The sequence below is a fragment of the Butyrivibrio sp. YAB3001 genome (assembly GCF_900112195.1).
Lineage (GTDB): Bacteria > Bacillota > Clostridia > Lachnospirales > Lachnospiraceae > Butyrivibrio.
In genome coordinates this window covers 1-57,671 of sequence record NZ_FOKR01000022.1, presented here as the reverse complement: position 1 = coordinate 57,671, position 57,671 = coordinate 1, and the positions used below count along the sequence as shown (strand labels likewise).

The following is a 57,671-nucleotide window of genomic DNA, read 5'->3' as shown; positions in this document are numbered from 1 at the left end:
GCATGCTTAGCCGGTTAGATGATATTAAACTTGATGAGTTGGCTAATGAGGATGTTGACGAAGACAATGAAATTAAGCAGGATGAGTCTGTATTTGGAGAGGAATCAGACTTTGAGGATGTTGAATCGGAATTTGTAAAGGAAGAGGCTCCTACTTTTGTTGAAAAAGAGCCAAAGGAAAGCTCAAAGGCAGAAAAAGAGGTTCAAAAGAGTGCAATTGAATTCATTGCTGAAATGAAGAAGAACGCTGCTGAGGCAGCTGAGCTCGAGAGCCTTGAGGAAAAGATAGAAGAGCAGACACAGACTGAGGTTAAGCAGGAACAGCCACAGTCAGCTATTGAAGCTATCAGTGCTGCAGCTAAAGAGCGGTATGTTGCTACTACGACAACCGAACAGTATGTTGCAACTACTACAACTAACGAACAGTATGCTACAGTGGAAACTGTACCTGTTGATAATAAAACAAATAATGGGGGGATAAATACTATGGATTTTGAACAGCAGACACCAACAGATGAGACAGCTAGCATTACAGAAGGAATGGCAATTTCAGGTGACATTCAGACAACAGGATCACTTGATCTTATTGGAAGGGTAGCCGGAAATATCAAATGTCTCGGTAAGCTTAATATTACCGGAGAAATAATTGGGGATTCAGATGCAGCTGAAATTTATGCTGAATCTGCAAGAATCACAGGAGAAATTAAGAGTAAGGGTAGTGTTAAGGTAGGACAGAGCACCGTTATTGTAGGTAATATCTATGGATCAAGTGCTGTTATTGCAGGCGCTGTTAAGGGCGATATTGATGTTCATGGACCTGTTGTTCTTGATACTACAGCTATTGTTATGGGTAATATCAAGTCTCAGTCAGTTCAGATCAACAATGGTGCTGTTATCGAAGGTATGTGTTCACAGGCTTATGCTGATGTTAATCCTTCTGAGTTCTTTGAAACTCTTAAGAATAGATAATAGTAATAATTTAATAAAGTAATTGGAGATCAAGATGAGAATTTTATTGAAGCTTAGTGGTGAAGCGCTTGCAGGTGAGAAAAAGACCGGATTTGATGAGGAAACTGTTAGAAAGGTTGCACTTCAGGTTAAACAGCTTGTTGATGGTGGTACTCAGGTTGGAATAGTTATCGGTGGCGGTAACTTTTGGAGAGGACGTACCAGTGAGAATATAGATCGTGTAAAGGCTGATCAGATTGGTATGCTGGCTACGATCATGAACTGTATCTACGTTTCAGAGATATTCAGAAGTGAAGGCATGATGACAAATATTCTGACACCTTTTGAATGTGGTTCTTTTACTAAGCTATTTTCAAAAGACAGAGCAAACAAGTATTTTGCTCGTAATATGGTTGTATTTTTTGCAGGTGGTACAGGACATCCATATTTTTCGACAGATACAGGCGTGGTTCTCAGAGCAATTGAGGTTGAGGCAGATTGTATGCTTTTAGCCAAGGCAGTTGATGGCGTATATGACAGCGATCCGGCTAAGAATCCTAATGCAAAGAGATATGATACTGTTTCAATCAATGAAGTAATCGCCGAGAATCTGCAGGTTGTGGATATGACAGCTTCTATCCTTGCAAGAGACAACAAGATTCCTATGAGAGTCTTTGCACTTCAGGAAGAAAATAGTATTGTTAAGGCAGCAAGCGGAACATTTAATGGTACTGTTGTTACTGCTGATTAACAATCTGCCTGCCACATACAAAAATTTATAACAGGAGGAATCAGGTATGAACGAAAGAGTTAAAGAATATAACGACAAAATGCAGAAATCTTTTGATTTTTTGAAAGAGGAACTTGCTTCAATCCGTGCCGGAAGAGCTAATCCACATGTGCTTGATAAAATTAAAGTAGATTATTATGGTACACCTACACCAATTCAGCAGGTTGCCAATGTTTCTGTTCCGGAAGCGCGTATTATTCAGATTGCGCCATGGGAGAAATCACTTATTAAGGATCTTGAAAAGGCAATCATGATGTCCGACCTTGGTATTACACCGAGCAATGATGGATCAGTTATCCGACTTGTTTTCCCGGAGCTTACTGAGGAAAGAAGAAAACAGCTTGCTAAGGATATCCGCAAGAAGGGTGAAGATGCAAAGGTTGCTGTCAGAAACGTAAGACGAGATGGAAACGATGCATTTAAGAAACTTAAAGGTTCTGATGTCTCAGAGGATGAGATAAATGATCTGAATGAAGAACTTCAGAAAATCACAGATAAGTTTATCAAAGAGATAGACGGCGCTGTTGAAGAGAAGAATAAAGAAGTAATGACTGTTTAATCCGAAATATAGATTTAGCGGTTCATTAATGAATATCAGGGAACTGTCGAGAACGGAATTTATCTGTATCTCTGCAGTTCCTAAGTTTTAACTAATTACAAAATTGGAGTCTAATGATGGAAGAACTAAAGAACATTCCGAATCACGTAGCAATTATTCTTGATGGAAATGGCAGATGGGCAAAAGAAAAGGGAATGCCTCGTAATTATGGACATATGCAGGGTGCTAAGGCAGTAGAGGATATACTTGTTGATGCCCGTGATATAGGAATTAAATATCTGACTGTATATGCCTTTTCTACAGAGAACTGGAGCAGACCTGAGGCTGAAGTTTCAGCTTTGATGACGATACTTCGAAATTATTTGAAGACCAGTATCAAGAAGTCTATGAAGAATAATGTAAGATGTCGTGTGATCGGTGAAAGGAGTCTTTTGTCAGCAGATATCCAAAAGGCAATTCTTGAGCTGGAAGAGACAACTGCAAATAATACAGGTCTTACATTTACCATTGCTATCAATTATGGAAGCAGAGATGAAATCACAAGAGCTGTTCGCAAGGTTGCACAGAAAGTTGAAAACGGAGAGATTAAAGCAGCTGATATTACTGAGAAGATGATCGCCGAGAATCTTGATACTGCTTATATGCCTGACCCTGATCTTATGATTCGCACATGTAATGAGCAGCGTATATCAAATTACCTGCTTTGGCAGTGTGCATATACTGAGTTTTACTTTACTCCTGTTGCATGGCCTGATTTCAACAAAGCTGAACTGTTAAAGGCTGTTGAGGCATATGGTAATAGAACTCGTAAGTTTGGTGGACTTAAGACAGAGTAAAATAAATAAGGCTGGTATATTGAAGTGAAGACTAGAGTAATAAGCGGAGTTGTAATTGGAGTTGTTTTGGCATTGGTGCTTACTCTTGGAGGGTATTTACTTGCTGCGACACTTCTTGCAGTATCTTTTATAAGCTTTTTTGAATTATCACGAGCGACGGGAATTCATAAAGAAGGAATTAAGTGCAATGAGCTGGAATTTTGTGGATATGTATCTATCCTGGTTCATTACAGCCAGATGATATTGATCGGTAACCACAAATACTATGTTTTTTCAATAATGTTTGCTTTTTTTCTTATCATGGTCTGCTATGTGCTTAGATTTCCTAAGTTCTCATCCATGCAGGCTATAGCTACATTTTTTTGCTTTGTTTATGCACCTGTAAACATGTCCTTTGTCTATCTTTTGAGACTGAGACCATTTGGTAATTATTTTGCCTGGATTCCTTTTGTTGCATGGGTATGTGACACCTGCGCATATTTTGTTGGAAGATCATTTGGTAAACATAAACTGGTTCCTGTTCTTTCACCTAAAAAGACAATTGAAGGTGCCATAGGTGGTGTAGCAGGATCAATCATAGTTGGCGTTATCTTTGGATATCTTCTCTATGTTAATGAGACACATAATGTTATAACAATTGTCGTATCTATACTGATCACTCTTGTAGGCAGCATTATTTCACAGATAGGTGATTTACTTGCTTCCGGAATTAAGAGAGATAACAATATAAAAGATTATGGAAATTGTATTCCCGGGCATGGCGGAATAATGGACAGATTCGATAGTGTAATATTTGTTATTCCATGCATATATTTCCTGGCTGTTTTCTTTATTCCAATGCTTGGATGAATTATATAATAGTTTATTGAAACATCTATGTAGACTTGGTTCTGCATAGATGTTTTTTATCATCCTTTTTTTACAATTTTTATGTGCATGGTTACAAAATTTACTTAAAGTGTTATAGTAAAATGTACTGTGATATATGGCGATATTGTGGCCAAGAAACAGCATGATATTGGATAGTGCAGTTAGATTAGAGATTTATTGGGAGCTTTTTATAATGAGAAAAATAATACTATTAGGTTCGACAGGTTCTATAGGAACTCAGACTTTGGATGTTGTGAGAAACAATCCTGATGAGCTCGAAGTTATAGGACTGGCAGCCAATACAAGAGTTGAAGAAGTAGAAAAACAGGTTAGAGAATTTAAACCAAAATATGTTTGCATGTTCAGTGAAGATGCAGCAAAGGATCTGAAGACAAGATTAAAAGACCTGGATATAAATGTATTTTGCGGTATGGAAGGACTTCTTGAAATAGTATCTGTTCCGGAAGCTGATACAGTTCTTACTGCAGTGGTTGGAATGATTGGGATTCAGCCTACCATTCGTGCTATTGAGAGCGGAAAGGATATAGCGCTGGCAAATAAGGAGACCCTTGTTTGTGCGGGACATATCATTATGCCGCTTGCTGCAAGCAAAGGAGTAAAAATTTTGCCTGTAGATAGTGAACATAGTGCTATTTTTCAGTCTTTGAACGGGGAGCCCCGCGATAAGGTTGAGAAGATTCTTTTGACTGCAAGTGGTGGACCTTTCAGGGGCAAGGCAAGAAAAGAACTTGAGAATATGACCGCAGCAGATGCGCTTAAGCATCCGAACTGGGATATGGGACCTAAAGTCACTATTGATTCCTCCTCGCTTGTAAATAAGGGACTTGAGGTTATGGAAGCAAGATGGCTTTTTGATGTTAGCCTTGATAATATTCAGGTTGTTGTACACCCTCAGAGCATTGTGCACAGTGCAGTTCAATTTGTGGATGGAGCAGTAATCGCGCAGCTTGGAGTGCCGGATATGAAACTTCCGATTCAATATGCACTGTTTTATCCTGACAGAAGACCTATGTCTGAAAAGAGACTGGATCTTTTTGAACTTGGAACATTGTCTTTTGAAAAGCCTGATATTGATACATTCAGAGGTCTTAAGCTTGCTTTTGATGCTGCCTATGCAGGAGGGAGCATGCCAACTGTATTTAATGCAGCCAATGAAATGGCTGTAAAAGCATTCCTTAAGGGCAACATCAGATATCTTGAAATCTACGATATGATTGAACGGGCGATGCAGCATCATAGTATTGTGAATAATCCGGATGTGGCTGCAATTTTAGCTGCTGAAAAGGAAACCTATGAATATCTGGGAAGATAAATAAATAGTAAAACAGTTTACTGGGAGCGATATGGTTGTAAGTATTATTATATTTTTTATTATATTTGGAGTATTAGTTACTTCACATGAATTTGGACATTTTATTGTTGCTAAGACAGGAGGAATAAGAGTAAACGAATTCTTTATCGGTATGGGACCAACCCTTTGGAAAAAGCAAAAAGGGGAGACTCTCTACAGCATAAAGCTTTTACCCATTGGCGGAGCCTGTGTGTTTGACGGAATGGATCCGGTGGCAGAGGAAAAAGAAGGCTATGATGAAAGGTCTTTTCTTAATGCGCCTGTGTGGAGAAGAATAGCAACTTTGTTTGCGGGCCCTTTTGCTAATTTCATTATTGCGTATATTCTTGCTGTCATTCTGGTAAGCTTTTCATCATGGGATTATCCTGTTATCAACAAGATGACAGAGAATTCTGCGGCTGTGGAAGCAGGAATGCAGGTTGGAGATAAGTTTATCAGCATCGATGGTGAGAAAGTCTATATGGCAGGTGAAGTCACACTTATTTCTCAGTTTGCTCAGGGAAGCCCTATGGATGTTGTCTATGAACGAGATGGTGAGATTTATAAGACAACTCTTTCACCTAAATATAGTGATGAAGCAAAGAGATATTACATGGGAATCTATCTCGGAGAATATGGCGAAGTAAAAGGGGTAAGCGCTTTAAAGTATGCGTGGTATGAGGTGAGATACTATTTTAAGGCCACATACAGAAGCCTTGCACTCTTATTTAAGGGTAAGCTTTCTGCTGATGATGTATCCGGACCTGTTGGAATGGTTAAAATGGTGGATGATACATATGAAGAAGCAAAGCCCTATGGAATATCAGCAGTGGTCCTTACAATGCTTTCACTGACAGTTCTTTTGTCGGTTAACCTCGGGGTAATGAACCTTCTTCCTATTCCGGCTCTTGATGGTGGAAGACTGGTGTTCCAATTCATAGAAGTCATATTTGGCAAACCTGTTCCGCCTGAAAAAGAAGGTTTTGTTCATATGATCGGAATGGTAGCGCTGTTTGGACTTATGGTTTTTGTTTTATTTAATGACATTACTAAATTTACAAGATGATGAGATTTTATAGGTTTTAATGTTTGAAGAGTAGGAGAGCAATTATGGCTTATAGAGATAATACAAAAGTTATTCACATCGGAGACAGAGTGATAGGCGGTGGTAATCCAATTCTTATTCAGTCTATGACAAACACCAGAACAGATGATGTTAAGGCTACTGTGGATCAGATCCACAGACTTGAAGAAGCTGGATGCGAGATCATTAGATGTACTGTGCCTAATATTGAGGCTGCTAAAGCATTAAAAGAGATCAAAAAAGAAATCAGCATCCCGCTTGTTGCTGATATACATTTTGACTACAAGATGGCAATTGCTGCTATTGAGAATGGTGCTGACAAGATAAGGATAAATCCCGGAAATATTGGTTCAAAAGACAGGATTGAGGCAGTGGTTTCCTGTGCCAAGGAAAGAAATGTGCCAATTAGAGTAGGTGTTAACAGCGGTTCACTTGAGAAGAACCTTGTTGAAAAATATGGCGGAGTTACTGCAGAAGGACTCGTGGAAAGTGCTCTTGATAAAGTGGCAATTATTGAAGAACTTGGCTATGACAATCTTGTTGTAAGCATTAAGTCCTCAAATGTAATGCTCTGTGCAAAGGCGCATGAACTTCTTGCAAAGAAATGCCAGTATCCTCTTCATGTAGGTATTACTGAAGCCGGAACTGTATATGGCGGAAACATCAAGTCTTCAGTTGGACTTGGTATCATTTTGAGCCAGGGAATAGGTGACACTATCAGGGTTTCACTCTCCGGAGATCCTGTAGAGGAAATTAAGACAGCTAAATTTATTCTTAGAACATTGGGATTAAGACAGGGCGGTATTGAAGTGGTTTCATGCCCTACCTGCGGAAGAACAAGAATTGACCTTATCGGGCTTGCAAATCAGGTTGAAACCCTTGTTCAGAAATATCCATTAAATATCAAGGTTGCTGTTATGGGCTGTGCTGTTAATGGCCCCGGCGAAGCAAAAGAAGCTGATTTAGGAATAGCAGGTGGCGACGGAGAGGGCCTTCTTATCAAAAAGGGCGAAATTGTAAAAAAAGTTCCTGAGGCGCAGCTTCTTGAAGTGTTAAAGGCAGAACTGGATGCCTGGGAATCTAATCCAAACACTTGAAGAATAAGATGATATGTTCTTGATGAACTGTCAGATATATGCATTATTTTTAGGATTAAAGAGATATTTTTATGTCAAAATCATTTTTTGAAGTTTTTCCTTCTCTAAAGCTTGACGCTGATATAAAGGAGACCATGGAACAAGCCATGGTCGAAAAAGTGTCGACCACGAGAAATCAGGATTTTATCAGAATATATATTTCATGTAATAAGCTGATTGATAAATCAATCATCTTAAAGGTGGAAAATGGAATAAAGAAACAGCTTTTTTCAGAGCAGAATCTGACAATCAAGATTTATGAGAAATTCAGCCTTTCTGCTCAGTATACACCGGAAAATCTGCTTGATCTGTACAGAGAAAGTATAGAAATGGAGCTAAAAGACTATGATCATATTGAGTATAGTCTTTTTCGTGCTGCGGAATTTGTCTATCCTGACGAGGATAATGTTGTTATAAGGCTTGAAGATACTGTTGTTGGCAGAAAGAAAACTCCTGATCTTGTGAGAGTTTTATCCAAGATAATTAATGAGAGGTGTGGTCTTTCGGTTGCTGTTTCTCCGGAATTTGTCAAGGTTGAGAAAGAGAATAATGAACCTGACTATTCTTTAGAGGCAGCCAAGATTGCCGCAAGACTTGAGGAGGCAGAACAGAAATCCGAGGAAAAGAAAAATAAGGCCGAGGAAAAGAAAGCTGCAAAGGCGGAAAATACTGCCGCTTCCAAGCCGCAGCCTAAAGATACTCCTGCTCCAAAAGAGAAGAGTGAACAGGTTGACGGTGGAAAGACCGGTTTCGGAAATGGTAAGTGGAGCGGAAGAAGAAGTGACTTTGGAGGCAGCTACAAGAAATCTGACAATCCGGATGTTATTTACGGAAGAGATTTTGATGATGATACCATGAAGCTGGTTGACCTTGTAGGAGAACTTGGCGAAGTAACCATACATGGTAAGATTACTGCCTTTGACAAGAGGGATATCAGAAATGAAAAGAGTATCCTTATATTTGATATTACAGACTTTACTGATTCTATAACTGTAAAAATGTTTGTTAAGACAGAGGATGTTCCTGAAATCTGTAAAGATATAAAGCCGGGAGCTTTTATCAAGGTAAAAGGAATTGCGGCTGTAGATAAATTTGATCATGAGCTTTCAATCCAGTCTGTGGCTGGCGTTAAGAAAATTGCGGACTTCACTAGCAAACGAGTTGACAGAGCAGAGGTTAAACGTGTTGAACTTCATTGCCATACCAAGATGAGTGATATGGATGGTGTTTCAGAGGTAAAAGACATTGTTAAACAGGCATATAAATGGGGAATGCCCGGAATTGCAATCACTGATCACGGTGTTGTTCAGGCTCTGACCGATGCTAACCACGTTTGGGAAGATTTGTATTCAGGTGAGAACAAAAGGCGTAAAGAAGCTGGAGAACCGCCTATAGAGAGGCAGGATTTCTTTAAGCTTATTCTTGGAGTAGAAGCATATCTTGTTGATGACCTTAAAGAGATAGTTGTTAATGATAAAGGCCAGCCTTTGGATGATACCACTTTTGTTGTATTTGATATTGAGACAACGGGTTTTTCTCCGATTAAGAATAAGATTATTGAGATTGGCGCCGTTAAGATCAGAAACGGCGAGATAATAGAACGATTTTCTGAGTTTATTAATCCTCAGGTTCCTATTCCATACAGGATTGAGAAACTTACAAGCATAAACGATGAGATGGTTATGGATGCGCCTACGAGGGAGGTTATCATCCCTAAGTTTGTGGAGTTCTGTGAGGGAGCTGTACTGGTAGGACATAATGTTACTTTTGACATAAGTTTCATCAATCAGAACTGCAAAGATCTTGGAATAGATGTGGATTATACTACTGTGGATACTATGTGGCTTGCAAGATATTTCTTCCCTCTTCAGGCTAAGCATACACTTGATTCTGTTGCCAAAACACTTAATGTGGTACTTGATCATCATCACAGAGCTGTTGATGACGCGGAATGTACTGCGCTTATTTTTAACAAATTTGTACCGATGCTCAAAGAGCAAAAGGCTCAGAATCTGACAGATGTTAATATTTTAGGTAAGCCAACCCCTGAGATGATAAGACATTTAAGGCCAAACCATTGCATTATTTTAGCTAAGAATACTTTGGGAAGGGTTAATCTTTATACACTTGTCAGCAAGTCTCATGTCGACTATTTCAGAAGATTTCCGCTGATTCCCAAGAGCGAGCTTATGAAATATAGAGAGGGGCTTATTATAGGAAGCGCCTGCTGCGCGGGTGAATTATATGGAGCGGTTGTTGAGGGAAGACCTCCGGAAGAAATTGCTCAGATGGTTAGTTTCTATGATTACCTTGAGATACAGCCGGTTGCCAATAACCACTTTATGGTTGCTTCAGAGAGATATGAAGATATTAATTCTGATGATGATATTCGCGAGATCAACAAGGAGATTGTTAAGCTTGGCGAACAGTTTAACAAGCCGGTTGTTGCTACCTGTGATGCGCACTTTTTGAATCCTGAAGATGAGATATACAGGACCATCATTATGGCGGGAAAAGGAATGGATGATGAAGAGCCGGCGCCTCTTTTCCTTAGAACTACAGAAGAAATGATGGGTGAGTTTGATTATCTTGGCGGCGACAAGGCAAAAGAGATAGTAATCGACAATACCAGAAAAATTCTGGATATGTGCGATAGTATCTCTCCTGTAAGACCTGATAAATGTCCTCCTGTCATTGAAAACAGTGATGAGATCCTGACCAAGATCTGCTATGACAGAGCACATGAGATATATGGTGAGGAGCTTCCTGAGATAGTTCAGGAGCGACTTGAAAGAGAGCTTAATTCCATCATTAAAAATGGATTTGCGGTTATGTATATCATTGCCCAGAAGCTTGTGTGGAAGTCTAATGAGGATGGATATCTGGTAGGATCCAGAGGTTCCGTAGGATCTTCTTTTGTGGCGTTTACTTCCGGAATCACTGAGGTTAATTCTTTGAGTCCGCATTATATATGCCCTAAGTGCAAATATAGTGACTTTGACTCTGAGGATGTTCTTAAGTATGGCGGTAATTCCGGCTGCGATATGCCTGATAAAAGATGTCCTAAATGCGGAACCATGATGAATAAGGATGGTTTTGATATTCCTTTTGAGACATTCCTTGGATTCAAGGGAGACAAGGAACCGGATATTGACCTTAACTTCTCTGGAGAATATCAGTCTAAAGCGCATAAGTATACCGAGGTTATCTTTGGATACGGCCAGACTTTCAGAGCCGGGACTATAGCTTCACTTGCGGATAAGACAGCCTTTGGCTTTGTTAAAAAATATTTTGACGCAATAGGTTCAAGTAAAAGAAAGAGTGAGATAAACAGAATAGTTCAAGGTTGTACCGGTATCCGCCGCGGAACAGGTCAGCACCCCGGTGGAATCATAGTTTTACCGGTGGGAGAGGATATCAACTCATTCTGCCCTGTGCAACACCCGGCGAATGATATGACGACGGCAACAATTACTACTCATTATGATTACCACTCAATTGACCATAACCTGTTAAAGCTTGATATTCTCGGACACGATGATCCTACAATGATAAGATTTTTGCAGGATTGTACAGGGCTTGACCCTAAGCTTGTTCCGCTTGATGATAAAAATGTTATGAGTCTTTTTATGAATACGACTGCTCTTAATGTTACTCCGGAACAGCTTGGCGGCACAAAGCTTGGATGTCTTGGACTTCCTGAGTTTGGTACGGATTTTGCCATGCAGATGGTTATAGATGCCAAGCCTACATCATTGTCTCACCTTATCAGAATTTCCGGTCTGTCACATGGTACGGACGTATGGCTGGGCAATGCACAGACTCTTATTCAGGAGGGGAAAGCCACAATTGATACCTGTATCTGCTGTCGTGATGATATTATGATCTATCTCATTCAGAAAGGGATGGATAAGTCACTTTCATTCAAGACGATGGAGTCTGTACGTAAAGGTAAGGGCCTAAAGCCTGAAATGGAAGAAGCCATGATAGCGGCGGGTGTTCCTGACTGGTACATCTGGTCCTGCAAAAAGATCAAGTACATGTTCCCTAAAGCGCATGCGGCTGCTTATGTAATGATGGCCTGGCGTATAGCCTACTTTAAGGTTTATGTGCCACAGGCTTTTTATGCGGCATGGTTCAGTATCAGAGCTAAAGCTTTTAACTATGAGCATATGTGTCTTGGTGAAAATCATCTTCATGCTATCATGCGTGAATACCAGAATAAAAAGGATGAGCTTACAAATGCACAGCAGGCGGAATATGGTGATATGCGACTTGTTGAAGAAATGTATGAGAGAGGCATAGAATTTATGCCAATCGATATCTTCAAGGTTAAATCCAGAGAATTCCAGGTTGTGGGAGATAAGATCATGCCTGCTCTTACAAGTATTGATGGTATGGGTGAAAAAGCTGCAGATCAGATTGTTGAGGCTGCAAAAGATGGACCGTTTTTATCAAAGGACGATTTTAGACAAAGAACCAAGTGTCCACAGGGTGTTATTGAGAAAATGGCTGACATGGGACTTTTGGGAGATATTCCTGATTCAAACCAGATCAGTATTTTTGACTTCATGAAAGGATAAACTTATATAAGAAGAGGAGTTTAGGTATGGAAAAAAGAATTAGAAATAATTATTTGTTTGGGGGCTTATTTTTTGCGTTATTTCTGGTATTGATAATACTGGTTAAGGCAGCAGATGTTGCGGCGGTTGGCCCTAATGATACATCAATCGGACTTTCTCATATTAATGTTGCTGTTCATGAGTTTTTTGGAATCAATGATGCATTTTATAAGCTGACAGAAGTATTTGGCATATTGGCAATTTTGATCGCAGGATTTTTTGCCGTGTTTGGAGGAGCTCAGCTTATATATAGAAAAAGAATTGATAAAATGGACAAAGAAATTCTTGCGCTTGGCGGATTGTATACTGTTGTTGTTGTTTTGTATGCTTTCTTTGAAAAAGTCATCATTAACTATAGACCTGTAATTGAAGAAAGCGGCGAAGTTGAAGCATCTTTTCCTTCTTCACATACAATGCTTATATGTGTGATAATGGGAAGCTTTATTATGGTTCTTGATAAGTATATTCGTAATCAGACTGTTAAAAGAATCGTCTCTATAGCAGCGAAAGTAGTAATTCTGCTAACTGTCATTGGAAGACTGGTCTGCGGAGTGCATTGGTTTACTGATATTTTAGGTGGAGTTTTGATCAGCATGGCTCTTTTATGTGTTTTTGGCGGTGTTTTAAAACAATTTCAAAAAAATTAACACCGCAGAAACCGCATAAATACTAGGGAATTATAATTTTTTGAAAAAAATTATAAAAAATTGAAAAAAGTACTTGCATTATTTTTAAATATGGGCTATTATAAACAAGTCGCCGCGGTACGGCAGCGACAAAGAAACAAGCCTCGTTGGTCAAGCGGTTAAGACGCTGCCCTCTCACGGCAGAATCAGCGGTTCGATTCCGCTACGAGGTATTGACTGTTTATAACAGCCCAACCCGAAAGAAAATCTGTATCGTATGATACAGATTTTTTGTTTAATAAATCTTTAGAATTTTTAGATTTATTTAAAAATGGCTTTGTTTGACAGTGTTGCGCAACGTATGTTATTATATTTGCGATGACATTAACGTATTAGTGCTAGTTTGAAGTGGACTTTCGCGAGTCCACTATTTTTATGCACACAGGAGAAAATATGTCGAAAAAAGAAGAAATCGAGAAGAAAACGGAAGAACTTTTAGCACCGATAGCTAATGAGCATGGCGTCAGGATTTACGACGTTGAGTATGTCAAAGAGGCAGGAGAGTGGTACCTGAGAGCCTACATTGACAAGGATGGCGGCGTTAATATAAACGACTGCGTTGATGTAAATCATGCTCTTTCAGATGCACTTGATGTGGATGATTTCATTGAGGAAGCATACACTTTGGAAGTGAGCAGCCCCGGACTTGGAAGACAGCTGAAAAAAGACCGTCATTTTGAAAATAGTATCGGACAGGATGTGGAACTTAAGCTTTTTAAAGCTAAAGATGGCGTTAAAGAATTTGCCGGTGTGCTTAAAGCTTTTGACAGCACAACAGTAACTGTAACAATAAATGATAAAGATGAGACGTTCGTAAGAAAAGAAATATCAGTGATTAAGCTTGCTCTTGATTTTTAATCTGAGCGGAAAAAAGGAGATTACGATGAGTAAAGAATTAATGGATGCCCTTGACCTTTTAGAGAAGGAGAAGAACATCAGCAAGGATTCTCTGTTTGATGCGATTGAGAATTCCCTTATCACAGCTTGCAAGAATAATTTTGGAAAAGCTGACAATGTAAGAGTTGAGATTGACAGAAACAATTGCGATTTCAAATGCTACGCAGAAAAAGAAGTTGTTGAGACTGAAGATGATGTAATGGATCCTCAGATTGAGATTTCTTTGGATGATGCTAAAAAGATCAGCAAGAGAGCAGTTGTCGGTGATCTTGTGGATGTTCCGCTTAACTCAAAGGAATTTGGCAGAATTGCAACTCAGAATGCAAAGAATGTCATTCTCCAGAAAATCCGTGAGGAAGAGCGTGGAGCAATTTATAACGAATATTTTGAGAAAGAGCACGATATTGTAACCGGTGTAATCCAGAGATACATTGGCAAGAATATCAGCATTAACCTCGGAAGAGCAGATGCTATTCTCAATGAGAATGAGCAGGTTAAGGGCGAGACATACAAGCCTACACAGCGTATCAGAGTTTATGTGCTTGAGGTAAAGAACGGTTCCAAGGGACCTAGAATTCTTGTTTCCCGTACACATCCAGATCTTGTTAAGAGACTTTTTGAGCAGGAAGTTGCTGAAATACAGGACGGCACAGTTGAGATCAAGTCAATTGCCCGTGAAGCAGGCAGTCGTACTAAGATTGCTGTATTCTCTAACAACCCTAATGTTGATGCTGTTGGCGCATGCGTTGGTGTGAATGGCGCAAGAGTTAATCTTATAGTAGATGAACTTAATGGTGAAAAGATTGACGTTATCAACTGGGATGAGAATCCTGGTAACCTTATTCAGAATGCGCTTTCACCAGCAAAGATTGTTGCTGTTTTCGCTGATCCTGATGAGAAATCAGCAAAGGTAGTAGTTCCTGACTACCAGCTTTCACTTGCAATCGGTAAGGAAGGTCAGAACGCAAGACTTGCTGCAAGACTTACAGGATACAAGATTGATATCAAGAGTGAGACTCAGGCTAAGGATGCTCCTGGATTCAGAATGGAAGACTATCTTGATGATGAGGATTATGATGAGTATGAAGAAGGCGAATATGAGGAAGGTGAGTACGAGGAAGAGAACACCGAGGGCTCAGAAAACGCCGAAGAATAATTCATACTGACTATATTTAGACATAGAATTCGGATTGGAGATTTATGCAAAAGAAAATTCCAATGAGAAAATGTGTCGGATGTGGAGAAATGAAAGAAAAGAAGGAAATGATCCGCATTCTGAAGACACCAGAGGATGAGATTATACTTGACACTACAGGAAGAGCTAACGGAAGAGGTGCATATATTTGCAATTCATCAGCCTGCCTGACCAAGGCCATTAAGAATAAAGGTCTTGAGAGGTCATTAAAATCACAGATACCTGAAGAAGTTTCAGATCGATTAAAAAAGGAGCTAAGCTAATATATTGGATTCTAATAAGATTTATTCATTATTAGGACTGTGTATGCGAGCGGGGAAGCTAAAAAGTGGTGAATTTGCTACTCTTGAGGCAATTCGCAAACATACTGCAGAACTTGTTATCATAAGTGAAGACGCTTCTGATAACACCAAAAAACAGTTTAACGATAAATGTAGTTACTACGATGTGCCCATATTCTTTTTTGGCAACAAGGAGGAATTGGGGCATGCAATTGGTAAGGATGTTCGAACAAGTCTGGCTATCATAGACGTAGGCTTTGCACAGTCGCTTCGGAAGAACTTACTTTCTACTAATAGAAGTATGGAGGAAATGTAATGGCAAAAATTAAAATATCCGATCTTGCATATGAGCTTGGATGTGAAGGAAAAGAGCTTTTAAGCTTTTTGCAGGAAAAAGGCGTTGAGGCGAAGCGTTCGAACAGTTCTATAGAAGAAAATGATGCTGAGTTGGCAAGAAAACATTTTGGCGGAAGTAAAAATGTTCAGGCATCTGCCCCTGAAGTAAAAGCAGATGATAAAAAAGCTGATTCTGATAAGGAAGCAGCTACAAAAGAGGGCAAGGCTGCAAAGACTGAACAGAAGCCAGCAGGGGATGCGCCAAAGAAGAAGAAAAAGATTATTATGGTTACAAATGCCGGAAATTCCAAGATGGGTGGATTTAGTAATCAGAATAATAATTCAAATGCCAATGCTAATTCTAATTCCAATAATGGAAATAATCAGCGTCGTGATAACAACAACAGAAACGGCAATAATCAGGGCCAGAGGAAGCAGTTTGCACAGTCACAGAATGCTTATCACCCAATTAAGCCATTAACTGCTCCATCACAGCTTGACAGTTATAATACTCCTATCAGAAAGACAACTGCTCCTGCACCTAAGAAGGAAGCACCGGTTCAGCCACAGGCTCCTGTTCAGGAAGAAGTAAAGCAGCAGGTACAGACTCAGCCTAAAGTTACTGAGCAGAAAGAAAATGTTGCACCTGTTAAGAATGTGAATGTTTCAAATGAGAATAGAAGCAGAGATAATCAGCCAGTGAGAAACGAAAGAAATAACGATCGTTATAATGACAGAAATAACGATAGAAATAATGACAGAAACGGCGAGAGAAACTTCGATCGCAATAATGACAGAAATAATGATCGTAACAACGACCGCAATAACGACAGAAATGGCGAGAGAAATAACGGATTTAACAGAGGCGACAGAAACGGCTCATTCCAGAACAGAAATAACGGAAGAGATGGCGGTTTCCGCAAAGATGGCGGACAGAATGGCTTTGCCGGACGTGATAATAAAGATGGTTTCAAAGGTCAGCAGGGCGGCGGAAAGTTTGCCGGTAAGAATGATAAATTTGGCGGAAAGTTCGATGGCAAGCGCAATGACAGAAATGAAAGAGGCGGATTTGCTGATGCTCCTGTAAAAGAAGGCGGAAATCACAGAGATGAAGAAAGACGCCGCATGGGTCAGGAGAAGGATAAGAGAAATAAGAAAGACCTTGCTTATGAGCAGGAAGAAATGATGCCAAGAAGCAAAAAGGTTGGAAGATTTATCAAACCTGAGGTCAAGAAAGTGGAAGAACCTGAAGAGCAGATCAAAGTTATTTCTATTCCTGAGAAGGTTTCTATCAAAGAACTTGCTGAAAAGATGAAGATGCAGCCATCAGTTATCATTAAGAAACTCTTCATGGCTGGTCAGATTTCTACAGTAAATACTGAGCTTTCATACGAAGAAGCTGAGAATATTGCTATCGAGTATGATATCATCTGTGAAAAAGAAGTTCCGGTTGATGTTATTGAAGAGCTCCTTAAAGAGGAAGATGATGATCCTGAAACACTTAAGAAGAGACCACCTGTTGTCTGCGTAATGGGACACGTTGACCATGGTAAAACATCACTTCTTGATGCTATCCGTAAGACAAGTGTTACAGATAGAGAAGCTGGTGGTATCACACAGAGAATCGGTGCTTATACCGTATCTGTAAATGATCAGAAGATCACATTCCTTGATACACCAGGCCATGAAGCATTTACAGCAATGCGTATGCGTGGTGCTAATTCTACTGATATCGCAGTTCTTGTAGTAGCTGCTGATGACGGTGTAATGCCTCAGACTGTTGAAGCTATCAACCATGCAAAAGCTGCAGAGGTAGAGATTATTGTTGCTGTAAATAAGATTGATAAGCCAAATGCTAATGTAGACAGAGTTAAGCAGGAAATGACAGAGTATGGTCTTATCTCTACAGATTGGGGCGGAACTACAGAGTTTGTACCTGTATCTGCTAAGTCCGGCGAAGGTATTGAAGACCTTCTTGAGACAATCATCCTTACAGCAGATATCTTAGAGCTCAAGGCTAATCCTGACAGAATGGCAAGAGGTCTTGTACTTGAAGCAAGACTTGATAAGGGCCGTGGCCCTGTTGCAAACGTACTTGTACAGAAAGGTACTTTGCATGTTGGAGACTTTATCTCAGCCGGTGCAAGCTCAGGTAAAGTAAGAGCCATGGTTGATGATAAGGGCAACAAGCTCAAGGAAGCTCGTCCTTCACAGCCTGTTGAGATTCTTGGACTTTCAGATGTACCTAATGCCGGTGAAGTATTCCTTGGCCACGAGACAGATAAGCAGGCTAAGCAGTATGCAAATACTTACCTTCAGCAGCACAAGAAAGACCTTATCGAAGAGACAAAGGCTAAGATGTCACTTGATGATCTGTACTCCAAGATCGAGGAAGGCAGACTTCAGGAACTTGATATCATTATCAAGGCTGACGTTCAGGGTAGTGTAGAAGCCCTTAAACAGAGTCTTCTTAAGCTTTCTAATGATGAAGTTGTTGTTAAGGTTATCCATGGCGGTGTTGGTGCCATCACTGAATCAGATGTAACACTTGCTGCTGCATCTAATGCTATCATCATTGGTTTTGATGTTCGTCCTGATGCTACTGCTAAGAGCATGGCTGAACACGAAGGCGTTGAGATCAAGCTTTACAAGGTTATTTATCAGGCAATCGAAGAGATTGAATATGCTATGAAGGGTATGCTTGCTCCTATCTATGAGGAAAGAGTAACAGGTCATGCCGAGGTTCGTCAGATATTCAAGGCTTCCAAGGTTGGTAACATTGCAGGTGCTTTCGTTAAGGATGGTGTTATCAAGAAAGATTGCAAGGTTAGAATTACCAGAGATGGTGAACAGATCTTTGAAGGTGATCTTGCATCACTCAAGAGATTTAAAGATGATGTTAAGGATGTTAAGGAAGGCTTCGAGTGCGGTCTTGTATTTGATGGCTTTGACCAGATTCATGAAGGTGATATGGTAGAAGCTTACGAGATGGTTGAAGTTCCAAGACAGTAATAAAAGTATAAGCAGGCTTTTATGGTTTGCGCAGTGCGGGTTACGGACGATGGCTGATTTTATCAGTGTTTCATTAGATTCGTAAATTACGTAGGAGAATAAGATGCGTAAGAACAGTAATAAAAATAAAAGAATCAACGGAGAAGTCATGAAAGTAATTTCTGAGGCGCTTCGTTATAGCAAAGATCCAAGAATCAGTCCATTCACATCTGTTATGGATGTTGAAGTTGCTCCAGACCTTAAAACATGTAAGGTCTGGGTAACTGTCATGGGAAATGATGAGGACAGATTAAGAACAGAAGAAGGTCTTAAGAGCGCAGCAGGTTATGTGCGCAGTACTTTGGCAAAAGAGCTCAATATGAGATATACTCCCGAGATCAGATTTATCATGGATGATTCTATTGAGTATGCTATCAATATGTCCAAGAAGATTGAAGAAGTAACAGCTAAGGACAATGAGGCCAGAGCAGCTCGTGGAGAAGTAATCGAAGAAGAACCCGAGCAGGACGATGAAGAGGATATTTAATAAGTACATGCTTTTCTGATTGATGCGTTGTTTAATATAATTCTGGAAGCAAATATTTATTGTTGATTTCATGGGAATTTAGTTTGGTGTCAGTTTGAAAATGTACTGGAATAGTTTTGAGAATAATTAGTAGTTCCAGATTAGAAAGAGAAGGTTGAAAATGAAGATAGATGAATTGATGGAAGGAGTTAAGACTGTAGGTATCGCAGGACATGTTCGTCCGGATGGCGATTGCGTTGGCTCCTGTATGGGAACTTATCTTTATATCACCAAAAATTATCCGGATGTTAAGGCAGAGGTTTTCCTTGAGAACATTCCGGAAGAATTATCATTTATAAAAGATACAGATAAGATCAATCATGACTTTAAAACAGATGTAGAAAGCTTTGATCTGTTTTTCTGCATAGATTGTGAAAAAGGAAGACTTGGTGGAGCTGAGAAACTCTTTGATGCAGCCAAGAAGACAGTTAATATTGATCATCATGTAAGCAATCCTGGAACAGGAGATATTACATATATTGTTCCTACTGCAAGTTCTGCTTGTGAACTTGTTTATGATTGTGTAAATGAAGAGAAGATGGACGCTGAGATAGCAAAGTCTATTTACACCGGAATAGTTACTGATACAGGTGTATTTAAGTACAACAGTACATCTCAGAAGACATACGAGACAGCTGGAAAACTTGTTTCCTATGGCTTTGATTTTACAAGTCTTATCGATCATGTATTTTATGAAAAGACATATTTACAGAATCAGATTTTAGGAAGAGCTCTTTTGGAGAGTATACTTCTTATGGATGGCAGATGCATTGTATCTGTTGTTTCAAGACAGACAATGGATTTTTACGGAGTTAAGGGAAGCGACCTGGATGGTATAGTAAATCAGCTTCAGCTGACCATTGGCGTTGACTGTGCAATCTTTATGTATGAGGAAGAACCTCTTCTTTACAGAGTGAGCCTTCGAAGCAATGGTGCTGTGGATGTTTCAAAAGTTGCCAAACTTATGGGAGGCGGCGGCCATGTAAGAGCATCAGGATGCACTGTAAATGGCACATCACATGACGTAATAAACAATCTTTCAAAATATATTCATCAGCAGTTGTACGCTACCGAATAATAACATTATGTTACTGATTAGACAAAAAATGAGCATTATGGTGTGCATTTCTTGAGAATATGATTCAGTAACAACACTATGGTCGCAGGATTTTTCATCTTGCGACTATTTTTTCCAATTGCGACAGAAGAGATTATTTTACGAATAGTAAGGAAATGCCCATGAATAAATACAATGGACTTATAAATATATATAAAGAGCCTGGTTTTACATCAAACGATGTTGTTGCTAAGCTAAGAGGCATATTGCATCAGAAAAAGATAGGCCATACCGGAACCCTTGACCCTGATGCGTCAGGAGTATTAGTTGTGTGTCTGGGAACAGGAACCAAGCTTGTAGAGATGCTTACCGATCATGATAAGGAATATATAGCAGAATGCCGCCTGGGAGTTACAACAGATACTCAGGATATGTCAGGTTCTGTACTTGAAGAGATGCCTGTAAATGTATCTAAGGAAGAACTTCGCGATGCAGTTAAGGCTTTTGCGGGAGATTATGATCAGATTCCTCCTATGTATTCAGCTATCAAACAAAATGGTAAGAAACTTTATGAACTTGCCCGCGAAGGAATAGAAGTTGAGCGAAGCGCAAGAAGAGTGCATATAGAGGCTATAACAATACTGGATGATTCACATCTTGAAGATGAGCATGTTTTTACTATGGAAGTGAAGTGCTCAAAGGGAACATATATCAGGACTTTGTGCAATGATATAGGCCAGAGGCTTGGGTGCGGAGCTGCAATGCAGAATCTTTTACGAACAAGAGTTGGCGCATTTGCTCTTGATACTGCAATAAAGCTTAAGACTGTTGAAGAAATGAGAGATGCCGGGACTATTGAAAGCGTAATACAATCTCCGGAGTTTATTTTCAGGGATCTGGATGCTATCCATGTGGATGATAATGCAAGAGTTCTGCTTGAAAATGGCAATAGCTTCAGGAAAAACAATGTCCTTAATGAGGACCCTGATGGGGTAAATGATATAGATTATGCCGATGAAATGTTTAAGGATGGAAATCAGTTCAGAGTATATGCTTCTGATGATACATTTTTTGGCATTTATAAATATGACTCAAGGACAAAGCTCTTTAAAGTGGATAAGTTTTTCTTTGAGAAGTAATTTATTTGATGTAAGGAAGAAATAGGAAGTATGCAAATCATAACAAGACTAGATGAACTGAATATTCAGGATAAAACAGCTATTGCGATAGGCAAATTTGATGGGATTCATCTTGGGCACAAAAAGCTCCTTAAATACATCACGGATCAGAAACAGGATGGTTTAAAGGCAACTGTATTTACATTTGAACCATCCCCGGAAGAATTCTTTGTTGGACATCCTGTAAGACAACTATTTACAAGAAATGAAAAAAGAAAGGCCTTTGAGGAACTTGGGATAGATATTCTGGTGGAGTTTCCGCTTACCTTGGAGACGGCTGCAACTCCGCCGGAAGACTTTGTTAAGATGATTCTTGTAGAAGATTTAAAAGCTGATTTTATAGCGGCAGGTACAGATGTTTCTTTTGGCGATAAGGGAAGAGGAGATCAGTATTTACTCAAAAACTTAAGCAAAGAGCTGGGCTTTGAATTATGTCTCATAGATAAAGTTATGCTCGATGGGGAGGAAGTAAGCTCCACAAGAGTGAGAAACCAGGTGGCAGATGGAAATATGCCAATGGTTACTAGACTTCTTGGAAATGACTATTGTGTTTGCGGAATAGTTGAGCATGGCAGACAGTTGGGACGCACAATAGGAATTCCTACTGTAAATATTTTGCCTTCTGCCAATAAATTATTGCCGCCCTTTGGCGTTTACAGCAGTATTGTAAAGATAGACGGCAAAGAATACAACGGAATGACAAATATTGGAAGAAAACCTACTGTTTCTTCTTCGAATCAGGTTGGAGTTGAAACATATCTTTATGATTTTAATGAAGATGTATATGGCAAAATGATAGAGGTTCGCCTGAAAAAATTTGTCAGACCTGAAATGAAGTTTGATAGCATAGAACAGCTTAAAGCTCAGATTGAGAATGATTTGGAGGCTGCAATTAGATAGAAAGAATATACATTCTTGGTTATAAAATCTAAGGATGTTATGCAAATAGGCCATTTGAAATCGACTGCTTTGAGGCCTATTTGCTTACTTCATTCATTGTTGCATGAAATTAATTCCCAGAAATGCGTGTTTTTGCAATTATACGTAAGAACATATTCGTTATTGCTTTAAAATTCTAAGCAGACTGATGTGGTTGCATCAGCTTCTGCTTTTCTTTTTGGGCTGGTCAGGAATTCTTTGTCTCCGGGATTTGTAAGATTTGCAATATCATTTTCTTCAAGTACACTTCCCGGGTGGAAAAGAATTTCATAATCCTTGCCTGGCAAGATGTTTTCAAGGATGAATCTGGTATTGATCTTATTCATATTACCTGAGTACATTACACCAAAGAAATCTTTCTTTTCCAGATTGTTTAAATACTTTCCGTATTTTCTGCGAGCCCTTAGTCTAAAGGTATTCAGGATAAGAACTTTAACGATGTTGATAGGAATTATTCTTTCTCTGTTTTTGCCTTTAAAGAAAAAAGATATCCTGTCAGCAGGAAGTCTTATATATTCAACATCTATTTTGGTCTCTTTGACAGCATCCATCATCGCATCAAAAGCGATTGGCAGCATATGATAGTGCCAATGTGAGTCGAGGCGAAAATGCTGGTTATCAAGATACTTCTGTACTGATCTGATCTGAGCGATGTATTCTTTTTTTATCTCTTCTCTGTACTTTTTTCTCAAAAAAGGCAGGTAGGAGATGACAAGCAGTTTGCCAAAGGAAATATCAAATTCTCCATTTGGTGCAAGGAGCTTACAATCTGTCAGGGGTTTGCCCTGAACGAGATTTAAATGAACTGTTATCAAAACTTTTTTGCCTTTAAGCATGTTCATACATTCATCCAGATATGGACTGTTGGGCATGACACTGACACTGTTGATGGCACCGTTATCTATGCAATCTATAATTCTTTTACTCTGAGCCGGAAACATTCCGTAGTCATCAGCATGAAATTCAATCATTTTCTTCTCCGTTAAATCCTATTTTTTCATCGAGTATATAAATCGGCCTGTCTTTGGATTCGTAAAATAGAACAGCAAGGTATTTGCCGATTATTCCAATAATGACGAATAAGACCGCAAACATGAAGCACAGTACAACGATTATAGTTGCATATCCGCTTGGGGCTTTTTTATAGGTTAAAAGTGCATCGATGATCACCAAAACGCCGATAAGCGCAGAAGCAATGCCTGCGTAACCGCCGACTTTAAGTGGAAAATCCGAAAATCCAACAATGACATTTGTGGAATAGTGCCATAGCTTTATAAGGCTGTAATGACTTTTGCCGGCAGCTCTTTCCGGAGCAACATAGGTGATAGTTGTAGAAGGAAAGCCCATGTTTTGAACGTAGCCTCTAAGAAAACGGACTTTGTCGCGGTAGTTTTTTCTTAAAACGTCGGCAGCTCTTTTGCTTATTGCGATAAAATCAGAGGCATTTTCCTTGAACGAATCATTGGCGGATAGAATGTTTACAACGCGGTAGAATAAAAATGTAGTAATTTTTTTGGAAAGACCAGCAGATTTATTCTCGGTCCTTATCATATTGACTACATCTATGCCTTTATCAAATTCAGAAATGATCTGAGGAATGCACTCGACAGGATGCTGAAGGTCAGCGTCCATGCATATTATGCCATCTCCGGTTGCGTTGTCTATTCCGGCGATCATGGCAGCTTCGTGACCGAAGTTTTTGGTAAAAGAAATCAGTTTAATATACGGATATTTATCAGAAAGTTCCTTTAATATAGAAAGGCTGTTATCACTACTTCCGTCATTAACAAATATAAGTTCATAATCCCATTGGATTTTGTTTTTTATTTTTTCAAAGGCGTTTACAAAAAGATTGAGCACTTCCTGCTCATTGTAAACAGAAACAACAATTGATATCTTTTTTTTCATTAAAACCCTCCACAATAAACATACAGTAATGATTATAACATTACCTGTCAGAAAATAGGATTATTTTTCAAGGGAAGTTTTCTAAATTTGTCAGCCGGTGATAAACGCAGAATTATAAAAATACTTTACATATATAGGCTTCTATGCTAATATGACTTAGTTGGTGACGAAAGTGCCAACAGAAATTGTTAGAATTACCTTTACACGGTTTTTGGATACTCCATCCTTTATCTGTGTAGGAGGCGGATTCATGTAAATGTATGCAGTGTATTTATTACACTTGCGAAGAAAAGGAGAAGAACATGATTACAAAAGAGAAGAAAACAGAAGTTATCGGAAAGTTTGCTAGAAAGGCTGGCGACACAGGTTCACCAGAAGTTCAGGTTGCTATTCTTACAGAGAGAATTAAAGAGCTTAACGCTCACCTTGACAAGAACCCTAAGGATCACCACTCAAGAAGAGGTCTTCTTAAGATGGTAGGTCAGAGACGTAGCCTTCTTGGATATCTTAAGAAGAAGGATATCGAAGCTTATCGTAAGCTTATCGCTGATCTTGGTCTCAGAAAGTAATTAGAATCATTAAAGGCGGGATTAGGCTGATGAGAATCAGCCTGTTCCGTCTTTCTATGTTTTAAGAGAATATGCGTATTTACGCTTTTCTATAGATGATGCAAATATGTTTAAACTGCACACGCGCCTGAAGTACTTTTTTTTAGTCAGAGTTTGTTTCATTATGGCTTTTTCAAAAAGTGGATGAAGGACTGCGGATGAGCAGAGCGAAGGAGAAAAAATGGTAAAAACTTATTCAATGGAACTGGCTGGCCGCACACTTAAGGTCGAGGTTGGCAAGGTTGGTAAACAGGCGAATGGTTGCGCATTCATGCAGTATGGAGATACAACAGTTCTTTGTACAGCTACAGCGTCAGCTAAGCCAAGAGACGGAATTGATTTCTTCCCACTTTCAGTAGAATATGGTGAGAAATTCTATGCTGTAGGCAAATTCCCGGGAGGATACAATAAGAGAGAAGGAAAGCCTTCAGAAAATGCTATTCTTACCAGCCGTGTTATCGATCGTCCTATGCGTCCTCTTTTCCCTAAGGATTATAGAAATGACGTAACAATCGAGACTATGGTAATGTCTGTTGATCCTCAGTGCAGACCTGAGCTTTTAGCAATGCTTGGTGCTTCTGTTTCTGTTTCAATTTCAGATATTCCTTTTGATGGCCCTTGCGCTATGACACAGATGGGAATGATCGATGGAGAACTCATCGTTAACCCTACACAGGAACAGTGGAATACAGGTGACCTTAAGCTTACAGTAGCTTCTGTTGGACAGAAGGTTATCATGATCGAGGCTGGCGCTAATGAGATTCCTGAAGAAAAGATGAAGGAAGCTATCTACAAGGCACACGATGTAAACCTTCAGATTATCGAATTCTTTAAGGGTATTGTTGCTGAAGTAGGTAAGCCAAAGCACGAATATACAAGCTGTGCTGTTCCTGAAGAGCTTTTTGCTGCAATTAAGGAAGTTGTTCCTCCGGAAGAGATGGAGAAGGCTGTATTTACAGATGATAAGCAGACAAGAGAAGCTAACATCGCTGATATTACAGACAGACTTACAGAGAAGTTTGCTGATAATGAGGAATGGCTTGCAATCCTCGGAGAAGCTATTTATCAGTATGAGAAGAAGACTGTTCGTAAGATGATCCTTAAAGATCACAAGAGACCAGATGGTCGTGAGATCAAGCAGATAAGACCTCTTTCTGCTGAGATAGATCTTATCCCAAGAGTTCACGGAAGTGCTATGTTTACTCGTGGTCAGACACAGATCTGCGACGTAACAACACTTGCACCACTTTCTGAAGCTCAGAAGGTAGAGGGACTTGATAACTTTGCTGCTGATAAGAGATATGTTCATCAGTACAACTTCCCGGCATATTCTGTTGGTGAGACCAAGGTATCAAGAGGCCCAGGACGTAGAGAAATCGGACACGGAGCACTTGCTGAGAGAGCACTTCTTCCTGTACTTCCAAGCGTTGAAGAATTCCCTTATGCAATCCGTTGCGTATCAGAGACATTTGAGTCTAACGGATCAACATCCATGGCTTCAACATGTGCATCATGTATGTCTCTTATGGCTGCAGGTGTACCTATCAAGAAGATGGTTGCCGGAATTAGCTGCGGTCTTGTAACAGGCGATACAGATGATGATTTCATCGTTCTTACAGATATTCAGGGACTTGAAGACTTCTTTGGAGATATGGACTTCAAGGTAACCGGAACAAAAGATGGTATTACAGCTATCCAGATGGATATTAAGATTCATGGTCTTACAAAGCCTATCGTTGAGACAGCTATTGCGCAGTGCCGTGAGGCTAGATTGTTTATTATGGATGAGTGCATGAGCAAAGCTATTGCAGAGCCTCGTAAGGAAGTATCCAAGTATGCTCCTAAGATTGTATTCATTCAGATTGACCCTGAAAAGATTGGCGATGTTGTTGGTCAGAGAGGAAAGACAATCAACGAGATTATCACTCGTACAGGCGTTAAGATTGATATTACTGATGATGGTAAGGTTTCAGTTTGCGGTGAAGATCAGGATATGATCAAGCAGGCTGTTGATATGATCAATATTATTGTTTCTGATTTTGAAAAAGGTCAGGTATTTACCGGTAAAGTAGTAAGTATCAAAGAATTTGGCGCATTTGTTGAATTTGCTCCTGGAAAAGAAGGCATGGTTCACATCAGCAAGATCTCAAAAGAAAGAATTGATCGTGTTGAGGATGTTCTTACACTTGGCGACACAGTTACAGTTGTATGCCTTGGCAAGGACAAGATGGGCAGAATCAGCTTCTCTATGAAGGATGTTGCACAGAACTGATGCAGTTTGTATTGATTAGGTGCTAATGATTGTGGGGTCGGAATGGTTATCATGCCGACCTCATATTTGTAACAAAAGACTGATAAGTGAATGGATTATAGAAATGGGTAATACAAAAGAAACAATTAATGAGATAAATAAAAGACGTACTTTTGCCATAATCTCTCACCCGGATGCAGGTAAGACAACTCTTACAGAGAAGTTCCTTCTTTATGGTGGAGCTATTAATATGGCAGGTAGCGTTAAGGGAAAAGCAACAGCCAGACATGCAGTTTCAGACTGGATGGAAATTGAGAAGCAACGTGGTATTTCAGTAACTTCTTCAGTTCTTCAGTTTAATTTTGAAGGATGTTGCATAAATATTCTTGATACTCCCGGACACCAGGATTTCTCAGAAGATACATATAGAACACTTATGGCAGCGGATTCTGCTGTCATGGTTATCGATGCAAGTAAGGGTGTTGAGGCTCAGACAAGAAAACTTTTCAAAGTTTGTGCAATGAGCCATATTCCGATCTTTACTTTTATCAATAAGTTGGATAGAGATGCGATGGATACTTTTGATCTTCTTGATGACATCGAGAATAATCTTGGAATCGCAACATGTCCGATGAACTGGCCGATTGGATCAGGTAAGAATTTTAAAGGAATTTATGATAGAAGAGAAGGTCACATCGTAACTTTCTCTGAAACTCAGAAGGGAACAAAAGAGGGAAAAGAAACTCATATAAGTCTCGATGACAAGGCTTCAATCGATGAACTTGTTGGAGAACAAGCTTTAGATAAGCTTGTAAACGAAATTGAGCTTCTTGACGGCGCAGGCACTGAATATGATATCGATAAAGTTCGTGCCGGTGAACTTACTCCTGTATTCTTTGGTTCAGCACTGCAGAATTTCGGAGTTGAGCTGTTTTTGCACCATTTCTTAAAGATGGCTACTCCTCCTACAGGACGTACATCTTCTGATGGTGAAAAGGTAGATCCTCTTGATAGAGACTTTTCTGCATTTGTTTTCAAGATTCAGGCTAACATGAACAAGGCTCACAGAGACAGAATTGCTTTCATGAGAATTTGTTCCGGAAGATATGATGCCGACAATGAAGTCAAGCATGTACAGAGTGGTAAAGTAATGCGACTTTCACAGCCACAGCAGCTTATGGCTGATGAGCGTAAGATACTGAGTGAAGCTTATGCCGGAGATATCATCGGTGTATTTGATCCGGGTCTTTTCTCAATAGGCGATACAGTATGCATGCCTAAGGATAATATTGTGTATGAGGGAATTCCTACTTTTGCGCCTGAGCACTTTGCGCGAGTACGTCAGGTGGACACAATGAAACGTAAGCAGTTTGTAAAGGGAATCACTCAGATTGCTCAGGAAGGTGCGATTCAGATTTTCCAGGAATACAATACAGGTCTTGAAGAGATAATTGTAGGCGTTGTAGGTGTTCTTCAGTTTGATGTGTTGAAATTTAGACTGCAAAGTGAGTACAATGTAGATATAATCCTTGAAAATCTTCCATATGAGTATATCAGATGGGTTGATAATGAAGACGTTGATATGTCTACACTTGTTGGAACATCAGATATGAAGAAGATTAAAGATATGCATGACAGACCACTTCTTTTGTTTATTAATGAGTGGAGCGTTGGCATGACTATGGATAGAAACAAGGGACTTATTTTATCTGAGTTCAAAAAGAATTAATATTGTTTACACGCATAAAAGATATTGCAGAAACATGCATTTACTGTAGGTTTCATGTAACAATGAATGAGAAAGAAAATACGTTGGAGGCGCAGTATGAGAGTTTGTTTTGCTAAGAAAAAAATAGCGATTCTGCTGAGCATATTAACTATGATATGCATGCTCTCAGGCTGCGCTTATTCCAGCGTTGATGAGTATCTGGAAATCCTTGGCATGAAGGATGCTTCTACCGAAGATAATACTTTGGCAGAAAATGGTATCGGTCAGGATATATCAGGCACAGAGCCATCTGATAGCAATAATAGTTCAGCGGCTGATGAAGATAGTGGCACGAATAGTACTGATGCTACATCTTCAGGTGTTACAAGTGATGAACAGACTTCTGATGAGAGTATTGCGGATAAACTATTTAGCGATTCTTATATGCACATATCTGAGTCGAGTCTTAATGAGGATATGAAGCAGGCAAGGCTTGATGCCGGACTTACTGATAATAGTATTGACTTGGTTAAGCGGGAACAAAAAGGATTATATGCCTATGAGCGTCTTACAGAGGCGGGCAAGACTTTGTACGCTGAGATGTTGATAATCATACAGAATATGGCGGTGGATGTTCCTGTTTCTACTACAAGTGATGAAGCCCTTGACCTTGTCTTTGATTATCTGCTTATCGACCACCCGGAACTGTTTTATGTGGATGGTTATAAGTATACAAATTATCTGTCGTTGGACGATGTGATTACGAACATAACATTTTCCGGAAGCTATATTTACAACGAAAATGAAGTTGCAATCAAACAAAAGCAAATAGATAAAGCTGCAAATGAATGTCTGTCCGGAGCACCGGGATCTTCTGATGAATATTATGCTATTAAGTATATTTATGAGTATCTGATAAATAATACTGAGTATGATGTCGAGGCTGAGGATAATCAGAATATCTGCTCGGTTTTCATAAATAAGAAAAGTGTCTGCAACGGTTATTCGAAGGCAGCACAATATCTTTTGAACAAACTTGGAATTAACTGCACACTTGTTACCGGGACTGTCGATACTAAGAAGTCAAAGGGCGTAAGTCACGCCTGGAATCTGGTTGAGTGTAACGGTGCATATTATTATCTTGATGTGACATGGGGAGATTCATCCTACCAGGTGGGAAATGGTGAAAGTGCTGATGCCACCAGGCTTCCTGCTGTGAATTATGATTATCTGAATGTTACAACCGATGAACTGCTTAAGAATCACACCATATCAGATGTAATATACATGCCGGTATGCAATAGTCTTAAAGACAATTATTATGTCAGGGAAGATGAATATTTTACTTCTGCGGAGCTTGCTCTTGTAGGGGAATTGTTCAGCAGAAGATATCAGGATGGAAGCAGTAATGTTATAATCAAATGCGCCAGCAAGAATGTATATGATCAGCTGTTTGATCAGCTTATCACTCAGCGACTGGTATTTAACTATTTGCAGGGTGAGAACTCTTCAATTTCATATACTACGTTTGCAGACACCAATACGATTATTTTTTGGATCGCCTGATAATTGAAAGCGTGGTTTAATCAAGCCTGCAATTATGTTATACTATGATATATATGCATCTTTTAGAAGATAACGAGGTAAGTTTGAAATGGCAAAAGGATTAGCAGAAATTGGATCAGTTAAGATTGCTGATGATGTAGTTGCAAGAATTGCAGTTTTAGCTGCACTTGAAGTTGATGGTGTTTCAGCTATGGCTGGTAATTACACAAGCGATGTTTTGGAAAAGGTTACAAGGAAGAACCTTACTAAGGGAGCCAAAGTTTTACTTAGTTCATCTGAAGTAAAAATTGATCTGGCACTTATGATGGTTTATGGATACAATATTCCGGCAACATGCCAGCAGGCACAGACCCGTGTCAAATCAACAATAGAGAATATGACAGGGCTTGAAGTTACCGATGTTAACATTAGAATAGCAGGCATTACAATGCCTAAGGCTTAAGTTTTTTAGAATGGATAGGATGATATGAACAGAAGTGAACTTAGAGAGCAGGTCTTTCAGCTGCTGTTTAGAGTAGAGTTTAACACAATTGATGAAATGTCTGAGCAGGAAGAGCTCTTTACTACTACAGGGGATAAAGAGTTTACAAAGACAGACGCTGATTATGTCAGAGAAAAATATGAGAACATAGCTTCAAAGCTTGAAGAAATTGATAAGGCTATCAACGAGACCACAACAGGATGGGTTACATCACGTATGGCCAAGGTTGATCTTACTATCATCAGGCTTGCTGTATATGAGATCAGATATGATGACTCAGTACCGACAGGTGTTGCAATCAATGAGGCAGTTGAGCTTGCTAAAAAATTTGGACAGGATGGTTCTCCTGCGTTTGTAAACGGAGTGTTAGCTAAATTTGCGCAGTGAATATACAGTCACACAGGTTAATGCATATATCAGGAATATGTTTGCTCAGGACTTTCTTTTAAAGGCAGTTACTGTTAAAGGAGAGGTGAGCAATTGTAAATATCATTCGTCAGGACATATTTACTTTACTATTAAGGATTCCGGCGCTGCTATTGCCTGTGTAATGTTTCGCGGTGACAGGGCAGGCCTTAAGTTTAATATGCAGGAAGGCCAGCAGGTAAAGGTCACCGGCAGTATTGATGTATATGAAAGAGATGGGAAGTACCAGCTCTATGCAAGGGAGATTCAACTTGATGGAGCAGGTGCTCTTTACGAGCGCTATGAGGAACTGAAAAGGAAAATGCAGGAATTGGGCATGTTTGCAGATGAGTATAAATTGCCCATTCCTCGTTATATAAAGACTCTCGGCGTAGTAACAGCTCCAACGGGAGCAGCGGTGCGGGATATTATAAATGTCGCTACCAGGAGAAATCCACATATTCAGATTATTCTTTATCCGGCGATCGTACAGGGTGATCAGGCTGCTGAGAGCATTGTCGAAGGAATTCATACGCTTTCGCAAAAAGATGTAGATGTGATCATTGTTGGGCGTGGCGGAGGTTCTATAGAAGATTTATGGGCATTTAATGAGGAGATAGTTGCACAGGCTATTTTTGATTGCCCTATCCCGATAATATCAGCAGTTGGACATGAAACAGATACTACAATTGCAGACTTTGTGGCAGATAGAAGGGCACCGACGCCATCCGCTGCTGCTGAGCTTGCAGTTTTTGAATACGATAGATTAATACAGGACATTCAGGATTATTCCTACTCACTTAACAAGCTGATCAGCAGAAAGCTTGACGGTTATAAGATGCTTGAGAAAAACAGCAGGGATTCGCTAAGGCTTCTTAGTCCTATGGGACGTGTTAAGGACAGACTGATAAGACTTGATCAATATCAGGATAAACTGTCTGATAATATGGCTAAGAGAATTCTTGAACTTAGGCACAGACTGGATGTAAATATTGAAAAGCTTAAAGGCCTTTCTCCACTTGACAGATTAAAGGGCGGATACTCGTATGTGTCTGATAAGGACGGCAGAAATATCCGCAGCATAGAGGGAATTAAGGCAGAAGATGAACTTTCAGTCTATGTGACTGATGGTGTTATCAGAGCATCAGTAATTGATGTAGAACAAAGATTACAGTAAGGGGCATAATTTTCTTTTACCCTTATATCATATTATTCATTGGAGATTATTTAATGGCTGCAAGAAAAAAACAACAGCAAGACGAAGAAAAGATATCCATTGAAGAGGCTTTCGCCCTTATTGAGGCCAAGATAGAGGCACTGGAAGATGAAGGGATTACTCTTGAGGATTCTTTTAAGGAATATCAGGAGGGAATGAAACTTTTGAAATACTGCCATGATGAGATTGATAAGGTTGAACAAAAGGTTCAGATGATTGCTGAGAATGGCACTTTGGAGGATTTTGAGTAACCATGAGTGATGATTTTAAAACAGTTCTTATTGACAAAGCTGCTCATGTGGAGGCTTTGCTTAAAGCTTTTTTACCTAAGGAAGAAGGCTACGCAAAGCAGGTTTTGGAAGCAATGAATTATAGTCTTATGGCAGGTGGGAAAAGGTTAAGGCCAGTCATGATGCTTGAATCATATAAGCTTTTTGCGGGAGAAGATGCAGATGAAGCTGTAGTGGCTCCATTTGCTGTGGCAATGGAAATGATCCACACCTATTCTCTCGTACATGATGACCTTCCAGCTATGGATAACGATGAGTACAGGCGCGGGCGCAAAACCACGCACGCAGTTTATGGAGCCGGGATGGCAACTCTTGCGGGAGACGGTCTTTTGAATCTGGCATATGAGACTGCCCTCGAAGGTGCCATTAAGGGAAAAAAGCTCTCTGCGTATGATGGAGAGTGTGATGACCGTTATCTTGCCGCGTTGAAGATTCTGGCGAATAAAGCCGGAGTTAATGGCATGGTGGGCGGACAGTGCGCTGACATCATGGCAGAGAATACAGATTTAGATGACAACAAGTCCAAAGAGGTGCTTGCATATATAGATGAGAACAAGACAGGGGCTCTGATTGAGGCAAGCCTTATGATAGGAGCTATTCTCGGTGGAGCTGGTCTTGAGAAAGTAGCTTCTATAGAGAAGGCTGGAAGTAATGTCGGTATTGCTTTCCAGATACAGGATGACATACTTGATATCGTAAGCACAATGGAAGAGCTTGGTAAGCCTATAGGCTCAGACTTAAAGAACGGAAAGAGCACTTACGTAAGTCTCTATGGAATGGACGAAGCCAGGGAAAAGGTAAAAGAACTGTCGGAAGAAGCTTCAGAAATACTTGAGAGCCTTGGATTTAAGAATTCTTTTTTAGACAGACTTTTTGACTACCTGATTTATAGAAAAAATTGATTGCGGAAGGCAATTGTTAGTAACAGCAGAAGGGGAGGCGTGAAAATGCTTCTTGATCAGATTAATAAAACCGGGGATATCAAGGATATTCCTAAATCCCAGTATCCTGAACTTGCGCAGGAAATAAGGGATTTTCTTATAAAAAATCTTTCAGTGACAGGCGGGCATTTAGCTTCAAATCTTGGAACAGTTGAGCTTACAATGGCTCTTCATGTTGCTCTTGATCTGCCTGAAGATAAGATTATATGGGATGTTGGACACCAGTGTTATACGCATAAAATTCTGACCGGGAGAAAGTATCGATTTGACACGCTTCGCCAATATGGTGGATTAAGTGGTTTTCCGAAAAGAAGTGAATCAAACACGGATTGTTTTGATACAGGACATAGTTCAACGTCTATTTCAGCAGGTCTTGGAATGGTTAAAGCAAGAGACCTTATGGGTGAAGACTATACAGTAGTCTCAGTCATAGGAGATGGTTCCCTTACAGGCGGTCTTGCTTATGAGGCTTTAAATAATGCCGCCAAGCTTGAAACTAATTTTATCATTATTTTAAATGACAACGAGATGTCAATTTCCGAGAGTGTAGGCGGAATGAGGAAATATCTCAATAATGTCCGCACAGCAGAGGGATATCTTACTCTTAAGGAAGACGTTTATGCACAGCTTAAGGATTCAAGTCCTAAGGTGGTAAGCAGCATAAGAAAAGCCAAGAATAGTTTTAAGCAGCTCTTTATTCCGGGAATGGTATTTGAAAATCTCGGTATCACCTATCTTGGCCCGGTTGATGGTCATAATACTACTGAACTTATTAGAACCATCAAGGAAGCCAAAAAGGTTAAAAAGGCAGTCATGATTCATGTTATGACCAAAAAGGGTAAAGGGTATGAACCCGCAGAGAGACATCCTGCGCGTTTTCATGGTACAGAGCCTTTCCTTGTTGAAAACGGACTTCCAAGTAAGCCAAGAACAACAGCTAATTATCAGGATATTTTCAGTACCGTTATGTGCAAACTTGGCGCACGAAATAAAAAAGTTGTTGCCATCACAGCCGCTATGGCAGACGGAACCGGTCTGAAAAGATTTCGCAATATGTATCCGGACAGATTTGTGGATGCCGGAATAGCTGAGGAACATGCAGTATCTTTTGCTGCAGGTATGGCAATAGGCGGCTATAAGCCTGTATTTGCAGTGTATTCTTCATTTTTACAAAGGGCATATGACCAGATTTTAGAAGATGTATGTCTTCAGAATCTGCCTGTTGTATTTGCTATAGACAGGGCAGGACTTGTGGGAAGTGACGGAGAAACTCATCAGGGAATATTTGACCTGTCATATCTTTCAAGTATGCCGAACATGCATATCATGGCGCCTAAGAACAAATGGGAACTATCAGATATGCTCAAGTTTGCAGTGGATATGAATGGCCCGTCTGCAGTGAGATATCCAAGAGGGAATGCGTATGATGGACTTAAAGAGTTCAGAGCTCCTATTGTTATGGGCAAATGTGAATCAATCTATGAGGAAAAAGATGTTTGTCTTCTTGCAGTGGGCAGCATGGTTCGAATAGCTGAGAAAACCCGCGAAATTCTTAAGGATAATGGAATTAAGTGTTCACTTGTTAATGTCAGATTCGTAAAGCCTATGGATACTGAATACATTCATATGGCAAGTAAAACGCACAGACTTTTTGTTACCATGGAAGAGAATGTTGCTATAGGTGGCTATGGCGACAGAGTCAGAAATTATATAGATGAAAATAGGATTGATGCTACAGTTTTACAGATAGCAATCCCGGATAAGTTTGTTACTCATGGAAGTGTTGATAAATTGTTAAAAGAACTTAGGATGGATGCTGATTCTGTTGCTGAGAGGATCATGGAAGAGATAAAGAAATAAAGGAACATATTATGGCAAAAGAAAAAGAGAGGCTTGATGTTCTCTTAGTAAACAGAGGACTTGCTTCTTCAAGAGAAAAAGCTAAAACCCTCATAATGGCAGGGGACGTATTTGTAAATGGACAAAGAGAAGATAAACCTGGGACTACTTTTGAGGAAGCCAAGATAGTTAATCTCGAAGTCAGGGGAGATTCACTTCCTTATGTGAGCCGTGGCGGTTTAAAGCTTGAGAAGGCCGTTAATAATTTTGGCTTTTCTTTAAAAGACAAGGTTTGTATGGATATTGGAGCTTCTACCGGAGGATTTACTGACTGCATGCTTCAGAATGGCGCAGTTAAGGTTTATTCGGTGGATGTCGGACATGGGCAGCTTGATTGGAAACTCAGAAGTGATGACAGAGTTGTCTGCATGGAGAAAACAAACTTCAGATATATGGTCAGAGACGATATTGCTGATGACTTGGATTTTGCTTCCTGTGATGTTTCTTTTATATCACTTACAAAGATTTTGCTTCCTGCAAGGAAACTTCTCAAGGACGGAGGCGAAATGGTCTGTCTTATCAAGCCTCAATTTGAAGCAGGCAAAGATAAAGTAGGTAAAAAAGGTGTAGTAAGGGAACCTAAGGTGCATGAGGAAGTAGTTCACAGAATAGTGGATTTTGTCCATCTGGCAGGTTTTGATGTTTTACATCTTGATTATTCACCGATAAAGGGACCGGAAGGAAATATTGAATACCTTGTACATATAAGAAAAAATCCGGATATGAATGAGAGGGTTTCTGATCTTACTGAAGCAGAGGGTGAAAAAACTTTGAAGGCGATAACGGAAAGTGGGGAAGGCTATTCACATGAGCCGGAGATGGAGCAGCTTATTTCAGATACTGTTGCGAGAGCTCATGGAAGTCTTGATAAGTGATTATGGATCATTTTTGTATTGTTACTAACAGGAGTAAGGATAAGGATTTGTCCATGACCACGCATATCATGGAATATCTTAAGATGCATGGAAAACAGTGCGTGGTTGCAGATAGTATATCTGCCAATTCTGTAAAATATGATATTGCAAGAGATTATGTGAGTGAGATTCCCAAGGATTCAGAATGCTGTATTGTTCTTGGCGGAGATGGCACAATGCTTCAGGCTGCAAGGAGCGCAGCATATATGGATATTCCGCTTCTTGGCGTGAATCTTGGGACTTTGGGGTATCTTGCAGAAGTAGAAAAAACAGGTGTCGATGAAGCATTAAATAGGCTCATCGAAGGAAACTTTGATACTGAAGACAGAATGATGCTTTATGGTGAGACGGGCGACAAACATGATTTTGCGCTGAACGATATCGTTATAACGAGGCAGTCATCGTTTCAGACCATAAATTTTGATATATATATAAACGGTCTTTTTCTGTGTAATTATCATGCAGATGGAATCGTAATATCAACGCCGACCGGTTCTACCGGATACAGCCTGTCTGCAGGAGGACCGATTGTTGAACCTTCTGCAAATATGATTCTGATAACTCCGATCTGTCCGCATACGCTTAATACCAGAAGCATGGTATTATCTGATGCTACCAGAATATCCCTTGTTATAAGGGAAGGAAGAGATGACAGTATACAAGAGGTTGTTGCATATTTTGACGGAAGCGGAAGAATTGACCTTAAGACGGGCGACAGGGTTGAAATAGAAAAATCGAACAAGACCACGAAGATAATTAAGCTCAACAGAGTGAGCTTTTTAGAGGTATTAGGAAAAAAATTCGATAAATAATAATGAGTGTTCGCATGAGGGTGAACTGAAAATGAAAAAAAACAGACATGACAAAATAATTGAAATCATTGCCAGACATGAGGTTGAGACTCAGGAGCAGCTTGCGGGTTATTTAAAAGCCGAAGGATATGATGTTACTCAGGCTACAGTTTCAAGAGATATAAGACAGATGAAACTTACCAAGCAGGTAACGGAAGATGGCAGACAAAAATACGTTTATTCTACTGCTGATAAAGATGCTATGCAGGATAAATATGTCAGCGTGTTAAAGGCCGGCTACGTAAGCATGGATATCGCTCAGAATATTTTGGTAATGAAGACGGTTTCCGGTATGGCAATGGCTTTGGCTGCAGCAATTGATGCCATTGACCTTCCGGAAGTTGTTGGCTGTATTGCAGGTGATGACACTATCATGATGGCCATTAAGACTAATGATGATGCGGCAAAGGTTATGAAAAAGTTTAGGGAAATGATGACTTGATGAGTCGAGGCGGGGTTCTCATTTTGACAGAAAGATGAGGAATTATGTTATACAGTTTACACGTTAAAAATCTAGCGCTTATCAAAGAGCAGGAGATTGAATTTACTAAAGGACTTAATATCTTAACAGGAGAAACCGGCGCGGGAAAGTCGGTAATCATCGGTTCAGTTAATCTGGCGCTAGGTGCAAAAGCCGATGCAGGGCTAATCAGAACCGGAGAAGAATATGCACTTGTTGAACTATCCTTTGGCCTTGAAAATGACAGCCAAAGGAAGTTTTTTGCTGATATGGATATTCCTGTGGAAGAGGATGGAACAGTTGTCATCCAGAGAAAGATAATGCAGGGAAGAAGCGTTTCAAAGGTCTGCGGTGAGACGGTTACTACCAAACAGCTTAAAGATATCTCAAATGTGCTGATAAATATCCATGGTCAGAATGACCATCAGGAGCTTCTTCACAAGAACAAACATCTTGAGATTCTTGATGAGTATTGCATAAATGAACTAAAAGACCTTCCGGATAAGCTTAAAAAGAATCTGGAAAAATTAAATGATATACAGAAAAAACTTGATGAGACTTCCATAGATGAGAATTCACGATTGCGTGAGCAGGAACTTCTGGAATTTGAAGTAAATGAGATTGCAGAAGCTGAGCTGGTTTTAGGTGAAGATGAGAAACTGGAAGCTTCTTATCACAAAATGGTCAACAGCCGTAAAATCTCAGAGGCAGCAGGAATGGCTTATTCTCTGATCGGTGCTGGAGAATCGGATGAGAATGCCTCAGATATGATAGGAAGGGCTGTAAGAGAATTGTCATCGGTTTCAGGCTACGACAAGGAACTTGAAGACCTTCTGTCACAGCTGTCTGATGTGGAGAATCTTCTTACTGATTTCAATCATTCACTTTCTAACTATATTGATGAGCTTGAATTTGATGACGAAGAGTTCCAGACGGTTGAAGACAGATTAAATACTATAAATCATCTTAAGGATAAATATGGTGGCAGCGTAGAGTCTGTGCTTGCTGAACTTGATAAGAAGCAGGCAAGGCTTGATACCCTCTCAGACCTCGATGCTCATAGGAACATATTATTACATGAGCTTTCTGAGCAGAAAGAGGTTGTTTTAAATCTTTGCAAAAAAATCTCAGATATAAGGAAAAAAGGTTCAAAAGGACTTACTGACAAATTGACGAAGGCACTTGTTGATCTGAATTTCCTTGATGTGAAGTTTGGAATAGGGATTGGCACTGATGAGAATAACATTACTTCGAAGGGATATGACAGCGTAGAATTTATGATTTCCACAAATCCCGGAGAGAAGCTAAGACCACTTGAAAAGATAGCAAGTGGTGGTGAATTATCAAGAATAATGCTTGCGCTTAAGACCGTTGTTGCAGATAAAGATGATATAAGCACACTTATTTTTGACGAGATTGATACAGGAATCAGCGGTAAGACTGCCTGGCAGGTATCCAAGAAACTGGGCGAGCTTTCAGCAAATCATCAGATAATCTGCATTACACATCTTCCACAGATAGCAGCAATGGCAGATTCGCATTTTATGATTGAAAAAGGCCTTTCTGATGGAAGAACTGTTACAAGTATTTATTCTCTTTCTGAGGATGCTTCTACCAAAGAATTGGCACGACTCCTTGGTGGGGAAGAAATTACGGATGCAACTATAAAAAATGCGGTTGAGATGAGACAGATGGCAAGAGATAATAAGGTAAAGTAATGTCAATTAAAGGGGACGTAATTCGATGACGATTGATAATGATGATCTTTTAAACAGCATAATAGCTTCTCTTGGGAGAATTGATACGATCTCCGTGGAAGAAATGCCGAATATCGATCTATATATGGATCAGCTTACGACATTTATGGATGAAAGATTAAAGAAAAGCACTCGTCATCCGGAGTCAGATAAGATACTTACTAAAACCATGATAAATAATTATGCCAAGAATAATCTTTTGCCGCCTCCGGTGAGGAAGAAGTATTCCAAAGATCATCTGATTCTGCTTATCTTTATATATTATTTAAAGAATGTTCTGTCTATAAATGATATTCAGACATTGATAGAACCATTGAAAAAAAGGTTTCTTATCAGTGATGATGAGCTGAATCTTTCCAAGATATATAAAGCGGCATATGAGCTTCAGGGAGATGGCTTGGAACCAATCATAGAAGATTTAAAATATAAATTTGATAAGGCAGCACAGACTTTTGATGATGAAAATTTAAGTGATGATGAAAAGAAAAAAATGCAGATTTTTTCTTTCATTATTCAGCTGTCATATGACGTATATGTAAAAAAACTTTTGATAGAAAAGATTCTCGACAATATAACTGAGGAAGAAAAAAAGGCAAAAGAATCAGGCAAGGGAAAAGAGAAACAAAAGGAAAAGAAATAAAAGGATATAAGCTTTAATGGGAATTTACGATACACTTAATACACAACAGAAAAAAGCGGTATTACAGACTGACGGCCCTGTTCTAATATTGGCAGGCGCCGGTTCAGGAAAAACAAGAGTGCTTACTCACAGAGTTGCGTATCTTATTGATGAATGTAATGTTAATCCGTGGAACATCATGGCAATCACTTTTACCAACAAGGCAGCAGGCGAGATGCGAGAGCGTGTTGATAAAATCGTTGGTTTTGGCGCTGAGAGCATTTGGGTTTCGACCTTTCATTCAAGTTGTGTAAGAATACTCAGAAGATATGCTGATAAGCTGGGATTTGGCAATAATTTTACTATATATGATACAGATGATTCCAAAGCAGTAATGAAGGATATCTGTAAAAAATATCAGCTTGAGACCACTCAGCTTAAGCTTAAGCAGATTATGGGAACCATCTCCAAATGTAAGGATAATCTGGTGGATCCCAATGAATATGCGCTTGCTACTCAGAATGACTTTATAAAGGTTAAGATTTCCAAGGCATACACAGAATACCAGAATGCGCTCAAAAAGAGCAATGCAATGGACTTTGATGACCTTATCATGAAGACTGTTGAGCTTTTTAGATCAGAACCTGAGGTGCTTACCTATTACCAGGAAAGATTCAAATACATCATGGTGGATGAGTACCAGGATACAAATAATGCACAGTTTGAACTTATAAGATTGCTTGCGGATCGCTATAGAAACCTATGCGTAGTGGGCGACGATGATCAGAGTATTTACAGATTCAGAGGCGCTAATATCAGGAATATTCTTGATTTTGAGAAGGTATACCCCGATGCGACTGTGATAAAGCTTGAGCAGAATTATAGGTCAACACAGCAGATTCTTGATGCCGCAAATGCCGTTATCCAGCATAATAGCGGAAGAAAAGATAAGGCTCTTTGGACGGATGAAAAAGAAGGCGAAAAAGTCCGTTTAAAACAGCTCGATACAGCTTTTGATGAGGCTAAATTCATAGCCACTGATATTGGAAAACTTAAACGCAGCGGCAAACTGACTTATGATGAGACAGCAGTTCTTTATAGAACCAATGCTCAGTCACGACTTATAGAAGAGCAGTTTGTTCGCGAAGGAATACCCTACGATATAGTTGGCGGCACTAACTTCTATTCAAGGCGAGAGATAAAAGATCTTTTAGCATATCTCAAAACTATTGATAATGGGCAGGACGATGTTGCTGTAAAAAGAATCATCAATGTGCCCAAGCGTGGAATTGGTCTTACTACGCTTGATTATGTGCAGAACTATGCTGATGAGCGCAATATCAGTTTTTACGACGCATTATGTGAGGCAGATCAGATCATGTCTGTAAGCCGAAGCGCAGGCAAATTGAAAGATTTTGTTTCAATGATACGCGCTTTCAGGACCAAGATGAAAACATATTCTCTTGAAGAACTTCTGAAGGATGTTATAGATGTAGTTGGATATATGGATTATCTTAAAACTCTGGATGATGAAGATGACAGCGGAGATAATGACAGAGCGCAGAACGTCGACGAACTTATATCCAAGATTGCTGCGTATGAAGAAAACAACGAAGAAGAAAATCCTACACTGTCAGGATTTTTGGAAGAGGTAGCACTGGTTGCCGATATAGATAAAATAGGCGGTGATAACGAAAAAGTTCTTCTTATGACACTGCATAGCGCAAAGGGACTTGAGTTTGAGCATGTCTATCTGGCAGGTATGGAAGAAAGTATTTTCCCAAGCTATATGACGTTGCAGTTTGAAGATTCTGATCCGGAAGGAATAGAAGAGGAAAGAAGACTTGCATACGTTGGAATAACAAGAGCCAAGAAATGTCTTACGCTTACAGCTGCAAAGCGCAGAATGGTCAGGGGCGAGACCATGTATAATGCTCTTAGCCGCTTCGTCAAGGAAATACCTGATGAAATGTTGGATAAAGATAAGGGTTATGATGGGCCAGCATTTCTTTATGATGATGACGACAGCATTGATGAATATGAAGGCGTTGAAAGATTTTATTCAAAGGGAAAATCTGCTTACAGTAATGACTACAGGAAGGGTGATTATGGCAGTACATCTTCTGAAAATGGCGGTTTTGGAATAAAATCTTCGTATATCAATGGCGTTAAAAAGACTTCCGCCGGAAAATCATCTGTTTCAGGCAGTGGTGACAGGTCAGGTCTTGCCGGCACTTATAGAATAAAGGCAACACCGAAACCTGCAAAACCTGTAAAAAGAGCTCAGCCTGCTGACAAACCTTACATAGCAGGTGTGGCAAAGACTCATACCAAAGGGAGCCTGACTGGTATTTCCAAGGGAATGCCTGTAAAGATGGGAAAACCTGATTATGATGCCGGAGACAGAGTATCTCATATTAAATACGGCGTCGGAACAGTTACTGCGCTGGAAGAGGGGGAACGAGACTATAAAGTCACGGTTCAGTTTGATAACTGTGGTCAGAAAATCATGTATGCTGCTTTTGCAAAGCTTAAGAAAATCTAAGGGAAACGGGGAAATAAGCATTTCCTTAAATTATTTATTCATATATGATATACTTATTTTGTAGTATGCTATAGCAAGCGGCAAGGGGGAATTCATAGTTGCGTTTGCTATAAAATCAGCTTTGAATGCTTGATGCATTTGATAAACATTTTTTATGAGAAAGGGGTTACCATGGAAGTTAAATCAAAGATTGATGACATTATTGAAATGACACGTATTAATGAACTACTCGACAAAAGAGAAGCAGCTAATGCTAAGAAGCCTTCCAACGTGATCCTTTGGGCTTTGGCTGTACTTGGCTCTATCTCAGCAGTAGCAATCATCGCATATCTGGTGTATAGATATATGACACCTGCATTTGAGGATGATTACTACGACGATGACTTCGACGATTTCGATGATGATTTTGATGACGAAGACTTCGAAAAAGACAATTAAAGAAAGATAAGATTTATTGTGAAGAAAAAAGATATTATTGAAGGAATTGTAAAAAGGGTTGAATTCCCAAATAAGGGAATAGTAGAAACTGAAGAGGGAAAGGTAGTTGTAAAAGGCGCTCTTCCTGATCAGAAGGTTTCTATTCAGATCCAAAAAGTAAGAAAAGACAGAGCAGAGGGCAGACTCCTTGAAGTATTGGAGGAACCCTCTGATTCTATTGAAAGTCCTTGCATTCATTTTGGTAAATGCGGTGGATGCAGCTACCTTACTATGCCCTATGTCAAGGAACTGGGACTTAAAGAACAGCAGGTAAGAGCACTTCTTAAACCTGCAATGGACAGGCAGGAAGAACGTTTTACCTGGGAAGGCATCAAGACCAGTCCTGTCAGATTTTCCTATAGAAATAAAATGGAATTTACATTCGGCGATGAAGTTATGGGTGGACCTCTATGTCTTGGAATGCACAAAAAAGGTAGCTTCTATGACATTGTTACCGTAAGTGGCTGCAGAATAGTAGATGATGACTATAAGGCAATCTTATCTGCTACACTTGATTATTTTTCACCTATGTATGATAAAAAAGAAATCTCTTTTTATCATAGAATGAAGCAGGTGGGATATCTAAGACACCTTCTTGTAAGAAAAGCAGTCAGGACCGGAGATATATTGGTTGATCTTATAACAACCACTCAGGAAGAGCATGACTTATCAGGATTTAAAGATACTCTTTTATCACTGACACTTGATGGCAGAATTGCCGGAATACTTCATACGAAAAATGATTCACTTGCAGATGCTGTTATAGATGAAGGAACAGAAATACTCTATGGTCAGGATTTCTTTTATGAACATCTTCTGGGATTGAAATTCAGGATTACTCCTTTTTCTTTCTTCCAGACCAACAGCCTTAGCGCGGAAGTGTTGTATCAGACAGTAAGAAGCTATATCAGAAGTCTCTATGATCAGAAAAAAATAAATAAGGACGGAATCATCTATGACCTTTATTCAGGGACTGGCACAATTGCCCAGCTCCTTGCCCCTGTAGCTGAAAAGGTCATTGGTGTTGAGATAGTTGAAGAAGCAGTTGAAGCAGCAAGGGAAAATGCCAAATTAAACCATTTGGACAACTGCGAATTTATAGCAGGCGATGTTCTTAAGGTACTTGATGATATTGAGGAAAAACCGGATCTCATTATTCTTGATCCACCTCGCGATGGCATAAACCCTAAGGCTTTGAGCAAGATAATTGATTATGGCGTAAAGTATATGATCTATGTATCCTGTAAGCCTACATCACTTGCAAGAGATCTTGAGATATTACAGAGTAATGGCTATGCCATGACCCGTGCAGTAGCAGTAGATCAGTTCCCATGGACGAGCCATGTGGAGACGGTAGTGTTGCTCACAAGAGTGAACTAATAGAAATCCTTGAATTTACGTACTTTTTCGAGCATTTCACGTTTGATAAGACTGATTATTCTGAGCGTGGAAAGCACATGAAAAAGTATATTCGGGTAGTTGTAGCTGTCGAACTCGTGACAGTAGGTGCAAAAATAGAGCCTACGTCGTGACAGTAGTGCGCTACTTGAATATGTCTGATATAAACAAAATAAGAATCGTCGGAAGACGCTTAACTTACAGCATTTCCTGTGGGTTAGGCGTCTTTTTTTGTTTTATTCCAAATCTAAGAAAGGAGGAACGCTAGTGGATTTTGATTATTTTTATGGTAGAGGGGCAGATCAATTTGCTTTTTATCAGATTCCTAAGATTTTGATTACGGATGAAAAATTTGCAGGAATAACGATGGAATCTAAAATTCTCTACTCCTTAATGCTGGACAGAGCATCTCTTTCAGCAAAAAATGGATGGCTTGATGAAGATGGCAAAGTGTTTATTTATTACAAATTGGATCGGATTATGGCAGATATGCATTGTGCTAATCAGAAAGCAACGAAGATGCTAAAAGAGCTGGAAGATAAAGCCGGTTTAATAGAAAGACAAAAGCAAGGTCAGGGTAAGCCAACAAAAATTTATGTAAAGGACTTTGCTACCGGATTGCATGACTATGGGCCTGACAGAAGAATAATTCAGACTCATGAAAATCATGATTCTGAGACTAATGAAAATCATGAATCTAGAAATGTGATAATCACAGGTCCGGACTCATGGAAATCATGCACTAATAATACTAATTACAACAACACTGATTTTAATAATACCAATCTAATCAATCTATCGGCGGAATCAGCATCTCCGAAGATAAAGGTGGTAAAGGCACAGGAAAAGGAGGATTCGATAAGATTACGAGAACAATACGAGGATTATCTTAGAGAAAAGCTGGAAATAGACATATTGTCTCAAAGGAATCCTTACGAAGTCAGAAGGATTAATGAAATTCTTTAAATAATAAACTGCCTGTTAATAAGAATAGATTCATGGAGGGGGTCAATATTAAATTGACACTCTCTTTTTGAATAGCTATAATTGTGTCATAAAAATTTTGGCACAGGAGGTAAATATGATAACCACTTTGGAAGATGCTCTGAAAAGGATCAGTGAACTGGAAGTGGAAAATGCTAATCTGAAAGCTGAGCTTGAGGAATACAGAGGTCGTAAGTTTGCTGGCAGACAGAAACATGATGCAGCTTGGACGCAGTCATATAATGACTTTGCTGTCAAATTTGAAAGTGGCATGACAATCATGGAGATTGTAGCAGAAGGCAAGATAAGCAGGAGAACTGCATATCGTTACAAGGCTTATTATGATGCTTTACGTCAGAGGGAGTTAGAGGATTGCCAATGATATATTTACAAGTGATTTACATCTGGGGCATAGAGGCATCATAACCATGCAGAACAGACCTTTTGAATCTGTAGAAGATATGAACCGGATACTACTTACAAACTACAATGCAGTTGTCGGTAAGGATGATACTGTCTATATTCTAGGAGATATTTGCCACCATATGAGTGTCGATGAAGTCAACAGTGTTATAGCTAGAATGAAGGGCAAGAAGTATCTGATAAATGGGAATCATGATAAAAAATATGATCCAGCATTATTTGAAGACATAAAAGATTTCATGACGGTTTCACTTAATGGAAGATATTTCGCACTTATGCATTATCCTATGCTGTCATGGCCCAAGAAAAACAGCGGAAGTATTCAGCTACATGGGCACATACATGCGAGAATGGATTATAACGAGCAGAACAGGAACGAAGGTGTGCTCAGGTATGATGTCGGAGTGGATGCAAATAACTTTTATCCTGTGTCGGTGAAACAGATTATTAAGTTCTCTGGCAGTTGTTCAGAAATTCCGAATAACTGAATTGAAGTATGTTTTTTCTATTATTGTCACGATTTTTATGTAATAAACGTGATAATTCGTCAGATAAACTATACAACTTATCTGGCGAAAATAGTGAGAAATCTTGCAAATTCGTCAGATAAACTATATAATTTATCTGACGAAAGGAATGTAAGATGAGAGAAAAATATCAGATTGAAATAGAAAAAAGAATAGAGAATTTCGGCTCTGGTTATGCTTTTTCGGCTATAGATTTTATTGATATTGCTGGAACAGATCCTACCAACAAGGCATTATCGAGGCTTGGTGAATCTGGAACAATCAGGCGGGTCATAAAGGGAATATATGACAAGCCGTCTTACAGTAAGTTATTAGGAGAGTATAGTGCTCCTAATATTGAGAAAGTAGCAGAAGCTATTGCTAGAAAATATAACTGGACTATTGCTCCTTCAGGAGAGACGGCTTTAAATTTTCTGCATTTATCTACACAGGTACCTAATACCTGGAGTTATATAAGTGATGGCCCATATCGTAAATATGAAATTGGTTCGTATCAGGTTGAGTTTAAGCATTGTGCCAATAAGGAAATATCTGGTAAAAGTTTCATTACGATAGCTGTCATTCAGGCAATTAAGTATATAGGTAAAGATAAAATACAGCAGGAAGATACAGAAAGATTATCAAATGTGCTGTCAAAGGCGTATAAGGAAATTATACTTTGTGAGGCAATAACTACGACAGCGTGGATATATAAAGTAATAAAGGAGATATGTATTAGGTGAGAAATGTATCATTACTCAGTAAAGAGGACAGGGAGGTCCTTTTTTCTCGTACAGCAGAGAAAATGAAAATGCATCCTTCTATTGTTGAAAAGGATTTTTGGGTGTGTTTTATGCTGGACCATCTATTTCATGATTATATATATAAGGATGCGTTTGTATTTAAGGGAGGAACAAGTCTTTCAAAGTCCTACCATGTTATAGAGCGATTTTCCGAAGATATCGACCTAATATTGGATTGGAGAAAACTGACAGACAATACTAATCCTTGGGATGAGAGATCAAAGACAAAACAGGACCAGTATAACAAGGAAATAAATGCTCATGCGGCTTTATTCTATAGTGAAGAACTGGTTCCAACTTTAAATAAAGAATTAGCATTAAAACTTGGCAAGGGAGATTGGATGGAAGTTGATACCAATGATCCTATGGTTGTGAATTTTAAATATCCAAGAGATTTTTCTATGGATTATTTAGTGCCTGTAGTCAGATTAGAGATAGGACCACTGGCTGAATGGATGCCATCTCATTTAACCAGAGTTGAGCCTTTTGTAGCAACAGAGTATCCGAATGCTTTTGAACAGAAAACAACAGATATTCTGACAATAGATGTTGAGCGAACCTTCTGGGAGAAACTTACAATACTTCATAAGATGGCTAATTTTCCGCAAGGAAAGGTTCTGCCTAGAAGATATGCAAGGCACTTATATGATGTTTATAGTATGGCAAATAGCTGGGTGAAAGAATCTGCCTTTGCTCGTAAGGAATTACTGCAGAAAGACGTTGTATTCAAGCAGAAGTTTTATTATGCCAAGAGTGCGCATTATGAAACAGCGACACTCAAAGAAATTAAGCTGATTCCTGCGGATTATATTATGGAAGAAGTAAGAGCGGATTATTCAGCTATGAAGAATATGATCTATGGTGTCTATCCTGATTTCGATAGCATATTGAACTGCCTTAATGAATTGGAAGATGAGATTCACGACCTGTAGGATTGGAGACTTATTACTATGACTGATACTAATGGCGACTTTGTAAAAGAAATCCGTTCAGAACTCATCAAAGTGGGATATTCTGGGCAGGAGCTGCAAAAAGAACTTGAGAGCAGACAGGCGAAAGTAAGGCCTGCAGTTGAGAAAATGCTGGATGATGCTCACAAGATGGCAACTGGGGAGGCTAAACCAATGTCTTATGATGAAGTCTTCGGTGGGGAGTAACGTTTGGGAAACATAAATCCCTACGCACTGCATAAATCTTTAATGCAAACGAGGGCAGAATCTGGCTTTGTACATACTTAGGGGACGGATACATCCGTATGTACAAAGGGAAGATGTATCCTGTACAATAAATAGCAGAAAAATGCATTTGCCTAGTGTTTTTAACACCCATAATTTCTATGTTCCTCAACGGGGTATACAGTACTAGTCCGTATATGTACATGCAAACATAGATGATTACGCATGTTGAGACGGTATGCTTATTGTCCAAACTCAAGGACGCTAAGCAGCATGTGGAGATTGAAGTATCTAGGGATGACTTGAATAATTAATAATTGACAGGTTATTGAGGTAGCTATATTATTACTATCAATATAATCAATTTAGGAGCACATATGGACCAGCGCTATATGTATAACTACATGGAGATGATGTATAGACATATTCGCTTATAGCTAGGATTATTACACAGCTGTAAGCCAATAGGTCTTATCTGTCTGTGTAGATTTTTCTTATGATGATATTTGAAAAGCACACCAGGCAGATTTGAATCTTACTGATGTGCTTTTTTGTGCATGAAAAGGAGAATATGAGTATGGGACTGGAAGGAAAGGAACTGGAAGAACTGTATTTGAGGCAGTACTCAGGTGCTGTTGAAGAGAATCGTTTATTTTACACAAAAGCTAATGAAACTGAATTCATATTAACAAAGCATTATATTCACAAATACCTAAAGCCTGGCGCAAAGGTTTTAGATGTTGGCGCTGGATGCGGTGTATATACGAAGGCTTTGGCAGATGAAGAATTTAATGTTGATGCTATTGATTTACATCCAGACAACGTTTCAAGGATGAAAGAATTATTTCGGGATAGACAAAATATAAATGTATTTCAAGGCAATGCATTGGATTTGCGTGACTTTTCAGATGATACCTATGATCTTGTACTGGAGCTTGGTCCAATTTACCATCTTGAAAATGTTCAGGAGAGAGTTGCTGCGATAAAAGAAGCCGTGCGTGTGGCAAGGAAGGGTGCACCAATATTTGTGGCTTTTGTCCTTCAGGATGCTCCTCTTATAGAGTATATTTTCCAAAGTGAAAATCCTGCGGAAGAAATAAATGAAATAGGATATGAAAGAGATACAGCGTTTGTTACGGATAATACCGGATCTTCAATTCTTCTGCATACTATAGCTTCAATTGACGAACTGACAGATAAGGTGCTGACGACTTTACCTGTATCAAAAGGCCCAAGATTCGCTCAGGATGGTTTGTCACAGGTTATCAGAGAAGCTGTAAATAATATGTCCGAAGACTCATATACTGAATGGATTCAGTACTTAATAGCAACAGCTGAAAGGCCTGATCTTATGGGCTATTCCAATCATGTTGTTCAAATATTTATAAAGAATTGATATAGAGGGAGAAAATTATGAGCATCAAGTTACAGAAGGCAAACAGAGAAGATATTATTATAAATGACATTGACTGTGAATGGTAACGGTTCTTCCTGACTCATATATTGACTAAAAACCGTATTTTTGTTAGACTTAATAAGAGTTAAAAATCTAAAAGAAAGCGAGGTAATCATAATAATGAGTGCAATAAGAATGATGATTGTAACCACATATCCTATGAAGACCTCGGTTTGTGCCCTTTAATTTTCCTGGGACATTAATTTATGTATTCTAAGCCGTGGCGTATTTGTCACGGCTTTTCTTATGTGAAAAACCAGCCATTTTCAATGCCTGTTCCGGCACAAAATCCCACACCGGGTCTCCATATGGATTCTTGAATCATCTTTTTGGATAACTTTGAACACGTAAATGATTTGGAAAAAATGGAGAAAAAGCAGAAATGAATAATATTACAAACACATTTAGCAAAGGCAGGATTTCAGAAGTAAGAAAAAACAGCTACAAGATTCTTTTTGAAAGAAAAGAAATTGAGGCAAAACTTAAGGGGAGTTTTTATGAGGAGGACGCAGAAAAACTTCCTGTGGTGGGGGATTTTGTTGAGTTTATTTATAACCCTATTGGGGATTCAACAATAGCTACCGTCTGCGAGAGAAAAAGCTTTTTGGAAAGGCCGGATCAGGCCAAAACCGGAGTCATGCAGTATATGGTGGCCAATGTAGATTATACATTCATTGTCACTTCGTTAAACGAGGACTACAGCTACAACAGAATAGCCAGATACGCCAGCGTGGTGCTGCAGGGCGGTTCTGTGCCTGTGGTGATCCTCACAAAGGCTGACCTTTGTAACAACATAGGTCGCTATATCAGAGAGGTTGAGTCAATATCGGATAAGGCAAGAGTTCATGCGGTCTCTGCGCTGTATGACATCGGCATGGAGGAATTGAAACCCTACTTTGAACCGGGCAACACCATATGCCTTCTGGGCTCCTCAGGTGCAGGGAAATCAACCCTTGTAAATGCCATCGCAGGAAAAGAGGTAATGGAGACAAATGAGGTAAGGCAGTCCGATTCAACAGGAAAGCACACCACAACCCACAGGCAGCTTATTGTTCTTGAAAACGGCGTTTCTATCATCGATACCCCAGGTATGCGTGAGATTGGAATGGCAAAAATGGATGAGGGAATCGACAGCACTTTTTCGGATATCCTTGAACTTGAGAAATGCTGCAGATTCAGTGACTGCAAGCATGATACTGAGCCGGGCTGCGCAATAAAAGCAGCTATAGAATCAGGAGAGCTGTCTTTGGAGAGATATGAACTATACAAGAATCTTGGAAGTGAGAACAGGAGAAACTATGCTAAAAAGAAGGAAATCTCCAAGTGGAGAAACGCTGTAAAACGAAATAAAAACAGAAATACAGCTGAGTATAATTGACAGCATGAAATATTTAACAAAAACAAACACATATTCTATATTAGAGACGGTTGTGCTTTTGTCCCAACAAAAACCAGACGAGCATATCCGCATAAAGATTGACTTTGATGAGCTCGATGAAACCAGTGCAGAAACAAAAGCTACGTATGATAAGATTAGAGACTGGGTTGGGGAAAATTACCAGCTTCACGTAACTAACCTTAATATCGCTCAGGTAAAAAGAAAGAACGGTATAGAGTTACGTGAAAATTATAATAAGCCAAAGTCAGATGATAGTAGACAACCGGGAATTACACCAGAGAAAGAGAAGGCTATCACAGAAGCGCTTAGGCATTTTAAGATGATTTGACGAAAGAGAGGCATTCTTTTATAGAGTGCCTCTTAAATTTTGCTCGGGAATACTTGATTGTAGCTATTGTGTATGTTGGAAAGCCCTGCTATGCTATGATTATTTAGTGCGCGATTTATAATGGTGAAAGGTGAGCAGTATGGAACTTCGAAAGATTAACTTACAAGATGTAGAAGCACAGTGGGAGTATACAACGAATTTACCGGAAGACGAGAATGGTTTAACCAATTCTTATCATGGAGTTTCTTTTGATGAGTATAAAGAAAAAGTTCTTCCTAAGCAGATTTCTCATGAAAACCCGGTTGATATGCCTGACTGGTTTGTACCTGAAACCTATTACTACTTATGGGATGAAGATAAACTAATTGGTGAGTTTAGGATAAGACATCACCTTACCGACGCTCTTCGTGAAGGCGCGGGTCACATAGGATATAGCATTTCAAAGGAGTATCGTGGCAAGGGATATGGAACGGAAGGGCTTAGATTAACTCTTTTAAAGGCAAAAGAGATCGTGCCTGAAGATGAAATCTACCTGCGCGTCAACAAGAATAATATCGCATCCCAAAAGGTAATGCTAAATAACGGAGCCTATAAGGTTGGCGAAGATGATGAGCATTTATTTATGAGGATTTTGAAAAGATAAGATTTGAAATGCCATGGATTGTTGAGTTTGATGCTGATAAAAAATGTGTTGAGATAAATAAATACAATGTAAGGAAAATAGCTAGCGGTGAATAATACGTTATTTTTGGGATTTAAGGGAAAAAATAATACTTCTTGCATGCTAGCTGAGCAGTTATCTCCTAAGCATCTGCTTCTTACTAATTCTTTTACCGGGCTGAAAAAAAGATATTGATTCTATAAGTGGTGAATATAATCAAATTGTAATGTTTGGTGTAGATAAGGAATTGAGCACAGCGGTAAGAATTGAAAGAGTTTCAGCCAAGAATGGTATCAAGTTTTTTTCAAAACTAGATTTGGAGAAGTTTGCAGAAGCCATAAACTGTGCAGGTATTCCAACCATCATATCGGAGAAACCAACGGCGTATCTTTGTAACGAAGCATATTGGAATATTCTAGAGAAGTTTAATGGAAGAGCTGTTTTTATACATGTACCAACGATAAAGCATGTTGATGAGAGCTTTGCTCAGACCATGAAGAAGGCAAAATTAACGGAGATTTGAATAAATGAAATACAGGGAAATGACGGTAGATGACCTTCAGTATGTAGTTGAGAAAAACATTGAATACTACAATACTGTTGAAGAGTGCTGTTGGACATATGAAAAAGCATATAAGAGAATTCATCAGGTCTTAACGATGGAAGACTCTATGTGCATGATCCAAACAGATCAGGATGATAATATAACCGGATATCTTATGGGATATTTTAAGGAATATGATGATATACGAGGCTATTTTCTCGAGGAAATAGTGATATTTGTGGGGCATCAGGGAAAGGGCTATGGAACAGATTTTCTAAAGCATTTAGAAAAAGTAGTTAATGAGAATAATGCCTCAATAATAGAACTGAACAGCGTAAACGATGATAGACACATAAATTTTTATAGTAATTTAGGTTTCTACCCTGTAAGTAATTTTGTGATGATGGGGAAGTTTATGGAATGAAGGAAATTATAAAGGAGTATGACAAAAATGATAATAATTAAAGAATCAACATACGATGACATCAGGAGGAATTTGGAATGCAGTTTAAATACTGTGCTGAATGTGGCCATAAAGTAGAAGATATCAAGCTTGGAGATGATGATTGTAAAATATGCCCTTCTTGTAAAAGAATTTACGGTAGAAATCCCTTGCCGGTCGTTGAAGTGCTTGTAGTCAATGAGTACAATGATATTCTTCTTCTTAAGCAAAATTATATCTCGGAAGACAAATGGACCGTGGTTTCAGGATATATGGTAGAGGGTGAGACCATTGAGGAAGCTGTCGCCAGAGAGGTAAAAGAGGAAACAGGCCAGACGGTAACCAGATGCCAGTATGTATCCAGCTACTATTTTGAGCCAAAGCAGCTTATTATGATAGGGTTTATAGCTTATGTAAACAAGAGCGAGTTCGTGAATTCAGTTGAAGTGGATGACCTCAAATGGTACAAGCTTGATGATGTTGAACCGGTGATTGCCAGAGTAAATAATTGCTCAGGAATGCATTTTGATAAATGCAAGCAGTTTTTGTGAAAAATAGATTGGAACATGTATAAGGATAAAAATGTTAAGAACAATAATGATATTTCCACAATTTTCAAATATAGAAATCATAAACGAAATCCGGGATCGGTACGATCCTTTAGCAAAGCTTGTTCGTCCTCATATCACTATTGTATTTCCTTTTGAATCGGAAATGACTAATGATGAATTAGCGGAGAAACTGACAAGAAGCTTAAAGGATGTAGGCCCTTTTGAACTTGTATTACACGGCTTTAGCAAAACAGATGATAATTATCTCTTTCTGAATATAGAAAAGGGGCAAGATATCATAAAAACTGTTCATGATGAGCTGTATTCGAGCCACTTTAAGGACTATGATCTTGGACTATCCTACATTCCTCATATGACTGTAGGCAAACTTGATAACAGGCAAGAGCTAGACAATGCCTATGAATACGTTAAGACTATTGACGATTGCTTTCAAACTACAGTAAGAAAGATTTCTGTAGAGATGATAGGTGAGCATGAGGAATCGATCATAGCGTTTGAGATAATGCTTGATCAATAAATCCAGTTTATGAAGGAGATAGAAAATGGAAGACTGCATTTTTTGTAAGATAGCTTCTGGTGAAATACAGGGGCTAAGAATATATGAGAACGATGAAACGCTAGCATTTATGGATATAGCAAAGGATGTCGATGGTCATATCCTGGTTATTCCTAAGAAACACTGTAAGAACATTTTGGATTGTGATGCAGATACGCTTTCTGCCGTTGCGCAGACCGTAAAAACGGTTTCCAATCATCTGGCAGATCATTGTGGATATGACGGTATTAACTTGCTTAATGCCAGTGACGAAAGTGCCGGACAGTCTGTACCTCATTTCCATATTCACATAATCCCCAGAAAAAGAGATGATGGAATAGATGCGTGGCCAAAATTTGAAGGGGCGAAGGAAGATATTCAAGCTGTATTCGACAAGGTAAGGGTTAAGGGATAAATGAGACTATATTTGGCAAAGCCTGATTTGGTATATTTTGATCAGTTCAACGAGATGATGAAAGAATGGTGTGATAGCGGAACACAGATTGCGCCATGGTTTTTGGATAAGCCCTTTGACTCCACAGAAGAATTCGAAAAGTATATAAGAATGCTTGATAACTGCGAGCATGGAATCGTCGATGAAAGGTTCAGTGCTACAACTTCGTTTTTTGTAATCGATGAGAGCGGAAGATTAGTAGGGGCAGCGAGTTTAAGACATTATTTGACATTTGAAGGCTTAAATACTTGGGGACATATCGGATATGGAATCCGTCCATGTGAGCGAAGAAAAGGATATGCAACTGAAGTACTTAAGATGGTGCTTGAAGAGGCAAAAGCAAAGAAAATTTACAAAGTATTACTTGGGGTTCACGAAAGCAATACTGCTTCATGGAAAACCATAGAAAAATGCGGTGGGATACTAGAAAACACAGTTACTATAGATGGTGATGATGAGCCGATTCGCAGGTATTGGATATAATCATTGATTTATAAGCATTGGGTAGGGGAAAATATGATTGATTTTTCAACGATTGCTGAAAAATTCGAGTCTATCTTCGAAGTTCCAATGAAGGACGAATAGATGTATGGGTTAATTTTTAAAATTCCGGCTTGTTTAGAATAATGACAAAATATTAGTAAAACTGGCCTCTATCCAGTTCATTGTGGGATAAAGGCCGATTATTTTTGTTATGAAATTACTTGTGTTTCTTCTTGTTTTTCTTAGAATTTATTGCTTGCTTATAGTGCTTGGATCTTCTTAATGTGTCAGCGTAAGCATTTATAGACTGTATGGATTGAGAAGCTATTCCGTCAACAAAAATCTCTGTATCTGCCATGAACTTTCTAAACTCAGGATGACAGATCATTTCTCCAAGCAACCTGTTATTAATCACACCACTTTTCAGAAGTTCAATAACGTCATCAGTTAAGTTCAAGTCTGCAATTTCATTATGTGCATAATTGCGGGTCTCAGTTTTATCAAAAAGATAGTCCAGTGATACAGAATAATATTCAGCCAATATTACCAGGGCATAATGAGGTATGCCCTTATTTTCATCATTCTCTATCTGCTACAGTGGTATCTGTGGCGGTATCTTTATCACTCTTGTGCTGCTTTCGGATATCTTTAACTATAAGTGACCGGACAGTGAAGAACCAGGCTGAGATGCGAAGAGATGAGGATAGCATCATGGATTTCTTTGAATCAGATGGCTATATAGTCTTTGATGAAAATGCGATTACTACCACAAAATACCTATATGAAGCATATAGGCGCTGGGGTGAAGATAACCTTGTGAAGATTCGTTCAGAAAGCTCTTTTTCAAAGGAAGTAAGACAGAGAGCGGATAAGCTGGGAATCACCTATATGAAAAATGCTTCCATTGAAGGTAAATCGACCCAAGGATACAAAGGAATCTATGCAAAGCATATCATGATTATGTTGTTGATGCCATGGGAATACAAATAATTATTGAGGTAGTGGAAGTACCATATGAAGAAGAAATGATGAAAAACTATTGTTATCAGGCATATTCAGGCAACAAGAACAAAGCTGCATGATTTAGTTAAAGTGTCGCAGAGTGTCAATGAGAAATTGACACTCTGTGCACATGATATTATAATTGTGCCATAAAACATTTGGCATAGGAGGCGTTTATGATAACCACTTTGGAAGAAGCTTATAAGAGAATAGCTGAACTGGAAGATGAAAATGCAAAGCTGAAGGCTGAACTGGAAGAATACAGGGGACGTAAGTTTGCCGGCAGACAGAAACATGATGCTATCTGGATGGAATCATATAACGATTTTGTGATCAAGTTTGAGAGTGGAATGACAATCATGGAGATTGTTGCTGAAGGCAGGATAAGCAGAAGAACTGCTTATCGATACAAGGCTTATTATAATGAGCTTTGTAAATTAAAGAAATAGAAGGGAGTCCAGGGCGGAATCAAAGCTCTGGAAAATGTAGTATGGAAAAAGAAAGTAATTCAAGAAATGTTTCAGTAATCAAGGATGCGTTGGGACATAATGTTGTTATGATAAATGACATCATTTTTCGTGGAAAGCGGGGAATAAAATGGGGGGATGTTGAAGAATATCTCAGACAGTATGTTGGCGAGTTTTACACAATAGCAGAAACTAATGAGGTTGTATATATTGGAACAGATCTTCCAGACGAGTATACGCATTCTGAATATACCAATATTCTAAAGGGAGCAAATGAAAAAGCCAAGGCTAATGCAGCACAAGGCTTGCCGGAACTAATAAATACAGCTACAAACATGGTGCATACTGATAATTCCAAGACAAAGCATAAGCAGGATGCAAAATATGGCTGGTATAAATATGAATCACGGTTTGCACTACCTGTGTTTGCTGAAAATGGAGAGGTAGAAAGATATAACGTTTTTCATGTGGCGATGATATTGCGACACGCAAAGGATGGGAAAAAGTATCTTTATGACATTATGAACATAAAAAAAGAAACGAGCGACCTTTTCCAGTCCGAAGACCTTACTCAGTAAAAAACCCATTTCTTAAGTCATATAATAAGGGGACTTAAGGGGATTGTCAATGATATTTTTTGAAAGGATGCAAGTATGGCAAAGAACAAGAAAACAAACTGTTACATCTATGCAAGAGTATCAACACCAAAGCAGAAAAAGGATCTTGAAAATCAAGTGCAGCTACTATAGAACTTCTGTTTTCAGAATGGCTATATAATCAATGGAGTCTATCAGGACGTTGC

The 57,671-nt window shown here is 39.1% G+C and carries 59 protein-coding genes, 1 tRNA gene and 1 pseudogene (1 of these 61 running past the window's edge); 58 read left to right on the top strand and 3 right to left on the bottom strand.

From position 1 onward, the window contains the following. From BM086_RS17500 to BM086_RS17405, 20 genes are all read left to right on the top strand, one after another. On the top strand, positions 1 to 968 hold the 3' portion of the coding sequence (locus BM086_RS17500) for a polymer-forming cytoskeletal protein (protein WP_242952253.1). 160 nt of this gene lie to the left of the window's left edge; only the last 968 of its 1,128 coding nucleotides appear in the window; the start codon falls outside the window, past its left edge; it ends in the stop codon at positions 966 to 968. Positions 969 to 996: 28 nt separating this feature from the next. Next, positions 997 to 1,698 (top strand): UMP kinase, encoded by a 702-nt coding sequence (gene pyrH, locus BM086_RS17495; RefSeq protein WP_092330275.1) that lies wholly within the window; start codon positions 997 to 999, stop codon positions 1,696 to 1,698. 46 nt (positions 1,699 to 1,744) lie between these two features. Further along, positions 1,745 to 2,296 (top strand): ribosome recycling factor, encoded by a 552-nt coding sequence (gene frr, locus BM086_RS17490; RefSeq protein WP_092330234.1) that lies wholly within the window; start codon positions 1,745 to 1,747, stop codon positions 2,294 to 2,296. Between the two features lie 116 nt (positions 2,297 to 2,412). Then, positions 2,413 to 3,132 carry an isoprenyl transferase gene (locus BM086_RS17485; RefSeq protein WP_092330230.1) on the top strand — a complete coding sequence of 240 codons (720 nt, stop codon included), beginning with the start codon at positions 2,413 to 2,415 and terminating at the stop codon, positions 3,130 to 3,132. 24 nt (positions 3,133 to 3,156) lie between these two features. Continuing rightward, a complete protein-coding gene (locus tag BM086_RS17480; protein WP_092330225.1) occupies positions 3,157 to 3,981 on the top strand; it encodes a phosphatidate cytidylyltransferase in 825 nt (274 codons plus the stop codon). Positions 3,982 to 4,192: 211 nt separating this feature from the next. Next, positions 4,193 to 5,335 carry a 1-deoxy-D-xylulose-5-phosphate reductoisomerase gene (locus BM086_RS17475; protein WP_175560352.1) on the top strand — a complete coding sequence of 381 codons (1,143 nt, stop codon included), beginning with the start codon at positions 4,193 to 4,195 and terminating at the stop codon, positions 5,333 to 5,335. Positions 5,336 to 5,366: 31 nt separating this feature from the next. Further along, positions 5,367 to 6,419, top strand: a complete 1,053-nt coding sequence (gene rseP, locus BM086_RS17470; protein WP_092330217.1) for an RIP metalloprotease RseP — start codon at positions 5,367 to 5,369, stop codon at positions 6,417 to 6,419. A 44-nt stretch (positions 6,420 to 6,463) separates the two neighbouring features. After that, positions 6,464 to 7,534 carry a flavodoxin-dependent (E)-4-hydroxy-3-methylbut-2-enyl-diphosphate synthase gene (ispG, locus tag BM086_RS17465; RefSeq protein WP_092330213.1) on the top strand — a complete coding sequence of 357 codons (1,071 nt, stop codon included), beginning with the start codon at positions 6,464 to 6,466 and terminating at the stop codon, positions 7,532 to 7,534. A gap of 71 nt (positions 7,535 to 7,605) precedes the next feature. After that, on the top strand, positions 7,606 to 12,156 hold the full coding sequence (locus BM086_RS17460) for a PolC-type DNA polymerase III (protein ID WP_092330208.1): 4,551 nt from the start codon (positions 7,606 to 7,608) through the stop codon (positions 12,154 to 12,156). A gap of 26 nt (positions 12,157 to 12,182) precedes the next feature. After that, on the top strand, positions 12,183 to 12,842 hold the full coding sequence (locus BM086_RS17455) for a phosphatase PAP2 family protein (protein WP_092330204.1): 660 nt from the start codon (positions 12,183 to 12,185) through the stop codon (positions 12,840 to 12,842). A 140-nt stretch (positions 12,843 to 12,982) separates the two neighbouring features. Beyond that, positions 12,983 to 13,054 (top strand) — tRNA-Glu (locus BM086_RS17450). A gap of 220 nt (positions 13,055 to 13,274) precedes the next feature. Continuing rightward, entirely contained in the window at positions 13,275 to 13,739 is a 465-nt protein-coding gene (gene rimP, locus BM086_RS17445; protein WP_092330199.1) for a ribosome maturation factor RimP, read from the top strand. 25 nt (positions 13,740 to 13,764) lie between these two features. Next, on the top strand, positions 13,765 to 14,934 hold the full coding sequence (nusA, locus tag BM086_RS17440) for a transcription termination factor NusA (protein WP_092330195.1): 1,170 nt from the start codon (positions 13,765 to 13,767) through the stop codon (positions 14,932 to 14,934). Positions 14,935 to 14,978: 44 nt separating this feature from the next. Beyond that, positions 14,979 to 15,236, top strand: a complete 258-nt coding sequence (gene rnpM / locus BM086_RS17435; RefSeq protein ID WP_092330190.1) for an RNase P modulator RnpM — start codon at positions 14,979 to 14,981, stop codon at positions 15,234 to 15,236. 4 nt (positions 15,237 to 15,240) lie between these two features. Continuing rightward, positions 15,241 to 15,570 carry a L7Ae/L30e/S12e/Gadd45 family ribosomal protein gene (locus BM086_RS17430; protein ID WP_330391630.1) on the top strand — a complete coding sequence of 110 codons (330 nt, stop codon included), beginning with the start codon at positions 15,241 to 15,243 and terminating at the stop codon, positions 15,568 to 15,570. Next, positions 15,570 to 18,602 (top strand): translation initiation factor IF-2, encoded by a 3,033-nt coding sequence (gene infB / locus BM086_RS17425; protein ID WP_092330180.1) that lies wholly within the window; start codon positions 15,570 to 15,572, stop codon positions 18,600 to 18,602. The genes BM086_RS17430 and infB overlap by 1 nt, the downstream gene beginning before the upstream one ends. A gap of 103 nt (positions 18,603 to 18,705) precedes the next feature. Then, the gene (rbfA, locus tag BM086_RS17420; RefSeq protein WP_092330175.1) at positions 18,706 to 19,128 is read left to right on the top strand and encodes a 30S ribosome-binding factor RbfA; all 423 of its coding nucleotides are present in this window, start codon (positions 18,706 to 18,708) and stop codon (positions 19,126 to 19,128) included. A gap of 160 nt (positions 19,129 to 19,288) precedes the next feature. Further along, the gene (locus tag BM086_RS17415) at positions 19,289 to 20,245 is read left to right on the top strand and encodes a DHH family phosphoesterase (protein WP_092330170.1); all 957 of its coding nucleotides are present in this window, start codon (positions 19,289 to 19,291) and stop codon (positions 20,243 to 20,245) included. Between the two features lie 161 nt (positions 20,246 to 20,406). Further along, entirely contained in the window at positions 20,407 to 21,363 is a 957-nt protein-coding gene (gene truB / locus BM086_RS17410) for a tRNA pseudouridine(55) synthase TruB (RefSeq protein ID WP_092330165.1), read from the top strand. Between the two features lie 30 nt (positions 21,364 to 21,393). Then, the gene (locus BM086_RS17405; protein ID WP_092330160.1) at positions 21,394 to 22,302 is read left to right on the top strand and encodes a bifunctional riboflavin kinase/FAD synthetase; all 909 of its coding nucleotides are present in this window, start codon (positions 21,394 to 21,396) and stop codon (positions 22,300 to 22,302) included. A gap of 167 nt (positions 22,303 to 22,469) precedes the next feature. Here BM086_RS17405 and BM086_RS17400 read toward each other — a convergent pair whose 3' ends face one another. Then, a complete protein-coding gene (locus BM086_RS17400) occupies positions 22,470 to 23,312 on the bottom strand; it encodes a ChbG/HpnK family deacetylase (RefSeq protein ID WP_092330155.1) in 843 nt (280 codons plus the stop codon). Continuing rightward, the gene (locus BM086_RS17395) at positions 23,305 to 24,249 is read right to left on the bottom strand and encodes a glycosyltransferase family 2 protein (protein WP_092330152.1); all 945 of its coding nucleotides are present in this window, start codon (positions 24,247 to 24,249) and stop codon (positions 23,305 to 23,307) included. Before BM086_RS17395 ends, BM086_RS17400 begins: the two co-directional genes overlap by 8 nt. 302 nt (positions 24,250 to 24,551) lie before the next feature. Between BM086_RS17395 and rpsO the strand changes: the two genes are divergently transcribed. From rpsO to BM086_RS17225, 34 genes are all read left to right on the top strand, one after another. After that, entirely contained in the window at positions 24,552 to 24,818 is a 267-nt protein-coding gene (rpsO, locus tag BM086_RS17390) for a 30S ribosomal protein S15 (RefSeq protein WP_092330272.1), read from the top strand. A gap of 220 nt (positions 24,819 to 25,038) precedes the next feature. Further along, positions 25,039 to 27,129, top strand: a complete 2,091-nt coding sequence (locus tag BM086_RS17385; RefSeq protein WP_092330146.1) for a polyribonucleotide nucleotidyltransferase — start codon at positions 25,039 to 25,041, stop codon at positions 27,127 to 27,129. A gap of 103 nt (positions 27,130 to 27,232) precedes the next feature. Then, a complete protein-coding gene (locus BM086_RS17380; protein ID WP_092330141.1) occupies positions 27,233 to 28,837 on the top strand; it encodes a peptide chain release factor 3 in 1,605 nt (534 codons plus the stop codon). Between the two features lie 96 nt (positions 28,838 to 28,933). Further along, positions 28,934 to 30,382: a transglutaminase domain-containing protein gene (locus BM086_RS17375; protein ID WP_175560351.1), complete on the top strand. Its 1,449-nt coding sequence runs from the start codon at positions 28,934 to 28,936 to the stop codon at positions 30,380 to 30,382. Between the two features lie 88 nt (positions 30,383 to 30,470). After that, a complete protein-coding gene (locus BM086_RS17370) occupies positions 30,471 to 30,824 on the top strand; it encodes an Asp23/Gls24 family envelope stress response protein (protein WP_092330120.1) in 354 nt (117 codons plus the stop codon). Between the two features lie 24 nt (positions 30,825 to 30,848). Beyond that, entirely contained in the window at positions 30,849 to 31,250 is a 402-nt protein-coding gene (gene nusB / locus BM086_RS17365; RefSeq protein ID WP_092330119.1) for a transcription antitermination factor NusB, read from the top strand. Then, on the top strand, positions 31,240 to 32,445 hold the full coding sequence (gene xseA / locus BM086_RS17360) for an exodeoxyribonuclease VII large subunit (protein ID WP_092330117.1): 1,206 nt from the start codon (positions 31,240 to 31,242) through the stop codon (positions 32,443 to 32,445). The genes nusB and xseA overlap by 11 nt, the downstream gene beginning before the upstream one ends. A gap of 53 nt (positions 32,446 to 32,498) precedes the next feature. Next, complete coding sequence (xseB, locus tag BM086_RS17355; RefSeq protein WP_092330114.1) at positions 32,499 to 32,735, top strand: exodeoxyribonuclease VII small subunit; 237 nt, start codon at positions 32,499 to 32,501, stop codon at positions 32,733 to 32,735. 2 nt (positions 32,736 to 32,737) lie between these two features. Beyond that, complete coding sequence (locus BM086_RS17350; protein ID WP_092330111.1) at positions 32,738 to 33,676, top strand: polyprenyl synthetase family protein; 939 nt, start codon at positions 32,738 to 32,740, stop codon at positions 33,674 to 33,676. Positions 33,677 to 33,721: 45 nt separating this feature from the next. Continuing rightward, positions 33,722 to 35,575, top strand: a complete 1,854-nt coding sequence (dxs, locus tag BM086_RS17345) for a 1-deoxy-D-xylulose-5-phosphate synthase (protein WP_092330110.1) — start codon at positions 33,722 to 33,724, stop codon at positions 35,573 to 35,575. 11 nt (positions 35,576 to 35,586) lie between these two features. Then, entirely contained in the window at positions 35,587 to 36,489 is a 903-nt protein-coding gene (locus BM086_RS17340) for a TlyA family RNA methyltransferase (RefSeq protein ID WP_092330109.1), read from the top strand. 2 nt (positions 36,490 to 36,491) lie between these two features. Beyond that, positions 36,492 to 37,340, top strand: a complete 849-nt coding sequence (locus tag BM086_RS17335) for an NAD(+)/NADH kinase (RefSeq protein WP_092330108.1) — start codon at positions 36,492 to 36,494, stop codon at positions 37,338 to 37,340. Positions 37,341 to 37,371: 31 nt separating this feature from the next. Continuing rightward, positions 37,372 to 37,821, top strand: coding sequence for an arginine repressor (locus BM086_RS17330; RefSeq protein WP_092330104.1), 450 nt, complete (start codon positions 37,372 to 37,374; stop codon positions 37,819 to 37,821). 44 nt (positions 37,822 to 37,865) lie between these two features. Beyond that, a complete protein-coding gene (gene recN / locus BM086_RS17325; protein WP_092330103.1) occupies positions 37,866 to 39,557 on the top strand; it encodes a DNA repair protein RecN in 1,692 nt (563 codons plus the stop codon). Between the two features lie 25 nt (positions 39,558 to 39,582). After that, positions 39,583 to 40,236, top strand: a complete 654-nt coding sequence (locus tag BM086_RS17320) for a DUF1836 domain-containing protein (RefSeq protein WP_092330089.1) — start codon at positions 39,583 to 39,585, stop codon at positions 40,234 to 40,236. 16 nt (positions 40,237 to 40,252) lie between these two features. After that, positions 40,253 to 42,760 carry an ATP-dependent helicase gene (locus tag BM086_RS17315; RefSeq protein WP_092330086.1) on the top strand — a complete coding sequence of 836 codons (2,508 nt, stop codon included), beginning with the start codon at positions 40,253 to 40,255 and terminating at the stop codon, positions 42,758 to 42,760. Positions 42,761 to 42,931: 171 nt separating this feature from the next. After that, complete coding sequence (locus tag BM086_RS17310) at positions 42,932 to 43,198, top strand: DUF4366 domain-containing protein (protein ID WP_092330082.1); 267 nt, start codon at positions 42,932 to 42,934, stop codon at positions 43,196 to 43,198. 18 nt (positions 43,199 to 43,216) lie between these two features. After that, the gene (gene rlmD, locus BM086_RS17305) at positions 43,217 to 44,617 is read left to right on the top strand and encodes a 23S rRNA (uracil(1939)-C(5))-methyltransferase RlmD (RefSeq protein WP_092330079.1); all 1,401 of its coding nucleotides are present in this window, start codon (positions 43,217 to 43,219) and stop codon (positions 44,615 to 44,617) included. A 285-nt stretch (positions 44,618 to 44,902) separates the two neighbouring features. Beyond that, positions 44,903 to 45,601, top strand: a complete 699-nt coding sequence (locus BM086_RS17300; protein ID WP_175560350.1) for a replication initiator protein A — start codon at positions 44,903 to 44,905, stop codon at positions 45,599 to 45,601. Positions 45,602 to 45,716: 115 nt separating this feature from the next. Continuing rightward, entirely contained in the window at positions 45,717 to 46,001 is a 285-nt protein-coding gene (locus BM086_RS17295; RefSeq protein WP_035789293.1) for a resolvase, read from the top strand. Then, positions 45,991 to 46,530, top strand: a complete 540-nt coding sequence (locus tag BM086_RS17290; RefSeq protein ID WP_207651002.1) for a metallophosphoesterase — start codon at positions 45,991 to 45,993, stop codon at positions 46,528 to 46,530. Before BM086_RS17295 ends, BM086_RS17290 begins: the two co-directional genes overlap by 11 nt. Positions 46,531 to 46,685: 155 nt before the next feature. Next, positions 46,686 to 47,291 (top strand): DUF6088 family protein, encoded by a 606-nt coding sequence (locus BM086_RS17285; protein ID WP_092330069.1) that lies wholly within the window; start codon positions 46,686 to 46,688, stop codon positions 47,289 to 47,291. Next, positions 47,288 to 48,283 carry a nucleotidyl transferase AbiEii/AbiGii toxin family protein gene (locus BM086_RS17280; protein ID WP_092330066.1) on the top strand — a complete coding sequence of 332 codons (996 nt, stop codon included), beginning with the start codon at positions 47,288 to 47,290 and terminating at the stop codon, positions 48,281 to 48,283. Before BM086_RS17285 ends, BM086_RS17280 begins: the two co-directional genes overlap by 4 nt. 18 nt (positions 48,284 to 48,301) lie before the next feature. After that, positions 48,302 to 48,508, top strand: a complete 207-nt coding sequence (locus BM086_RS17275; protein ID WP_092330062.1) for a hypothetical protein — start codon at positions 48,302 to 48,304, stop codon at positions 48,506 to 48,508. 595 nt (positions 48,509 to 49,103) lie between these two features. Continuing rightward, a complete protein-coding gene (locus tag BM086_RS17270) occupies positions 49,104 to 49,922 on the top strand; it encodes a class I SAM-dependent methyltransferase (RefSeq protein WP_175560349.1) in 819 nt (272 codons plus the stop codon). Positions 49,923 to 50,364: 442 nt separating this feature from the next. Further along, on the top strand, positions 50,365 to 51,360 hold the full coding sequence (rsgA, locus tag BM086_RS17265; protein ID WP_092330059.1) for a ribosome small subunit-dependent GTPase A: 996 nt from the start codon (positions 50,365 to 50,367) through the stop codon (positions 51,358 to 51,360). 4 nt (positions 51,361 to 51,364) lie between these two features. Then, a complete protein-coding gene (locus tag BM086_RS17260; RefSeq protein WP_141107777.1) occupies positions 51,365 to 51,709 on the top strand; it encodes a hypothetical protein in 345 nt (114 codons plus the stop codon). Positions 51,710 to 51,848: 139 nt separating this feature from the next. Further along, on the top strand, positions 51,849 to 52,352 hold the full coding sequence (locus BM086_RS17255; RefSeq protein ID WP_092330056.1) for a GNAT family N-acetyltransferase: 504 nt from the start codon (positions 51,849 to 51,851) through the stop codon (positions 52,350 to 52,352). A gap of 265 nt (positions 52,353 to 52,617) precedes the next feature. Further along, positions 52,618 to 52,893, top strand: a complete 276-nt coding sequence (locus BM086_RS17250; protein ID WP_175560348.1) for a pyroglutamyl-peptidase I family protein — start codon at positions 52,618 to 52,620, stop codon at positions 52,891 to 52,893. 4 nt (positions 52,894 to 52,897) lie between these two features. Further along, positions 52,898 to 53,338 (top strand): GNAT family N-acetyltransferase, encoded by a 441-nt coding sequence (locus BM086_RS17245; protein ID WP_092330042.1) that lies wholly within the window; start codon positions 52,898 to 52,900, stop codon positions 53,336 to 53,338. Positions 53,339 to 53,415: 77 nt separating this feature from the next. Further along, on the top strand, positions 53,416 to 53,907 hold the full coding sequence (locus BM086_RS17240; RefSeq protein ID WP_092330040.1) for an NAD(+) diphosphatase: 492 nt from the start codon (positions 53,416 to 53,418) through the stop codon (positions 53,905 to 53,907). 31 nt (positions 53,908 to 53,938) lie between these two features. After that, positions 53,939 to 54,445, top strand: a complete 507-nt coding sequence (locus BM086_RS17235; protein ID WP_092330037.1) for a 2'-5' RNA ligase family protein — start codon at positions 53,939 to 53,941, stop codon at positions 54,443 to 54,445. A 25-nt stretch (positions 54,446 to 54,470) separates the two neighbouring features. Continuing rightward, positions 54,471 to 54,878, top strand: coding sequence for an HIT family protein (locus BM086_RS17230; protein ID WP_092330036.1), 408 nt, complete (start codon positions 54,471 to 54,473; stop codon positions 54,876 to 54,878). Further along, complete coding sequence (locus BM086_RS17225; RefSeq protein WP_092330035.1) at positions 54,879 to 55,400, top strand: GNAT family N-acetyltransferase; 522 nt, start codon at positions 54,879 to 54,881, stop codon at positions 55,398 to 55,400. 217 nt (positions 55,401 to 55,617) lie between these two features. Here BM086_RS17225 and BM086_RS17220 read toward each other — a convergent pair whose 3' ends face one another. After that, complete coding sequence (locus tag BM086_RS17220; RefSeq protein WP_175560347.1) at positions 55,618 to 55,857, bottom strand: hypothetical protein; 240 nt, start codon at positions 55,855 to 55,857, stop codon at positions 55,618 to 55,620. A 212-nt stretch (positions 55,858 to 56,069) separates the two neighbouring features. On the opposite strand from BM086_RS17220, the gene BM086_RS17215 reads away from it, so the two are divergent. The 4 genes and pseudogenes from BM086_RS17215 to BM086_RS20630 form a co-directional block, all read left to right on the top strand. Beyond that, positions 56,070 to 56,390, top strand: a complete 321-nt coding sequence (locus BM086_RS17215) for a primase-like DNA-binding domain-containing protein (protein WP_141107776.1) — start codon at positions 56,070 to 56,072, stop codon at positions 56,388 to 56,390. 188 nt (positions 56,391 to 56,578) lie between these two features. Beyond that, on the top strand, positions 56,579 to 56,851 hold the full coding sequence (locus BM086_RS17210) for a resolvase (RefSeq protein ID WP_092330027.1): 273 nt from the start codon (positions 56,579 to 56,581) through the stop codon (positions 56,849 to 56,851). Between the two features lie 41 nt (positions 56,852 to 56,892). Beyond that, positions 56,893 to 57,447, top strand: coding sequence for a hypothetical protein (locus tag BM086_RS17205; RefSeq protein WP_092330024.1), 555 nt, complete (start codon positions 56,893 to 56,895; stop codon positions 57,445 to 57,447). A 99-nt stretch (positions 57,448 to 57,546) separates the two neighbouring features. After that, positions 57,547 to 57,615: pseudogene (locus BM086_RS20630) on the top strand (IS607-like element ISCbo10 family transposase); the annotation flags it as partial. Between the last annotated feature and the right edge of the window lie 56 nt (positions 57,616 to 57,671).

Bases quoted from the DNA above. Each gene is read 5' to 3' on its own strand.
- BM086_RS17400 (WP_092330155.1), bottom strand. From the start codon at position 23,312: ATGATTGAATTTCATGCTGATGACTACGGAATGTTTCCGGCTCAGAGT.
- BM086_RS17340 (WP_092330109.1), top strand. From the start codon at position 35,587: ATGGCAAAAGAAAAAGAGAGGCTTGATGTTCTCTTAGTAAACAGAGGA.
- rimP (WP_092330199.1), top strand. From the start codon at position 13,275: ATGTCGAAAAAAGAAGAAATCGAGAAGAAAACGGAAGAACTTTTAGCA.
- rseP (WP_092330217.1), top strand. From the start codon at position 5,367: ATGGTTGTAAGTATTATTATATTTTTTATTATATTTGGAGTATTAGTT.
- BM086_RS17310 (WP_092330082.1), top strand. From the start codon at position 42,932: ATGGAAGTTAAATCAAAGATTGATGACATTATTGAAATGACACGTATT.
- BM086_RS17245 (WP_092330042.1), top strand. From the start codon at position 52,898: ATGAAATACAGGGAAATGACGGTAGATGACCTTCAGTATGTAGTTGAG.
- truB (WP_092330165.1), top strand. From the start codon at position 20,407: ATGAATAAATACAATGGACTTATAAATATATATAAAGAGCCTGGTTTT.
- ispG (WP_092330213.1), top strand. From the start codon at position 6,464: ATGGCTTATAGAGATAATACAAAAGTTATTCACATCGGAGACAGAGTG.
- rbfA (WP_092330175.1), top strand. From the start codon at position 18,706: ATGCGTAAGAACAGTAATAAAAATAAAAGAATCAACGGAGAAGTCATG.
- BM086_RS17395 (WP_092330152.1), bottom strand. From the start codon at position 24,249: ATGAAAAAAAAGATATCAATTGTTGTTTCTGTTTACAATGAGCAGGAA.
- BM086_RS17285 (WP_092330069.1), top strand. From the start codon at position 46,686: ATGAGAGAAAAATATCAGATTGAAATAGAAAAAAGAATAGAGAATTTC.
- BM086_RS17330 (WP_092330104.1), top strand. From the start codon at position 37,372: ATGAAAAAAAACAGACATGACAAAATAATTGAAATCATTGCCAGACAT.
- BM086_RS17370 (WP_092330120.1), top strand. From the start codon at position 30,471: ATGGCAAAAGGATTAGCAGAAATTGGATCAGTTAAGATTGCTGATGAT.
- BM086_RS17275 (WP_092330062.1), top strand. From the start codon at position 48,302: ATGACTGATACTAATGGCGACTTTGTAAAAGAAATCCGTTCAGAACTC.
- BM086_RS17405 (WP_092330160.1), top strand. From the start codon at position 21,394: ATGCAAATCATAACAAGACTAGATGAACTGAATATTCAGGATAAAACA.
- rpsO (WP_092330272.1), top strand. From the start codon at position 24,552: ATGATTACAAAAGAGAAGAAAACAGAAGTTATCGGAAAGTTTGCTAGA.
- BM086_RS17485 (WP_092330230.1), top strand. From the start codon at position 2,413: ATGGAAGAACTAAAGAACATTCCGAATCACGTAGCAATTATTCTTGAT.
- BM086_RS17415 (WP_092330170.1), top strand. From the start codon at position 19,289: ATGAAGATAGATGAATTGATGGAAGGAGTTAAGACTGTAGGTATCGCA.
- BM086_RS17380 (WP_092330141.1), top strand. From the start codon at position 27,233: ATGGGTAATACAAAAGAAACAATTAATGAGATAAATAAAAGACGTACT.
- frr (WP_092330234.1), top strand. From the start codon at position 1,745: ATGAACGAAAGAGTTAAAGAATATAACGACAAAATGCAGAAATCTTTT.
- BM086_RS17315 (WP_092330086.1), top strand. From the start codon at position 40,253: ATGGGAATTTACGATACACTTAATACACAACAGAAAAAAGCGGTATTA.
- BM086_RS17210 (WP_092330027.1), top strand. From the start codon at position 56,579: ATGATAACCACTTTGGAAGAAGCTTATAAGAGAATAGCTGAACTGGAA.
- BM086_RS17460 (WP_092330208.1), top strand. From the start codon at position 7,606: ATGTCAAAATCATTTTTTGAAGTTTTTCCTTCTCTAAAGCTTGACGCT.
- BM086_RS17260 (WP_141107777.1), top strand. From the start codon at position 51,365: ATGAAATATTTAACAAAAACAAACACATATTCTATATTAGAGACGGTT.
- xseB (WP_092330114.1), top strand. From the start codon at position 32,499: ATGGCTGCAAGAAAAAAACAACAGCAAGACGAAGAAAAGATATCCATT.
- nusB (WP_092330119.1), top strand. From the start codon at position 30,849: ATGAACAGAAGTGAACTTAGAGAGCAGGTCTTTCAGCTGCTGTTTAGA.
- BM086_RS17385 (WP_092330146.1), top strand. From the start codon at position 25,039: ATGGTAAAAACTTATTCAATGGAACTGGCTGGCCGCACACTTAAGGTC.
- nusA (WP_092330195.1), top strand. From the start codon at position 13,765: ATGAGTAAAGAATTAATGGATGCCCTTGACCTTTTAGAGAAGGAGAAG.
- BM086_RS17270 (WP_175560349.1), top strand. From the start codon at position 49,104: ATGGGACTGGAAGGAAAGGAACTGGAAGAACTGTATTTGAGGCAGTAC.
- BM086_RS17335 (WP_092330108.1), top strand. From the start codon at position 36,492: ATGGATCATTTTTGTATTGTTACTAACAGGAGTAAGGATAAGGATTTG.
- BM086_RS17295 (WP_035789293.1), top strand. From the start codon at position 45,717: ATGATAACCACTTTGGAAGATGCTCTGAAAAGGATCAGTGAACTGGAA.
- rnpM (WP_092330190.1), top strand. From the start codon at position 14,979: ATGCAAAAGAAAATTCCAATGAGAAAATGTGTCGGATGTGGAGAAATG.
- BM086_RS17230 (WP_092330036.1), top strand. From the start codon at position 54,471: ATGGAAGACTGCATTTTTTGTAAGATAGCTTCTGGTGAAATACAGGGG.
- BM086_RS17235 (WP_092330037.1), top strand. From the start codon at position 53,939: ATGTTAAGAACAATAATGATATTTCCACAATTTTCAAATATAGAAATC.
- BM086_RS17455 (WP_092330204.1), top strand. From the start codon at position 12,183: ATGGAAAAAAGAATTAGAAATAATTATTTGTTTGGGGGCTTATTTTTT.
- dxs (WP_092330110.1), top strand. From the start codon at position 33,722: ATGCTTCTTGATCAGATTAATAAAACCGGGGATATCAAGGATATTCCT.
- BM086_RS17205 (WP_092330024.1), top strand. From the start codon at position 56,893: ATGGAAAAAGAAAGTAATTCAAGAAATGTTTCAGTAATCAAGGATGCG.
- BM086_RS17240 (WP_092330040.1), top strand. From the start codon at position 53,416: ATGCAGTTTAAATACTGTGCTGAATGTGGCCATAAAGTAGAAGATATC.
- infB (WP_092330180.1), top strand. From the start codon at position 15,570: ATGGCAAAAATTAAAATATCCGATCTTGCATATGAGCTTGGATGTGAA.
- rsgA (WP_092330059.1), top strand. From the start codon at position 50,365: ATGAATAATATTACAAACACATTTAGCAAAGGCAGGATTTCAGAAGTA.
- BM086_RS17375 (WP_175560351.1), top strand. From the start codon at position 28,934: ATGAGAGTTTGTTTTGCTAAGAAAAAAATAGCGATTCTGCTGAGCATA.
- recN (WP_092330103.1), top strand. From the start codon at position 37,866: ATGTTATACAGTTTACACGTTAAAAATCTAGCGCTTATCAAAGAGCAG.
- BM086_RS17350 (WP_092330111.1), top strand. From the start codon at position 32,738: ATGAGTGATGATTTTAAAACAGTTCTTATTGACAAAGCTGCTCATGTG.
- BM086_RS17320 (WP_092330089.1), top strand. From the start codon at position 39,583: ATGACGATTGATAATGATGATCTTTTAAACAGCATAATAGCTTCTCTT.
- BM086_RS17225 (WP_092330035.1), top strand. From the start codon at position 54,879: ATGAGACTATATTTGGCAAAGCCTGATTTGGTATATTTTGATCAGTTC.
- BM086_RS17255 (WP_092330056.1), top strand. From the start codon at position 51,849: ATGGAACTTCGAAAGATTAACTTACAAGATGTAGAAGCACAGTGGGAG.